Origin of the sequence: Nocardia jinanensis (assembly GCF_014645735.1) — a bacterium.
GTDB classification, from domain to species: domain Bacteria; phylum Actinomycetota; class Actinomycetes; order Mycobacteriales; family Mycobacteriaceae; genus Nocardia; species Nocardia jinanensis.
This window is the reverse complement of record NZ_BMMH01000029.1, coordinates 1-55,654: the sequence shown is the minus strand read 5'-3', so window position 1 is coordinate 55,654 and position 55,654 is coordinate 1. Positions and strand designations below refer to the sequence as shown.

Sequence of the window (55,654 nt, the reverse complement as noted above, 5' to 3'; positions counted from 1 at the left end):
GACTGGCCGGGACTGATCATCGAAGGCGACAAGGACGGGCGGCCGGTCGAGATCGTGCGCCGGGAATACCTTGCCCCCGACCTGCTGCTGTGTCTTTTCGCCGAAGTTCCCGACACGGTCACGCTCGCCGAGCCGCATCAAGATCTGTATATCGGCGCTCAGGTCGAACACGGCGATCTCTTTCTCGACTTGCGATACCTGGCAGACAACGGCCGGACGGGCGCACCGATCAGCGACGACGACAACGTCTCTGCCCATCTGCGTACCGGGACCGACACCATGGATATCCATCGGATCGCGCCCGAACTCACCAGGCGCCTGCACGAACTCGGTCAGCTGCCGGACGGTGAATTGACACCGGCCGGGTTCGCGGTGCAGTTGATCCAGTCCCCGACCCGGCAGACATTCAGGCAGCCGTAGCGGCGCACCGCCCTCGAGTACTGGGGAGCTTACGATGACCCACCCGTTGATCGTTCCCGTCCAGATAAAAACCTACCTCGTCAACACAGTGGCCAGTGAACGCGAAGAAGGCTACGGACATTGGACCCTCGACTTCACCGATCCCACGAATCTGGCGGTTCCTCCCGAGCCGTACCCCGACCCTCATCTGGATGACCGGCCCGAGGTGGGCGCACATGTGCACTGGTCGCTGCCGCACGCGCTACGTGCCCACCAGGCGGACGGGAACGAGTTTCCGCTGGTTCCCAACCGGTGGCTCGTCGTGCGCTCCAGCCGGCCCGCGAGCGCATCCCCCGCCTTCGCGGCCTGGGTAGTGGAAAGCGACAGTCTCGTCGATCCGGACAGCGTCGAGGACTCGAACAGTCCGGACCGCGACGCTTGGCAGAATTACCCGTGGCAGGGGAACCGTTCTCCCTATCCGTTCACGGTGCCGAGGACGGACGAGTACTACACCCGAGGGGATCTCGAGGAGGGAGCGATCGGGCGGGCGTTCGAGATCGACGCCTGGGAGGAGAAGAAGACAACCGATCTTTTTCTCACCGCGATCGGTCCGGGACTTCCGGCCTTCTGCGGTTTCCTGCCGTATCACCGCGGCGTCTTCTCGTTCTACGACAATCTCGACGGCGTCGATCGAGCGACACTGGATTATCTGGTGATGGGCTGGTATTCGGACCCGGCCCAGGACATCCTCGCCGCACGCCGTAAGCAGCGTTCGGCGCTCGGGGCACCGGATCTGACCTCGCTACTGGACGCGTTGGGCTGGGCACCCGGTCGCGTCGAGACGGACAAGGTCTCGGTATACGCCGGGACGGCGTTACGGCTGCCGTGGGACAGAACAAACCGTGACTACCCGCAGGGGAACATGCCCGACAGCGCGAGCCGGGCCCACCTCGCGGTGGGCCACAACACGGCCGAGGCCCAAACTGCCGACCTGCACAGTGACAGTGACGATGTCGCTGTCGGCCGACTCCTGCATGCCTTTCTCACCGACGGCCTCGAAACACTCGACACCGCGCCGCACAAGTTCGACGACCGTGTGCACAGCTCATGGTTCATCCCATACGACATCGGCCACGCCTGGACTATCACCGATGCGCCGGGATCTCGGAACTCCGTGACGGAGGACGAACTGAACAAGGAGCGGGAATGGCTGGCCGGACTCAATGAAAAGCAATACCGATACAACCTGCTCGCGCGCAACGAGATCGGATTGCAGAACAGGCTGTACGACCTGTGGCGGCTGGGCAAGATGCCACCCGACGACAGTGGTGCCGGACGACCGGCGGACTTCGACCCGGGTCCGGCGATCGATAAGCTCGCGTCCGCACTGCGGCGAGTTCAGGATGAGATGAAGGGCCTGCTCGCCGCGGCGGATGGGATCCCGCACGGGGCGACGGCGGAGGAATTCGAGGCGAGCGTCACCAGGTACGCCGGGGCTCAGGGTCTGGATCCGGCGTGCCAGAATCCTGATGGCATCCACCGCGCGCTGAACGCTGTCCCGCTCCCCCCTTTCTACACACCCTATGATCCGGTCATCGTGCTCGGCGGGGTGAATGCCGAGGAGGAGCAGTATCCAGAGGCGCTGCCGTGTCGTTCCGACGATCAATTGGTGGCCGCCATGCTCATCGACGGCGATATGCAGCCGCCCCCGGAACCGCCGCCGCTGCCCGACTGGGGCACCAAGCTCCCGGACCATGTGCGGGCCTGCTTTGCCGGCCTGTTCCGTGAGTTCACGCTGCTGTCCCGGGCTGCCGTTCGGGGCACCGCCGAAGACAACGACCTGGTCGAAGACACCAGAACCCTGGTACACGGCGTCTCGGAGGCCTTCCACGATGCTGCGGGGCGCGCGACGGGTCCCGGGCATTTCACCAGCGTGTGGGACCAGCCGTGGTCGCCGGTCTACCTGCTGTGGGAGATGGACTACTACCCCATCCCGGCCGACGCCACCGACGGTTACCACTGGGTCTTCGACGCCGGCAACGGCCGGTACCGGCTGACGAAAACCGGTACCCCGCAGCCGATACCCGCGTGGAAGTTCGTCGGACGTTCCGCTATGACCGACCTGCCGCGGCAGCTGGTGACCGGCGCTGTCGAACGGCACCTGCGCCGCTACGGCGATGCCCCCGTCGAGGCTGTCGAGGATCTCGCCGGTCAGCTCGGCGTGGGAGAGATATCGCAGATGCTGGAGGGTTTTCACCGCAATCTGGATCAGCGCATGCCGGGCATGGGGGTCGAACCGAACGAGAACGACCCGAGCGAGAGTCACCTGTGTGACCTGCTCGCCGGCTACGATCACCCCGACAGCGGCTTCCCCTCGCCCGAACCCGATGTGCTGGCTCCGACCGCGAAGATCCGGTTCTTCCCAGCCTGCGCAGGACAGTTCGTTGTCACCTTCGCCGGTGTCGTGGACTCCATGGGACGCAGCTTCACCTACATCGATGCCGGAATCGGCGGCGAACTCAGCCCCGCACAGCGCCTGCCGTGGATCGCCGGCACCCTCGCGCCCAGCACCGCGAACAATAACCCGATCACGGTGGGTGAGAGGTGGACGAACCCCGGCTGCTACGTGCAACTGGCGCCACGCATCACCGCACCGACTCGGCTGCGATTCGACTGGGTCCCTGCCAACACGTCCGCCACCGTCCCCGGGGCGGTCATCGACGACCCGCCGGTCGTGGCCACCCCGAGCGAACCGGCCCCGACTCCGGCGCTCGGGTGGCTACTCGTGAACCACCTCTCCCAGTCCCTGCTCGTTCATGACGAGGGCGGGCGCGGCATCATCGAAGCCCGCAAAGGTATCGGCACCGACGGGCACACCGAAGAGGCGGCCATCGATTGGGCCACCCTGCCCAACTATCCCCACCACGACGACCCGACCGACCCGGACGGCGACTTCGCTCGCACCTGCCCTGAGCTCTTCGGCTTCCTCACCGGCCTGCGTAACGGCGGCACCGAGGCTTTCGACGCACTCATGCGGCGCATCGACGACTCGGCCGCCACCTCCCCGCCTCCCGGCAACGACGGCACGATGGTCGCGCCGCTGATCGGGACGCCCGTCGCGCTGCTGCGGGCCCGGCTGACTCTCGAGAGCTTCACGCTGCCCATCACCGATCCCAGCTGGGGCAGCGACTCCGCGCCGTATCCGGTGCTGGACTTCCCCACGCCCGACTACCTGAAAAAGCAGTGGAGGTGGAACATCCGGCTGGGCGGCCAGCAGGAGACCGACGACGGCGTCATCGTGAGCACCGACGGCCTGATCGGCTACTTCACCCACAAGACCGACGGCCCCGACGGACCTGTCCTGCCGGGCGAGAACACCGATTACAGCGTCTTGCGCACCGCCGACGGCGGGGACAGCGGCTACGCCCGCAAGATCACCGCCGGGGACCTCGCGTTGCCGGTCAACCTCGCACCAATGCCGGAAAATCCGGCTGCCCACAGTGACGACCCGGCCACACCGGTCGTCGCCTACGTGACGATGCTGGCCCACCCGTGGGCAGAGATCGACGCAGTGACCGACATCTTGCCCGCGGTCAGCGTCCGCCTGCCCGACGAAGCTGTCCGCACACCTCTGTCACGATTGCAGATCGCCTGCCGGGTCGGCCCGATCCTGGCCGGCACCCGGCCCGCCCCGACCGACCGGCCCGATCCGGTCACCGGGGAGGCCACCCCGGTGACAGCCGTTGTCATGCCCCGCCCCGACGCGTGGACCGGCATCTGGGACTGGTCCGAACCGTGCTCGGACAGCACCGGTCGAACGGCGCTGAGCCAGGCGGCGCAGAGCGCCGGGCAGTGGGACCACTACCCCATCACCTCTCCCGACGTCGTCGCCCACCTCGACCAGCCCAATTCCGTCGCCCGCACCGGCTATCTGACCCTGGCCACCACCCTCGACCAGATCGCGTCCCCGACGCCAGATCTGCCGGAGACGACGAATACCGCGCCGGTCCCCATCGATGCGGCAACTCGTCCGCGCCAGGAGCAGCCCTAGTGACCAACAGCAACGAACCCCACCCCGCCGGCCAGGCTCCCATGGGGCCGCCGGTGCAGTTCTGGCCGACCGGCGACGACGGAACCTTCGAGAATTTCTACGCCGACGACACCCCGATAATCCGAGGCGAAACCACCACCCTGCATTGGACCTGCACGAACAACCCGGTTGTCCACTACTCCCTGTACTACAACACCGGTGGTGAAGACGCCCGGCAGGTCACGGTGAACGACGCGGACCTGTTCCGGCGACAAGACCCCGATGACCCCGACAGTCCACTCGAATACGCACAGCCGAACCCCGGCGACCCCGGCAAACTCCTCGATTTCGCCTACCCGACCGAGCCCCTGGACGGTATCGCCGTGGGCTACCACCTCCAGGCCGTCTGCAAACAGCAGGGAGTCGAAGAAACCCAGGACCTGACCACCGCGATATTCGTCCATCGCGGTGATCTCGAAGCCGGCAGCATCAACAGCCTCACCGGAACCACCCGCATCCTCACCGAGACCCAGGAAGGTTTCGCCAACAACACGCAATACCTCGCGCTCACCGACGGATTCCTGTGTGGTTCGGTCACCGACGACAGGCTCTGGATACAGGTCTCCCCTGCGAATCCCAGGGCCGGCGGGCGGGCCGGTATGCCCTCCACCTGGCATCTCCTCGTCGCCGACGACGACTCTCGGGGCGCATACAACTGCAACCTCACCATTCCGATCGGCAAACACAGCACCCTCGCGTTCGGGCTTCCCGACCCGCAGGCATACAGCCTGACCTGGCACCCTGTCGGCATCGGAAACCTCACCGACAACCTGGTGGACAGCGTCGAGGCGCCGCTGCGCGCCCCCACCACCCATGCCGACGAAACTGCCGGCGTCCAGTGGCCGCAAGACCGGCCCGTCGAAGACTTCTATCCCGCACACCTGACCGTCCACGCCGGTGACATCACCGACCTGCACTGGCACGGACCCGAAAACAGTGCGGGTTCGCCATTCGGCTATACCCTCACCTACAACGTTTCCAGCGGCCCCGACACCCGGACGGTTCGCCTGGACAACGACCAGATCCGCGCCTATCGCACCAGCGATCCCGGAAACGAGAAGCTCGCGTACTTCACCGTTCCCACCGAGCCTCTCAACGGCATCGGTGTCGGCTACCACCTTCGAGCCACCTATCAGCCCGATGGCGATATTTCTGTCTCCATGGACCTGACCACCGCCAGTGTGATCCTGGGGGGCGACCTCCGAGTCGGCCACCTCCGCGTCACCGGATCCAGCCGTATGCTCCATACCGGTCAGACGCCTCTCGAGCAGGGCACCGAGTACACCGCACCGACAGACGGATTCCTCTTCGGCTCCGTCGCCGGCGGCACACTCCGTGTCGAGATCACTCCCCCTGGCGCCTCGGGCCCCTTTCCGCCGGAAGGCTTCACGATCACTTCGGTCTCCGCCGAGGACCTCCACGGCCGGGACAATCAGAACTTCACACTTCCCGTTCGCAAAGCCAGCAAGGTCACCTTCACCACCACCGGAGACGCGGACCTGCGATACAAGCTCAGCTGGCACCCTCTCGGTCCCGAAGACCTCGCGCAATAGCACCCGGAGCAGCACACACGATGAGCAATGACGGTTCCCTCCCCATCGTTCTCGAAAGTTTCAGCACCGATCCGGAAACACCCAATGCCGGTAAGAACGTCACCCTCTACTTCTCGTTCAAGAACGAGACGAACAGCGATATCACCTGTCAGGAAATCGCCATCGACCTCAATCCCGGCGATTCTCCCGAGAATCTCTGTACCGACCAGGCCGTCCAGGACTCCATAATCACACCGTCACATCCCAGTAGCTGGGATTTCAAGCACGCATTCGACAAAAAAAGAAACGTTCACTACCTCTCCCTTACGCCACACAACAGCCGCCACCCCGTACTCGGCCCCGGTGATTCCCTGAACGTCGAGGTTACGGTCGAGGTCAGCGACAAGCTCCGATCCGACGACCTCACGACAACCATCATCACGGTCACGGAACACATCGGTGACACGCGACCGTCCCAGAACATCCCGCTCGCAAAATGCCCCGCGGGAACCGTATTCGACAGTTTCCGCGCCGACCCGCCGGACAAGGTCCTCGTCCGGCAGGGCGAGCACCTCCAGCTCAGCTGGTCGTGCGATCCGATCGGATTCGCCAAGGGCGCAACCCCGGACAAGCCGTACTACACCCTCACCATCGACTACGACCAACTCGCCGGCCCCATGGACATCACCGACCTCAACGACGACGGCGCGGGCGCGTACACGGGCCCCGGCGAAAGCCATTCCCTCACCCTCTCCCACACCACGCTCTTCCTACTCACCCTCACCTTGTGGGACAAAACCCACCAGGAAAAACGCACCCATACACTGACCACACTGGTCACCGTCCAACCAACCGATGTCGACCTCGACAACCTCTCCATCGATCACACCGCCAGCATTCTGACGGATCCCCATCTCATCACCACCACCGGAAACCACACCGCAACCACCGACGGGCTCCTGCTGTGCACCGTCCGGGGCGACCATTCCGGCATCGTGGTCAAGGTGACAGGCCCCGGTGAACAGGAAGTCGAATATGCGATCAACACCAGCACAGCGGACCCCTACAACGACCCCACCCAGTTCACCGGCCGCAGAATTGTTCTGCCCATCGCCCGGGACAGCACAGTCTCCATCGGCTCGCCGGAAAGCGACGGCACCTACCGAGCGGCATGGTATCCCCTCGGAATCGGCACCCTCGCGAAGCAGTGAGTGAAGGCGCACGATGCAACCCTCGTTGCACCTCCAGGACTGCGACATTCGCCGAAAGTGAGGTTCCCCCGCATTGTTGGAGGGGGTAATCAGGTTCCGGCCCGGCCGGGACCGGGTCATGACAGCTCGCTTCGAACTCGTCGGGCGATCGCCATCCGAGCTTCTTTTGGGCGCGCTGGCAGTTGTACCAGCCAGCGATATGGGCGAACAGGGCGTTCTCGGCCTCGTCCCGGGTCCGCCAGGCCCGCCGATAGACCAACTCGGCCTTCAACGAGAACGCATCCCGCACCGCCGCCGGCCAGAACGCGCCCTGCCCACACGGGATCCGGGTGGCGTCGGCCACCCACAATCGATTCGGCCGATCCGCGGTGATGGTCAAGCCTTACTACCGGGGCTGACCTGCTGTTTCTGCTCGCCGACGGGACTCGAACCAGTAACCTGCCGTTTCCGGTTCGGGGGCTGGCCGGTGTTCACACCCGATCACGCAGGGTCACGATGGACGATCTACCTGCGACGATGACGGCGGCGCGATACACGGTCACTCACGGAGGATCACGGCCGGTCACCGCGAATGTCTGGTGTAATTTTGGGAGGGATCAAATTCTTCGCTGCCGTCGCGGTCCGGCGTTTCGTGCGACGGCATGGGCCGCCTGGGTGCACGTTGGGCCGAGTGTCGCCCACGAAGGCGGCTGCTTCTTCATCTCGACGGCGCCCGAATTCGACACCCGGCCCGGGCGAGTTCGTGATGCCCTCGCCTCCGCTCGCCGGGACTGGCACACCCTCTACACCACCATCGTCACCGAGGCCCAGCAACTGGGCGAGATACGCCCCGAAATCGACCCGGCCGACCTGTCCTTCGAACTCGACGCTCTCGCCCGCATCGCTGCCGAGGACGCCGCCCTTCTCGACGACAACCCCCGATATGACCGGGCCCGTCGGATCATTGCGAACCGCCTGCACCAGGTGGCAACCGATACCACCACGCTCGACCACAACCCGCACTGAGCCACATCCCAGTGGCGATCATCGAAGTCGCCGGCTCCCCACAGGCCGTTCGAAGCTCGGGATCGTCGAGCGTTGGCGACGTCACCAGTGCGGCCAGCAACTCGGCGATGACTCCGACCAGGTGCGCGCGGTCCTCGCCGGGCTCGACGGCGTGCTGGCCGCGGGCTGTCGTCGCGACGGCTGGTAGCCGTCTCCGGGTCTACGGCCGGGTGCCGCGGCCCCATCGCGTCTCAGTGCTCTGCGTTCTCCACGATCCAGGCCGCGATCTGGGCACGGGAGGTGAAACCCAGTTTGGCCAGGATATTCTCCACATGCCCCTGAGCAGTGCGCGGGGAGACCACCAGCTTCGTCGCGATCTGCTTGTTGCTGAGCCCCCGCGCCACCAGTTCGGCGACCTGACGCTCACGTTTGGTCAACTTCACCACCGGACCGGACCGGGCGGCCCGATCGGTGGCCTTCTCTCCGAGCGCGTAGGCGACGGCGGTCTCCATATCCATCGCCTGCCCCCGCTCGTACGCCACATCGAAACGGCGATCTCCCGAACTCTCCCGCGCCCTACGCTCACATTCCTCGTGAAAGCGCGCCAAGTTGTGGAATACGGTCATCACCCGGCTACCCGTCGGCCACAGACCTTGCGCCGCGCCCATGAGCACCGCCGCGCGTTCGGCGCCGGCGGGAATATCGACGATCCAGGCCAGCGCCTCGAGACAGAACACGGTGAGCAGCTGATTGTTCAGCCCGCCGTTGACCCGTAACGCTTCGGCCAGGTAGTGCTCGGCACGGTCCCGCTCACCTTGCCGCCACGCGGTCACCCCCAGACCGCGCAGCGCAGCCCCACGATGGAGTAGCTCCCCACGCGGCTCGGTGACCGCGAGGATACCGCGCCAGTACTCGCTCGCGCGGGCGGCGTCACCGCGCACTTCGTGCGCCCAGGCCAGCAGGGTCAACGCATTGATTCTGAGGTGATTCGTCGGATCCGAGCCGGTGAGTTCCACGGCATATTCGAAACGCGACGACGCGCTTTCGGCATCCCCGCGGGAAAGAGCGAGCAGACCTTCGGAATAGGCGAACTGCGCCCGGACCATCGCCGCGGGCTGAGGTCCGGCCAGCGCTCGTGCCTCCTCCAGCAGAGCGGTCGCCTGCCGGAAATCACTGTGCACCGAGGCCAGCTTGCTTCCGGCGCAGAGTGCTTCGATACGAGCGCGGGGCGCATCGGCTCCAGAACAGGCGAGTACGCGGCTCAGCCAGGAGCGTCCTTCCCCGTACAGGCCCCGGAAGTGCCAGAACTCATAGAGTCCGGCGGCGATACGCAAGCCTGCTTCGGCCGCCTCCTCGGTGTCCTCGGACAGACAACCCTCCAGTGCGTCCCGGAGGTTGGGCTGTTCACGTTCGATGCGCGCAATCCAGCCGGGCTGTTGTTCACTGATCCACCCGGCCGCCGCGTCGGAGACCATCCGCCGATACCAGTCGCGGTGCCGCCGGCGTATTTCCCGATACCGACCGGATTTCTGCAACTCCTGGCGGCCGTACTTGCGCAGCATCTCCAGCATCCGGAAACGCACGACGGGACCGGATTCCTCCCGCACCAGGATGGACTTGTCCACCAGCGACGACAATACGTCGAGCAGGCTGCGGGGTGCCGGATCGATATCGCATACCCCCTCGACCGCATCCAGCTCACAGCTCCCGGCGAACACCGAAAGTTGCGTCCAGAGCTGCTGTTCGGCCGGGGTGCACAGATCGTAGCTCCAGTCGATGCAGAGCCGCAGCGTCTGCTGCCGCGCCGGGGCGGTACGACTGGCCCCCCGGGTGAGCACCGGAAAGCGATCGTCGAGTCGTTCCAGAATCTGCTGCGGCGACATGGCGCGCAGCCGCGCGGCCGCCAGCTCGATCGCCAGCGGCAGCCCCTCCAGCCTGGCGCAGATCTGGGCCACGGCGCCCTTGTTGTCCTCGTCGAGTTCGAAACCCGGTACGGCCGCCGCGGCACGCTCGGCGAACAGCGTCAACGCATCGAAGCGAGGCAACCCGAGCAACGTGGGCTCCCGGCTCGGGTCGGGAACCGTCAGCGGCGACAGCCGCACCACCGCTTCACCGGCGATGTTCAGCGGTTCGCGGCTGGTGACGAGGATGCGCAGGCCCGGGCACGCCTTCAGCAGCACCTCGTCCAGTTCCGCGACGGCGGCCACCAGCTGCTCGCAGTTGTCCAGCACCAGGAGCACATCGCGCGGACACAGGAACTCCACCAGCACCTCGAGCACCGGTCGAACCGATTCGTCGCGCACACCGACCGAGGCCGCCACGGCATCGACCAAGATCGAGCGCTCGGATACGTCGGTCAGGTCGATCCACCACACGCCGGCGAAATCCCGCTTGACCCGCGTGGCGACGCGCAGCGCCAGCCGCGTCTTCCCGACCCCGCCGGTCCCGGCCACGGTGACCAGCCGAGAGGTGGACAGTAGGTTCTTGACCTCCGCCACCTCACTGCGCCGATCGACGAGACCGGTCAACTCGAGCGGAAGGTTGCCGGACCGGCCGCCGATCGGCGACCGCGGCGGCAGCGCCCGGGGGCCCTCGCCGTGTCGCTCCGGAGTCGGCTGGTTTTGCAGCGCCATATCGGCCACCGCGTACCCGTGACGCCGCTGCACCTCCCTGATCGCCTCCCCGAGATCGGCCGCAGAGGGGCGCTCGCGGAAGTCGCGGTTCATGGCCGCCTCCACCACCTCGGATACATCCGCGGCGACACCGTGCTCACGCAGATCGGGTAGCGGCTGGCTGGTTATCCGCAGGAACTGGGTCACCATCTTCTCGCCGCTGCGGCGTTCGAACGCCGCATGCCCGGTGAGCGCACAGAACATCGTGGCACCGAGCCCGTACACATCGGCACCGGGAGTCGGTGCTTCACCTTCCAGCACCTCGGGCGCGGTGAACGCCGGAGACCCCGTCACCGTACCGGCCGCCGTCCGGAATCCGCCCGCGATATGCGCGATACCGAAATCGGTCAGCGCGGGCTCACCGTAGTCGGTGAGCAGGATGTTTCCCGGTTTCACATCCCGATGCACCATACCGGCCAGGTGCGCGCACTCGAGGGCGCCGGCAAGCTTCACCCCGAACCGCAGCACCTCTTCGGCGGGCAACGGGCCGTGCAGGCGGAGCCACCCTTCCAGGGAACCCAGCGGATAATACGGCGTCACGAGATAGGGACGCCCGGTGCGGGTGACCCCCTCCCCCAGCACAGTGACGATATTGGGGTGCCCGGTCAGTCGGCCCATCGCCCGCTGTTCCCGGATGAAACGCGCATGATTGTCCGCATCCGACTCGACGGCCAGCACCTTCACCGCAACCGTCCGGTCCAGGGACTCCTGGACACACCGGTAGACCACGCCGAACCCACCGCGGCCGATCTCCGTCGCGGCCTCGAAACCGACCGCGTCCAACTCCGCCACGACCGACTCCTGCGCCGTCGCCACCGACGATATCGGCTCGCGACGGGTTTGCAGAGGATCGTCGCCGGTCATCGGCCGAATGCGATCCACCGAGTAGTAGGTCCGCGGGCACCAGGCAACATCGACTCACCTTTCGCCACTGTCAACTGTATCCCCAAGAGAAACCCGGCGGTGAGATTCACGGGCGGCATATTGCGGCCTCACTTCGACACCCTCGGTATCCGTCGGCGATCGGCATCCCGACCCCCACGAAACGAACCTGCGCGATATCGCGGCCGAGACGGTGAGGTCTACTCGCTCGCCGCAGCGCGCGAGTATCTCGATCACCGCACCGCGTCGCGCACGGCCGGCCCCGTTCACCGGTGGTACCGCCGGCATCGGGTCCTGTGAACGCGGTGCGGGCCTCCTCTCCTGTGGGAGAGGAGGCCCGCACCGAACCAACAGTCGATCAGGCCCGAACCAGGTCTTGTTCCCCTTCCGGCCGGGCATCGGCTCCCGTACCGGTCCGCCCGTCGTTCTCCAGCGCAGCTCCCTCGATGTCGATGGTCGGGACGACGCGGTCCAGCCATTTCGGCAGCCGCCACGCCCGGTCCCCCAGCAACGACATGACCGCGGGAACGATCGTCATACGGACGAGGAAGGCATCCACGACAACACCCACGGCGAGCGAGAACCCGATCATCTTGACAGTCGGGTCCGGAGCGAGGACGAAGGCCGAGAATACTGCGATCATGATGACCGCGGCCGCGGTGACGACCCGGGCGCTGTGCGTGAAACCGGTGACCGTCGCAGTCCGCGCGTCGGCGCCGTGCAGGTAGTCCTCGCGCATTCGCGATACGAGGAACACCTCGTAGTCCATCGACAGCCCGAAGGTCACGCCGATCAGAATGATGGGCAGGAAGCTGACGATCGGGCCGGTGCTGTCGACTCCGAGCACGTCTGCCAGCCAACCCCACTGGAACACGGCGACTGTCGCACCGAAGGTAGCGGCCGTGGTGAGCAGGAACCCCAGCGCTGCTTTGAGCGGCACCAGTACCGATCGGAACACGACGGTGAGCAGGATCAACGACAGGCCGATGACGATTGCCAAGTAGATCGGCAGAGCGCTGGTGAGAGTATCGGACACGTCGATGGCGACGGCCGCGACGCCGGTGACGGCGATCGTGGCGTCGATACCGGGAGCTATATCGGAACGGATGGTGGCGATGAGCTTCTCGGTAGCGGGATCGGCGGGCCCGCCGGCCGGGACGACTGTGGTCAGCGAGGTACGTCCATCCGCGGCGAACTGCGCGGGTGCGACGGCCGTGACGCCGTCCAGTTCGCCGAGTGCCGCACCGAGTGCGGTGGTCGCCGCACTGCTGCGCTCAGGCGTATCGGGGCCGGCGACCACGACGATCTGGGAGTTGTACCCTTCGCCGAATCCTTCGGTGATCAGGTCGTAGGAAATACGCGCCGCCGTTGCCTCGGTGGCGGTGCCGTTGGTCGGCAGACCGAGCTGCATATCGCGTGCGGGCAGGGCTACGACGATCAAGCCGAGCACGGTGATCGCCACGACCCGGACCGGGCGCCTGGTGACGATTCCGACCCAGCGGGCACCGGCGGTGGGTTTTTCTGCTGGAACAGCGGATGCGCCGTCACCTGCGGGTGCCGCCGAGCGCGGTGCGCGCGGTTGTATCCGGTCACCGGCGAAGCCCAGCATCGCGGGCGTGAGGGTGAGCGCGACCAGCACCGCGACGAGAACCGCGGCAGCTGCCGCCAGACCCATGGTGCTCAGGAATGGGATGCCCACAGCGCTGAGCGCGGCGAGTGCGATGATCACGGTGCTGCCGGCGAACACCACGGCCGACCCGGCGGTGCCGATCGCGCGCCCGGCGGCGTCGACCGCACTGCGCCCCTTCGCCAGTTCCTGGCGATAGCGCGCGGTGATGAACAGTGCGTAGTCGATTCCGACGGCCAGGCCCAGCATCAAGGCGAGGATCGGGGTGACGCCGGTGAAGGTCACGAAGCCGCTGGCGGCATAGATGCCCGCTGTACCGACGCCGACGCCGACCAGGGCGGTGAGCATGGTCATGCCCGCCGCGATCAGCGAGCCGAACGTGAGGACGAGTACGACCGCGGCGACCGCGACACCGATGATCTCGGTCGCCCCGACTTCGGGGTCCGGGGTGGCGACTTCACCGCCGGGGGCGATTGTCGCACCGCTCCGTTCGGCGATCGCGGTGCCGAGCTGTTCGTAGGCTTGTTTGGTCTCCGGGGAGATATCGTTCGCCGACTGGGTGAATTGCACCTGGATGATGGCGTACCGGCCGTCCGGCGTCACCGCGCCGGACTGTTCCGGGGTGACCACCCCGGACACCCCGTCGAGGCCCCGCGCCGCATCGGCGACCTCGGCGAGGACGGCGCGACCGCCCGGCTCGGTGAAGGTAGTTCCCGGCGCGGCCCGCAGCGCGATACTGCCCGATGCTCCGGCGGCCTGGGGAAATTCGCGGGCCAGCGCATCCCGGGCGTCCTGGGATTCGGTGCCCGGAACGGTCAGCGCTGCTCCACTGCCGACATTGTGGAACGCCGCGGCGCCGGTGCCGATGAGGGCGAGCAACACGATCCACACCGCGAGAACAGTTCTACGCTGCGTGAACGCATACCTTCCCAGTCTGTTCAGGTAATTGGCCATGATCAATCAACTTTCGTCTGATACGAGGGGACGCGGCGCTGCGTAGGGTGGACCGGGCTCGATCACGCGTCGTCGTCGGCAGGCGATCGGTCGAGTGTGCGAAAGGCGATGGCGGACAGCACTTCTGCCGCCTCGCCGGGGTCGTCCAGCGGAATCCTCGACGCCGTGGCAGCGACACCGGCGATCACGACATAGGCGGCGCTGACGGCGTGTGGGGACTCATCTCCAGCGCACAACGCCCGGCGCAGCCGTCCCTCGGCGTCCGCCAGGTCGGCCATACCCGAGTTGGCGAGGAGAAATGGGATTTCGGCCTGGAGGAGATGCACCTTGTTCTTGTGATCGATGGCCAACCGGGCGAACCCGCGTACCGCCACGTCCTGGGCGGCACGTGGGGAGGTGGCGGCGCCGATCGCTTTGTCCAGCTCCGACAACGACTGCAGCAGATCGTGAGCCCATGCGACGATCAACTGCTCTTTGGTCGAGAAGTGGTACAGCACAGTGGCTTTGGAATATCCAGCCAGCTTGGCGACCTCGGCGATCGACGTCGCCCGGAAGCCGATCCCGGCGAACAGCTCCGATGCTGCGGCCAGGAGATCTGCCCTGGTGTCCTCGGATGTATGTCTGACCACAGCCGGAAACTTACACTGTCCGATCGGACAGACTCTAACCGATCGGACAGAATGTGACCGACCGGACAGCAACTATCCGATCGGACAGAATGTGACCGACCGGACAGTATCGTGAATCAAGGCATGAACTGGTGGTTGTGTCGAGGTGAGTGGGCGGACGAGTCGCAATTCCCGGCCGCGACCCACCTGGGCGAAGGGCCGCTGGGTGTTGTCATCCGAGTTGGCCCCAGTTGGGTTGATTGCCGCACGAATCCGGCCCGGCTGAGGTGTCGGTGCAACGGCGAAGCGCATGCCCTGCGCGGACGCTGTGGTTGTCAACGACACCCACGTCGCCCGCGCGATCGTTTCCGCCCAGCTTCCGTGGCCGGAGGTTGCGTCCTTTCCGTACGAATGCTTGCTTGACGTCGGAGTTCATTATTGAGCCCGGACCGGGAGTCAATTGGGGTGCGAATGTTGTCGAGGTGAGTGGTGCGTCTCCGGCAGCGGGGTGGCACCGAAACCGTCGAGGAGCGATGCCATGTATTCCATCTCCCGGGTTTCGTCGACCACCATGGTCGATGCCAATGCCCGGACCTCGTCGGTACCTGCAATCCGTGCGGCCGCCGTTGCCATGTCGATGCCGCCGTGGTGGTGGCGGAGCATCAATTGCAGGAACAACACGTTTGCGTCCCGGCCCACCGCGCTACCGAGTGTGTCCAGCTCGCTCTGGTCTGCCATGCCGTGCATGTGTCCTGGATCGGCGACCTCTTCGCCCATCCAGGACATGCTGGACTCGGTGGGTTGAACCGGATCGCCCCATAGTTGCAGCCAGCCTTGCATCTGACCGACCTGGATCAGCTGGTTCGTCTGGATGCTCATGGCCAGTGAGCCAACCAGCGGCTCCAGCTGCGGTGATGCCAGCTGCGTCATCAGTACCGCCTGATGGTGGTGGGTGGTCATCGCCTGGAGGAAGCCGACGTCCGCGCTGTTGCGCGTGTGGCCGGCGTCGGAGCGAGGGACGACGGCCAGCCCCCATCCGCCGATGACGCCGACGGAGGCGGCAACGAGAACCACCATCGTCAAACGAAGCATCTTGGGGGGACAAAACTTCGGTGGCTTGTCACCGTGGGTCCTGTCCGTCACTGTGTCGGTGTCCATCACTGTATCGGTGTCCGTCAAAGCCATATCCGTCACTGGTCAGCCTCCGTGGTAGGCGCCGTTGTCGAATTGCAGGGCGAGGAATCCGTTGTCCTGGCAGGTCACCCACAGTTGGTTTCCGACGAACCGCGGCGGTGAGGAGCAGTAGTCCGCGGACAGGTCGGCCGGTCCGAACTGTAGCGGCGGGTTACCGACGTTGAGGTTCTCGGCATCGGAGACTACGGGCATGTACGGCGCCACGAGCCCGTTCGCGTGTTCGGAGTTTTTCAGCAGCTCACGCTTGCCGACCTGTGCGGGCGGGTTGAAGTACGCGATTTCCTTGACTTTCGATATGTCCGAGATGTCGAAGACGCGGACCCCCGACTGGAAGAACCCGCATGCCAGAGCGGTCGGGTCGACCACTCGATTCACGGAGCAGTAGTGGGTGTCGTACCCGAACATGCCGTTGCCCGCCGTGTCCTCTCGCCGGAGATCGATGTTCTGGGGCTGGTTGATCTCGAGCTTGATGCGGCTGGTCACAGTGGGATTTGTTTCGTCGGAGATGTCGAGTATGCGGATCCCGCCGGAGCTGAACTCGTCCCAGGTCACCAAATAGGGGCGGTCGTTGACGGTGAGCGGGATCGATGCCTGGCTGATCAGACCGTCGGACCAGGACATGGAGGAGACTTGGCGCAGCTGAGGGAAGGGGCGGCGGCTCTGAATGTCGCTGACGTCGAAGGTGTTCAGTCCTGCAGGCAGCGCGTTGGAGACGTAGATTCGGTTGCCATCCTCGCTGACCGACAGCCCATGGTTGAACAGTCCGGTGCTGCCGACGAACAGGGTGCGGGGGTGCGCGGGATCGGCGACGTCGATCGCTGTAATGACCCCGCCGGTCAGCCCGGTGGCCCAGTAGGTGTTCCCGTCGGGGGACCAGTTCCCCTCGTGCCCGAGGGTGTTGACCGGGATCGTGAGGTTGGTGCCGTTCACGCCGTTGAGCAGCCGGGGGTGGGCGCAGTCGGTGGCGATGTCGTAGACGTCGAACGATCCGACGCCGACCGCGATGCCGCCGGCCACCGCACCCAGCAGGCCGCGCGCCTCATTTACTTTCAGCGATTCCCAGGTGCCGCCGATCATCGCGGGACTGGACAGGACGGCTGTCAGTACCGGGTGGGCGGGATCGGAGACGTCCAGCACGCTGACCCCGGAACTCTTCGCGCCGAGGGTTCCAGGAAATGAGGACGCCAGGTAGGCGCAGTGCTTATAGGTGGGATTGACCCACGACGCACCTTCGCCTTGGTACTGGCCGACCAGCGACAGGTTGCAGCTGTAGCCGAGCTGGCTGCGGCCGCTATCGCGGTCGGCCTTCGGTACCTGACCCTGCACTCCGGTCTCCGGCGACGATCCGTCACCGCACTCGGCGCGCGGAATCGCCGCGGTAGGCTCTACAGCGGCGGCCGGCGCGGTGATGACTTGCTGCTGTCCGAAAATTAACAGCGACAACGCAAATGCCGTCACGAGCGGTCTTGCTCGCATGTGGTGTCCTCTCCTTCTCACCCCAGGGGCACTCGGTCCCGGCAGGGCGGGTGATTCCTACGCCGCTCTTTCGCTGGGCGTTGGAGTTCGGTTCAGCCGTCCTGCAATCGGCCCATCGTCGTGTGCTGTGGTCACGCAGAGAAGCGCGATGACCTCGCCGAGTGCAGTGGAGTCAGCCTGCCACTCTCCTGGGTGGCCGTCATCACACCTTTGGCTGAATGCGATTCGCCTAAAGGGGGTGATTTGCTCCTGCTGAGATTCCCGAACTATATGTGCCAGAACTATTTTCACAATGCACGAAATCCCGGCCGCTGTATTGTCTGCGGCCGGGCGACGGGATCGAATGTGTTTGAGTGCGCAGCGCGCCCGCCGGTCAGGATTCCGGTAGCCCCGGCGGGCTGGATCGATCGGTACTACACCGTGGTGATTGCCCGGATTTTTTCGTCGAGTGACCGTCGGCCGATGGGAAAGGGCATCCCGATCAGATCGTGCGCGTGGGGCGCGCCCGGGAGAAGGTGCAGTTCGCAGGAGACACCGGCTGAGAGGAGGCGTCGCGCGTAGTCGAGAGCTTCGTCGCGGAAGATGTCGAGTTCCCCGACTTCGATGTAGGCCGGCGCGAGGCCGGTGAAGTCATCGAGGCGAGCTGGTGCGGCGACCGGTGAGACCGAGGGTGAACCGATGTCGTCGCCGAGAAGGGCGTGCCAGCCGGTGTAGTTGTTGTCGTAGGTCCAGGTCGCGGTGGGCGCGAGTGCGGGGTCCGGGGTGGTGTTGCGGTCGTCGAGCATGGGATAGATCAGGATCTGGCGGGCAAGATCGATGCCATTGTCGCGCGCGAGGATTGCCGCTCCGGCGCCGACGCCGCCGCCGCCGCTGTCACCCATGAGTGCGATGCGCGCCGCATCGACACCCAACTTGTCGGCGTTGTCGAACAACCACGAGATTGCGGCGAACGCGTCCTCGGCCGGGGCGGTGCCGGGGAATTCCGGGGCGAGGCGGTAATCCACGGCGAGGAAGGGAACGCCGGTCAGGTGAACGTAGTGCCGGATCAGAGGCTCGTACACGTCGACCGATCCGCAGATCATGCCGCCGCCGTGCACGAAAACGATCGCGGCGCCGGGCTTGTCGGTGCCGCGGGTGTACCAGCGCATCGGAACGGTGGTGCCGTCTGCGCTGATCGCCTCGAAGGCGGCCGCATCGACTTCAGGTGCGGACGGCAGGTTGGCGAGCAGGGTTGTCAGTGTCTGGTTGGTGATTTCGCGTAGTGCGAGAGGATCGTCGCGTTCGGGCAGTGCCACATCGGCGGCGGCCTCGGCGCCGGCGGCCAGTGCAGCGGCGATGTCATGGTCGAGTTGCAGCGGCATTCGAAGGTCTTTCCTCTGGGGCGGTCTCGGGGCAGGGCACGGGTAGTCCAGTCGAGGGGTGACTCTGGTTAGCGAAGGTCGACGTGTACCGACGGGATCTGCTCTGCTCCGTCGGCCACCCAGGATGGCAGCAGGTCGGCGATCTGGCCGGCCAGCTGATACGGGTCGAGCGGCAGTGGGTCGTGGAGCCATTCGGAGAGCACTCCGAGAATTCCGCCCACGAGGAAGGCGGCGGCATGACGGGAGTCGAGGCCGGTGGGTCTGTTCGGGCTGGCGGCGATCGCCTCCACCGTTTGCCGGACCAGGGCCTCGCGCAGCTCCTCACGGGCCGAACCGTCGTTCGAGGTGGCGACCAGCGCGGTGAAGAGGGGGCGGTGGTCGGCGATGTGGGCGAAGAACGCGCCATAACCGAGCTGCGAACGCGCCACCTTTGTCCCACCACGCGGCGGCGGCACCGCGTCAGGATTCTCGCCGAACTCCTCGAGAACTGAACGCACGGCTGCGACCGCCAGCTCTTCGATGGAACTGAAGTGGGTGTAAAAGGCGCCCCGGCTGACCCCGGCGGCCTGCACCAACGAGGCCACCGACGGCAGACGCCCGGATCGCGCGATCTCCCGTTCCGCCTCGGCAAGAAGCAACGCTCGCGTCCGCCGCGAGCGGGGATCCTCAGGATTGCCCGACCGCATGAACGCGGCGGGCGGTATGCCGGTCAGTGCCATGGTCAGACCATAACGACTAATTGACATGTGTGCAATAGCTCACGATTGCGGGAAAAGGGGCGGCGACCACCCACCCCCGGGGCGCGGACCAGCGCCGTCTCGTTCGTCACCGCGCTCCGGCGCAGGGTATCAATCTCCTTGCCGCGGAATATTTTTGATTACTGCGGTCTCAGCGTTCCGCTTGCGCGACCGTGTGGGCACGGCGGGTATCGCACAGAACGCATCGATGGTCGGCGTCGTCGACCCCGCCTTGCGGACAACCGACAGCCCGTGCGCGATACGCGGCGTGATCGTCCGGTAGGTGATATCCGGTCGCGTGCGGGCGAGTGAGTCCGGGAGCAGGGTGGCGCCGACGCCGGCGGCCACCAGACTGAGCAGCATATGGATATCCGTGCATTCGGCAGCGACATCGGGGGTGAGCCGGGCTTGGGAGAAGACCTCGTCGAACCCGGCCCGCATACTCGAGTACGCGCCCGGTACGACCAGCGGGTGCTCCGCAAGAGTTTCCAGGCCGATCGTGGCCCGCGCCGGGGCCTGGTCCTCGGCGAACACTGCACCCCAGCGCTCGGTGCCCGCGTCCACAGCCAGCAGATCACGCGGGACGTGGTCCGATCGCATGATTCCCACGTCGTGCCGTCCGGAACGCAGGCCACTGACGATCTCGGTATCGCCGGCCGGCTCGTGGACTACGCATACCGCTCCGGGATGGCGGTCGCGGAAATCCCGGATCATGCGGGTGGCTACCGCTGTGGCTGTGCGGATATGCACCAGGTCGACGCGACCGCTCACCGGATGCTCGGCCGCACTGACCGCCGCCCGTGCACAGTCGGCTTGCTCCAGGGCCGCCCGCGCATGGACGAGAAAGGTCTGGCCTGCCGCGGTCGGGACCACTTGCCGGGGCAAACGCACGAAAAGGCTGGCGCGTAGCTCGGTTTCCAACCGGGAGATCGCATAGGACAGCGACGGCTGGGATACGTGCAAGACCGCCGCGGCCCGGGTGAAGCTGCCGTGATCCGCCACGGCGACCGCACCGCGAAGCTGATGCAGATCCATGATCAGACCATACTTACCGTATAAAGGCTGTCTATAGATAGGTCGTAATCTCGGTATTGGACGCCACCGGCCTCGGGTCGTAGAACGGTTCCCAGGGAGGCGATGTCATCGCCCCGGAAGGAGTCGGGCAATGTGCGAACCGTTCGGTGCGGTCGATTGGATGTCACGGCGGGGACTGTTCAAGGGCGCGGCTGTCGCGGCGGGCGCGACAGCCGGTGCGGCCGTCACCGGCGCGGCACCCGCCGCGGCGGTGGCCCGTCCCGTCATCCGCGGCGGGAACGACGCGGAAGGCTATCGAACCCGTCTGGTGCTGCTCGGCACGGCCGGCGGCCCCACCTGGTGGACCGGCTCCGACCGCCATCGGGCGGGCATATCCTCCGCTGTCGTCGTCGGCGACGCGGTCTACCTGGTCGACTGCGGTGAGGGGATGGGCCGGCGCTACGAGCAGGCGGGCCTGTTCTCGCAATCGCCGGCCTCCGACTTCACCGAACTGCGTGCCGTCTTCCTCACCCACCTGCACTCCGACCATATCGCCGGCTATCCGCCGCTGATGCTCTACGGGCTTCCCGGGGGCGGACTCGGCACCCCCGATCGGCCGGTGCAGGTATTCGGACCGGGACGCCGCGGCGCCCTGCCGGGAGTCTTTCCCCCGGGACGCCCCGTGCCGCCGGTGAGCCCCGGCAACCCATGGCCCGGCACCGTGGATATGACCGATCTGATCTTGCAGGCGTTCGCCACCGACCTCAACGACCGGATCCGGGATACCGCCGCACCCGATATCTACGCTCGCCTCGTTGCCCACGATATTGCGCTGCCACCCGGCGCGGGCGCGGATCCGAACACTATCAGCGCACCACGGCTCGACCGTCCCATCGAGGTGTACGAGGACGACCTGGTCAAGGTCACCGCGACGCTGGTCGACCACCGGCCGGTGTTTCCGGCCTTCGCGTTCCGGTTCGATACCGACGACGGCTCGATCACCTTCTCCGGCGATACGACGGTCTGCGACAACCTGCCCGCCCTGGCCGAGGGCTCGGATATCCTCGTGCACGAGGTCGTCGATCCCCAGTGGGTCGACGCCAGCCTGGATCGGATGCCGCTGACGCCGGACGAGCGCGCCGCCTACCGGCAACATCTGATCGGCGCGCATACGACGATCGAACAGGTCGGGCCCGTCGCCGAAAGCGCGGGGGCCAAGATGCTGTTGCTGTCCCACTACGGACCGGGCGACCACCCACCGGAACGCTGGCACGGCGCCCAGCAAGGCTATTCCGGAAATTTCCGGCTCGGCGAGGACCTGATGCAGATCGGTGTCGGCACACGCCCACGGTGAGACCCGCTGCCACAGAGAGCCTCTGCCTATCCGATATCAGCAGGCATCGGGCCTCTCTGTGGACGCGTACACCCGGGAGAGCAATGCGCGCAATTGTTCTCGTTCACTGGAACCGAGGGCGATGAAGAGGCGATCTTCGGCGTCCAGCTGAGCCCGTTCGGACTCGGCAAGGCGCACTACGCCGAGTTCTGTCAGGGTGATGACATGCCGGCGCCTGTCCCGGGGATCCCGTGTTCGTGCGATCAGCCCGTCTGCTTCCAGGGGATTCAAGTGGGTGACCAGGACACTTGCGGCCACGTTCATAGCGGTGGCCAGCTCGCTCTGGTTCAGCACCCCCGCCTGGTTCAACAAGACCATGAGCTGGAACTGGCGAGGCGTCAGCCGGTGCACCGTATGTGCTTCACGCAGCCGATGCATCGCGAATTGACCGAGCAGAGCGAGGAGGAGCCCTGGCCGGGCATGCTCGTCGATTCCCTCATGACCGGCGGTGTGCCGGGAGTCCTCGGTGTCCACGAGTCCAATCGTACATGTTGATAGATTATGTAGAGTGCTACATTATCTATCGAGATGAATGACTGTCGGGCGGATGATCCCGGCGTCCGGACCATGGCCACCCTGCTCGGCAGGGGCGGCCCGACATCACGCGTTGATCTGAGGGAGAAACGATGCGGATCACCATCTTCGGCGGCACTGGCCCTACCGGCCTGCTGCTGATCGACTACGCACTGGCAGAGGGACACGACGTCGTCGCCTTCGCCCGGACACCGTCGAAGCTGCCCACCCGCGAACGCCTGACCGCGGTCACCGGGCAACTCGACGACGCCGCGGCCATCAGCGAAGCCGTACGCGGCAGCGACGCGGTACTCAGCCTGCTGGGCCCGAGCACCAAAGCCGACGATATCCCGCCACTGATCACCGGCTACCGCAATATCGTCGCGGCAATGCGCGAACAGCAGGTCGAGCGGCTCGTCGCGCTGGGTACGCCTAGCATGACCGATCCTGCCGACCGTAAGGATTTCAAGGTCGGCTTGATGGTCAAGGGCATCCGGACCTTTCAGACCGCCGCGTACGACGCCATCGTGACGATCGGGCAGACAGTCCGGGATTCGGGACTGAAGTGGACGCTGGTGCGTGTTCCGCTGCTGACGAACGGTCCGAAAACCGCCACCATCAACGTGCGCTCGATCGGCGACAAGGGAGGCGTGCGCCTCTCCCGCGCGAACGCCGCCGCATTCATTCTCCAGCAGGCCACCGATTCCGACCAGATCGGTCGCGCACCCTTCATCAGCGATAAATAGACGCCGAACCGATTCGGCGACAACCGAATCCACGGCTGATCCGGAGGTCCGTTCCGCGGGCCGGTGCTCGCCGAGCACCACACCGGAGCGGATCGACAGTCGCGCATCAGCTGCGTTGGCGATCCCGTCGGGTCACCGGAGCGCCGGCGACGTCGACGAGCACCTTTCTCGCTCCGAGGTGCCGCCCCAGCTGGAGACCGAGTTGCCCCAGCGTGCCGGTTCCGCCCAGAACGAGCAGGCGGTCCCCCGGCCCGAGCCGCGCTGCCTCCAGGGGCACGAGGATGCCGGTGCCCGCTATCCCCATGGCGATAGCGGTGACATCGTCGGGTACGTCCCAGACCTCCTCGCGCGGTACCAGGGTGCGCTCGGCGAGCGCACCGTACGGGGCCACGGAACGTTCACCGAAGTAGACCCGGCGACCGTCTTCGGCACGGCCCACCCCCTCACCCCGGACGACACAGGGGTATTCGACTCCCAGCCGGTAGGCGCCGGCGACGTCCCAGCCACCGAGCCCTGCGGTCTCGACGGCGATCAGTACCGCCCCGACCCGGGACGGCGGCTCCGGCAGGTCCCGCAGGACGGGGCCGTGCCCCGCTCCTCGATCACGATCGCACGCACCGGCTCACTCCTCCGATCCGAACCGGGGCACCGCCGCCTCCCCGGCGTGATAACCCTCGAGCGGAATGCCGAGCGCGTCGACGACACGGGCGACATGGGCATACCAGCTGATGGTGAGGACCAGCTCGACCATCATCTGCTCGTCGAGGTACGCCGCGGCGGTATCCCACGTCGTATCGGCGACCCCACCGTCGACGAGCTCAGCGGTGAGGGCGAGCACCGCCCGTTCGACCGGCTCGAAGACCGCGTCCCCCGCCTCGGCGGCGGCGACCGCTGCCACCTTGGCTTCGGTCACACCGGCCTCGGCCGCGAGGCGGATATGGCTGCGCCACACATAGTCGCTGCCGCACAGTTGGGCGCACCGCAGGATGGCCAGCTCGCGCAGCGCGCGCGAGCTGAGCGCATCGGCGCGCAGTGTCCAGGCGAAGTCGATCCACCCCCGCAGCAGGTGCGGTGCCGCACCGAGCGCCTGATAGAGACGGGGCACCCCGCCCGCCGCGCGAACGACCTGCTCGTAGATGGCGGTGAGGGTTTCGTCGCCGGCCGGGTCCGCACGCAGGGTCACCCGGCGCCGCTCGTCAGGTGATGACATTGCGGTTCTTCAGTTCGACGATCTGTTCCCAGTCGTATCCCATTTCGAGCAACAGCTCCTCGGTGTGCTGGCCGTGCTCGGGGGCGGCTATCGGGGTCGCGGCCTCCTCGTCGAACTGCACCGGGTTGGCGGCGACGGCCAGCCTGCCGCCGCTCGCGGTCTCCAGGACCGGCAGGTAGCCGTTGGCGGCCACCTGCGGGTCCTGATGAACCTCCAACGGAGTCTGCAGCGGCGACCAGACGCCTTCGATATCCGCGAGTGCCACCCGCCACTCGTCGATCGTGCGGCCGAGGAAAACGGCCTTGAGTTCCTGGGTGCACTCCCGCGCGTTCTTCTCGCGCATCTCGTGGCTGTCGAAGCGCGGGTCCTCGATCAGGTCGGGCCGGCCCATCGCGGTCACCAGTTCGGCCCAGTAGCGGTCCGATTGGAGCATGGTGAGGTTGAGGTGGCGTCCGTCCTTGGTGGGATACATGCCGACGGTCGGATTGATCATGGCCTCGGGGTTGTAGCGGTAGACGTCCTGGTCCGGGAACAACCCGGCCGAGGCCATATCGACCGAGATGTTCCACATCGCGAGGTTCAGCAGTGAGACGTCGACGACCGACGGCTCACCGGTGCGCTCGCGCCGGAACAGCGCGGCCGCGAGGCCACCGGCGATCGTGAGCCCGCCCATCACATCGCCGAAGGCCGAGCGCATCCGCACCGGATACTCCCCGGGCGGACTGATCGTGTACCCGATGCCGCCGCGGGCCCAGTAGCTCGACGAATCGAAGCCACCCTTGTGGGCGTCCGGGCCGCGCACCCCCGCACCATGGCCCCGGCCGTAGATGATGTCCGGATTGGCGGCGCGGATATCCGCCAGTTCGATGCCCAGCTTCTTCCGGGCGTCGGGCAGGAAGTTGGTGAGAAAGACATCGGCGGTCTTGCACAGCTCGTAGAGCAGCTGCCGGCCCTCTTCGCCGTTGAGGTCGAGGCCGAAGCTCCGCTTGCCCCGGTTCGGCACTTCCATCATGTAGTTGACGCCGCCGGCCTGCTGCGGGAGGAACTTCGAGTTCACCAGGCCCCGCTGCGCGTCGCCGGTGACCGGGTGCTCGATCTTGACGACATCGGCCCCCCATTCGGCGAGAACCGCACCGGCCGAGGGGACGAAGGTCCACATCGCCACCTCGATGATGCGCACACCGTCCAACACGTTCGTCATCGCATCCTCCGTCCTCCGGACACCGGAACGGCCATCCCGACCCATGTGTCATATGTGACATTAACCGTCTTTCTTGTATCATACGATCGAGGCGCGGACCCGCGTCAACAGCTCACCCGAAGGCATCGGCATGACGACGGCTCCCCCGGCCACCCCGCCCCTACCGCGCCTCACTCCCGAGACCGAGTTCTTCTGGACCTCCGGCGCGGATGGACTGCTCCGGATCCAGCGCTGCCCGGAAACGGGCACCTGGTACCACCCGCCCCGGCCCGACTGCGGCCCGCACGGCGCGTACGTCCCGGTTCCGACACCGGTCAGCGGGCTCGGCACGGTCTTCTCCTTCACGGTGAACCGTCAGCCCTTTCTGCCGAGCATCGTGCCGCCGTACGTCGTGGCGATCGTGGAGTTGGACGAACAGGAGGGCCTCCAGCTGATGACCCGCCTGGTCAACTGCGACCCCGAGGACGTGCGCATCGGGCAGCGCGTCCGCGTGGTCTTCGAGCAGCACGGCGAGATCTATCTGCCCTTCTTCGAACCACTGACGGACGGTGCCGGCCGATGACGACCAAGTTCGAGCACGCCGCCGCGATCACCGGCCTCGGCCGCTCCGATATCGGCCGCCGCCTCGGCCGCTCCGGTCTCGACCTGACCGTGCAGGCCGCCCGTACCGCGGTCGCGGATGCGGGGCTGACCATGACCGATATCGACGGCCTGGTCGCCTGGCCCGGCGAGTACCCCGCGGCCCCGGGGTTCAACGGACCGAGCCCGTGGCGGGTCAAGGGCGCGCTGGATCTGGATCTGAAGTGGCACCTGGCATGCCAAGAGGGGCCGGCCCAGTTCACGCCCGTCATGGCGGCCGCCATGGCGGTTGCCACGGGGCTCGCGCGGCACGTGCTCGTCTACCGCACCACCGAAGAGGCGACCGCCCAGGGCACCGGCCGCCGGCTACGGACCGACGGAGCCGACGCCGGAGGCGTGACCGGTTACCTGCAATGGCACCGCCCGTTCGGGGCACTCTCGGCCGCCAACTGGCTGGCGCTCAACTACCAGCGCTACCTGCACGAGACCGGCGCCCGCCGGGAGCAGGTCGGCTGGCTGTCGGTGAGCCAGCGGCGGTATGCCGCCGATAACCCCGTCGCCATCCTCAGGGATCCGCTGACCATCGAGGACTATCTGGCGGCCCGGATGATCAGCGAACCGTTCTGCCTCCTGGACTGTGATCTGCCGGCCGACGGGTCGGTGGCGCTGGTGGTCTCGGCGGCCGAGACCGCCGCGGACGCCCCGAAAGCAGTGCGGATCGAGGCCATCGGCTCGGCGATGTCCAACCACCCCGCGTGGGACCAGTGGCGGCACCCGCACCAGATGGCCGCCCAGGACGCGGCCCGGCACCTGTGGAGCCGGACCGACCTGAGGCCCGCCGACGTCGACACCGCCCAGCTCTACGACGGTTTCACGTTCCTCACCCTGATGTGGCTGGAGTCCCTCGGTTTCTGCGAATACGGCGAGGCGCCGTCCTTCGTCGAAGGTGGCGAGAACATCGCACTGGACGGCGAGCTCCCGCTCAATACGAGCGGAGGCCAGCTCTCCGCCGGACGCCTGCACGGCTGGGGGCACCTCTACGAGGCCTGCGCACAACTGCGTGGCGAGGCAGGCGCCCGTCAGGTGGCCGGAGCAGAGGTCGCACTCGCCGCGGCCGGCGGCGGTCCGCACGGCGGCTGCCTACTGCTCACCACCTGACGAGAAGGAGCCGATCCATGGCACTGACCGGACTCGAGCTGCACCACGTGGCGCTGCGCATCCGCCCCGGCACCGAGCACGCGACCGAGGTCTTCTTCGGCGAAGTGCTCGGGCTGCATCCGGATCCGGGGGCCCGCGAGATCCCCGGAATCCCGCTCTTCTGGATGGACGTCGGCAATACCCAGCTCCACCTGTTCTCCGTCGAGGGAACCTCGCAGTACGCGCGCACGCCCGACCGGGACCCGTTCACCCAGCACATCGCGTTCGGTGTCCCCGATATCGCCGCGGCACGCGCCGAGCTGGATCGGCTCGGCACGACGTACTGGAAGGCCGGCCGGGGTGCGGACCTGCAGGTCTTCACCTACGACCCGAGCGGCGCGATGATCGAACTCCACCAGATCGGCACCTGCCGGTGCCAGGCGGTCGCCCGGGCCGGCAGCACTGCCGCCGGCGAAGGCGCTTCCCCGCTGTACACGGCCTGAAATACCGTCAGGAAGAACCCAGTACTGCGGGATCCACGTCGATGACCACTTTGCCGACAACGTCGCGTGCCGCCAGCCGCCGCAGCCCCTCCCCGACGTCCTCGAGCGGATGCACCGAGCCGATCCGCGGCCGGACCTCGCCCCGGAGGTAGCGGTCGAGGATCTCGCGCCGGTGCACGGGAGCCACCTCGGGCAGATGCTCCATGATCGTGCGGTTCTCGAAGCCGACCATCTGCACCCCCTTGAGCAGCACCAGGTTCAGCGGGATCCGCGGGATCTCGCCGGAGGCGAACCCCACGACGACATACCGCCCGCCCCACCGCATCGCCCGCAGTGACTGCTCCGCGCTCGCCCCACCGACCGGGTCGACGACGATATCGGCCCCGCTGCCGGTGATCTCCTTCAGGCGCGTCTTGACGTCCTCGGCCGAGTAGTCGATCGTCGCCACCGCACCCGCGTCCGCGCACGCCGCAAGGCGGTCGCCGCCGCGGGCGATCGCGATCGGACGGGCGCCGAGAGCGCGGGCGATATCGACGGCGGCGAGACCGACCCCGCCGGCCGCACCGAGCACTGCCACCCACTCCCCCTCCGCCACGGCGCCGAAGGTGCGCAGGGCGTGGTAGGCGGTCGTGTAGGTGACGCTGTACGCCGCGAGCGAGCGCGGCTGGACACCGTCCGGCGGCACGGCGGTCACCCGCCGGGCCTCGATCACGATCTGACCGGCGAGCGCGCCGTGGGTGGCGAGCCCGAACACGACGTCACCGGCCCCGAGGCCCGTGACATCGGCGGCGACCTCCAGCACCCGCCCCGAGAATTCGCATCCCGGCACGTACGGCAGATCGACCGTCGCCTGGTAGGTGCCCGCCATGATCAGCAGGTCGGGGAAGTTGAGCGCCGCGCAGGCGACCGCCACCCGGACCGTGCCCGGCCGCAGTTCGGGATCCGGGATCTCCTCGATCGAGACGACCTCGGGGCCGCCACGCTCACGAACGACAGCGGCGCGCATCATCCGCGAGCTCCGCGCCGGCCCACGACATTGCGGAGCGCCCCGATACCACCGACCTCGGTCTCCACCACATCACCCGGCCCGAGGAACCGTCCGTCCTCGAGGCCGACGCCGCATGTGGTACCGGTGAGGATGACGTCGCCGGGCACCAGGGAGATGCGCGGCTTGAAGAATTCCAGGATTTCCGGGACCCCCCACAGCATCCGGCCGGTGGTGTCCTCCTGCCGGACTTCGCCGTTGACCCGGCAGACGATTTTCAGGTCGAGGTCGGCCGCCGGGGCGAGTTCGTCGGCGGTGACGATCCAGGGGCCGATCGGCGTCGTCGCGTCGTTGGCCTTCATGCTGACCAGGTCCGGGCCCTTGTCGCCGGCCCGGAAGTTCCGCGCGCTGATGTCGTTGGCGACGGTGTAGCCCAGCAGGGCCGGCACCGGGTCGTCCGTCAGCGGCGACACCGGCCGGCCGATGACGGCGGTCAGTTCGACCTCGTAGTCCAGTTCGTCGGTGATCGCGGGGTTGCGGATCTCGTCGTCCGGCCCGATCACGGCCGTGATCGGTTTGAGGAACGACGCCAGGTGGGTGGGCCGCTCGGTCCGCCCGAGCCGCTCCAGGTGCCTCCAGTAGTTCGCCCCGACGCCGAGGACCTTCGCGGTCTGCTCGACCGGCGCGAGGAGCCGCACATCGGCGCGGGGCACGGTGGTCCCGGCGATGGGTAGCTCCCGGAAACCGGAGGCGACCAGGGCCGGGGCCCACTCCGCGATCGCCCCATGGATCGGACGGACGTGGTCGTCCTCGAGGAGACCCCAGTGCTGCGTCGCACCGTCGTAGTAGCGGGCGATTCTCATCGTTGCCCTCCTGTCGTGCGGTCGTGGGTGGGGTTGGCGGCGGCCATCTTGCAGTCGCCGTCGCGCGCTGTGCGGCGCAATGCGATGTGCCGATCGAGGAAATCGGGCCGCGGATCCACAGCCCGGCGTGCGCCGCCGCTGCCGGAACCGACGACCATGGTCGCCTCGGCCACTGCGAGCACTTCCCCGGTCGACTCGAGGTACATCTCGGCAGACACGAGGCGTGGCGAAGTTGACCACGCCGGAGTTGCGGTAGGTGAGCACCAGCATCAGGAAGGTGAGATGTTATGTCACAGTAATTCCTCGACAGGTGATACATAAAGTGCCGTTAGTGGCTAGTTTGTATCAGTATTCTGCGGCAGGCAACAGAGCTTCGGGCCGATTGCCCGACCGCAGTCCACCTGCGAACCCGCGAAGGAACCCCATGACCCAGCAGTTCACCGCCCTCGTCACCGGAGCGGGCTCCGGCATCGGCCGCGCCACGGCCGTCCACCTCGCCGCACTGGGCCATGCCGTCGTGGTCGCCGACGTAGACGAGGAGGGCGGAAGGGCGACTGTCGCGCAGATCGAGAGCAGCGCGGGAGCAGCGAGCTTCGTAGTCGCCGATATCGCCGAGGAGCCCGCGGTTCAGGCGATGGTCGAATACGCCGTGACGACCTACGGCCGGCTCGACCTCGCCGTGAACAACGCCGGCGTCGCCCACGCGCCGACCGACCTGCACGAGCTGCCCGCCGAAGATTTCGACCGGGTGATCGCCGTCGACCTGCGCGGCACATTCCTGTGCCTCAAACACGAGATCGCGGCGATGCTCGCGACCGGGGGCGGGCGGATCGTGAACGTCGCGTCCAACGCCGGCGTCAAGAACGCCCCGGCCATGGCCGGATACACCGCGGCGAAGCACGGCGTCGTCGGCCTGACCAAGAACGTCGCGCTGCAGTACGCCCGCCGCGGGATCCGGCTCAACGCGATATGCCCCGGCACGGTCCTCACCGAGGGTCTGGCGGGTTATCCCGAGGAGCACCAGGCCCATTGGCGCGAGATGGTCCCGACCGGCCGCCTGGGGCGGCCCGAGGACATCGCGGCGATCATCGCCTTCCTGCTCTCCGACGATGCCGAGATGATGCAGGCGGCGCTGGTCCTCGCCGACGGCGGCCTCATGTACGCGTAAGAACTGCCGGTGCCGCGTCGAGGGGTGGTCGCGCGGCACGGAGGCGGTGCGCTCCTCGCCGGTCCACCGCATCGAGCTCCCGCCCGGCGCGGTGAACCGCGCGCCGGACTCACGTGACTTTTCCTGCCCGATAGCCGGTGATCAGGCCGGCACAGGAGGAAACTTCACGCGGAGCTCGCCCAGATCGAGCAGCGGCGTGGGCCACTTCATCTGCGGCTCCGCGCCGTCGATTTCGAACTCGGGCACCAGCCGCAGCCATTCCTCCAGTACCAGCCGCATCTCCGCGCGGGCCAGGTGCGAACCGAGGCAGCGGTGCACGCCGCCGCCGAAGGCCCAGTGCCGCTCGGTGCGGCCGAGCACGATGCCGTCGGGGTTCTCGTGCAGGTTCGGGTCGCGGTTGGCCGCGCCGAGGCAGAGCGAGACACGGTCACCGGCGGCAATCGGGATCCCCTCGATCTCGGTGTCCTGGAGGACATAGCGTGGGGGAAACGGCGCGACCGGGTTGAGACGCAGGCTCTCCTCGACGAATTCGGGGATCAGCTCCGGGTCGGCCACCAGCTGGGCCCGCATATCCGGGTTGAGCGCCAGGGTTTCGAACGCGAACATCAGGCTCTGGGTCACGGTGTCGAGGCCGGCCTGGATCATCAGGATCGACAGACCGAGCAGCTCCTCGTCGGTGAACGCCTCGGACGAAGGGTCGTTGACGATATTGGTGAGCAGGTCGTCCCCGTCGGTCACCCCTTTGCGCTCCATGACCTTGGTCTGCAGGTAGGTCATCAGCGCGATTCCCGCCTCCGCGTCACCACCCTCGAGGCCCTGCGGGTCGGCCGATTTGATGATCCGGTCCTTCCACTCGATGAGCTGGTCGCGGTCCCCCAGCGGGAGCCCGAACAGGACCAGGAACACCTGGGTCGGGAACGGCACGGCGAGCTCACTGAAGATATCGGCCTCGCCCTTGGCGGCCATCGGCGCGATCAGCTCACGAACCTGCTCGCGCAGACTGTCGTACATTTTCTTGATGACGCCCGGACTGAAGAAGGGCGCGAGGATGCGGCGGTGACGGAGCTGTTCCGGCGGGTCGTACATCAGCGGCGGCTGGGGTACCGGACTCTGCAGAACGTCGTAGGCGCGCACCGAGGAGAAGATCTCGGGGTGCTGTAGCACCTGCTCGACCGCGGTGTCGGTGGTGGCCATGAAGGAGCCGTGGACATCCGCGATCGGGCCGGCTTCGTTCAGTGCGCGCCAGCCGACGGCCCGGCCCTCCGCCGTCTGCATCGGCAGTTCCATCAGGTTCACGGATTTCATCGGACATGTGGCTTCGGTCATCGCCGGGCTCCTAAGTGGTCACACTTGTTAGACACAGTGAGCATCTGATACACATTAAACACATTTAGTCGATGTGTATCAGATTTTGGTCGATCTGCGGCACGACCCTTGACGACCTGGAGGCGCCCATGCGGATAGAGCTCAATCACGCCCTCTGCCAGGGCCACGCCCGGTGCGCGGCACTCGCTCCGGAACTCTTCGAGCTCGACGACAACGGGTACGTCATCACGGAGAGCCACGAGATCTCCGCCGCCGCCGAGCCGGCGGCCCTTCTCGCCGCCAAGGTGTGCCCCGAGAAGGTGATCAGTGTCCGGGGGTGAGGCCGGCGGCGCGGTGCTCGTCGAACACGAGGACGGTGTTCTCGTCAGCACGATCAACCCGCCGCATCGCCGCAATGCCATCGACCTGCCGACGGCCGAAGCGCTCGCGCACGCGCTGGACGAACTGGACGAGACTCCCGGGCTGCGGGCCGTGGTCCTCACCGGCGCCGGAGGTTTCTTCAGCGCGGGAATGGACCTCGAGGCGTTCGCCGAGACGGGCGAGCGCCCGATCACCGCGTCCCGTGGTGGTCTCGGCATCATCCGGCGACCGCCGGTCGAGCCGATCGTCGCCGGCCGGCTGGGACGAGACGTTCAGCCGCCGCCTCGGCCGACGCGGCTGGCTCGATATGACGCTGCCGGTGGAATACGGGGGCGGCGGGCGCAGTCCGATCGAGCGGTTCGCCGTCACGGAAGAGCTGCTGGCAGCGAGCGCGCCCGTCGCGGCGCAAAAGGAACGCCCGCCGCTGGCAGCGGAGACGGCGGCCGCCGGCGACCAGGCCGTCCGCGCCACGCTGCGCTACGGGTTCGCCGACTCGCACACCGAGTTGGTCATCGCCGCCGCGAAGGTGCGGACCGCACAGGCGGCCGGCCTCGGCGCGGCGATCGACCACCAGGTGCACGCCGCGCTCGGGATGACCGAGGAGCACCCGCTCCACCACAGCACCACCCGGCTGTGGTCGTGGCGGTCGGAATGGGGCAGCGAGGCCGCCTGGTCCGAGCTGCTCGCCGACCGCGTGACCGCCGTCGGCTCGACGGGGTTGTGGCCCTTGGTGACAGGAGTCCGATGAGCGATCTGCTCTACGACGTGGTGGACCGCGTCGCCACGATCACCCTCAACCGCCCCGAGCGGAAGAACGCCTTCACACTCGACATGGTCGATGCCTGGACCGACGCGCTGCGCGCCGCGGCACGCGACCCGGCGGTCCGGGCCGTCGTGGTGACCGGGGCCGGCGATGCCTTCTGCTCCGGTGTCGACCTGTCCGCACTGGCCGCGGTCGAGGACACCCCCATCGGGCGCAAGCACATGCTGATGGACCGCATCCACCAGGTCGCGATCGCCATGGCCGATCTCGACAAACCGGTGATCGCGGCAATGCGCGGGGTGGCCGTGGGCGCCGGACTCGATATGGCCCTGCTGTGCGATATGCGTGTCGCGGGACGTTCGATCCGGCTCAGCGAGGGCTACATCAAGGTCGGCCTGGTCCCCGGCGACGGCGGCGGCTGGCTGCTCCCCCGGCTCGTCGGACCCGCGAAGGCGATGGAGCTGCTGCTGACCGGCGATGTCGTCGGCGCCGACGAGGCGCTCCGGCTCGACCTGGTCAACCAGGTCTACGAGGACGACAGCGTGCTCGACCGGGCACTGGACCTCGCACGCCGGATCGCCGACGCGCCGCCGGTCCAGGTCGCCATGATCAAGCGGCTGGTGCGCTCCGCGGAGTCGGTCGACCTGCGCACCCACTACGACATGGTGTCCTCGCACTTCGGCGTGGTTTCGGCGCTCGCGGACTACGCGGAGGCACAGCGGGCCTTCCGCGATAAGCGGCCCGGCGACTACCAGGGTCGTTGAGTTCTCGGCAGCACCGAGGGCGTGGAGGCCCCGCCCTCGGTACCTGCCCGTTCCGTACCGACAACCGCTTCGAACCCTCCCGATGCCCACACACGAACAAACCTGCGACGACGGATATGCACCCCGGCCCACTCCGACGCGCTTGCGCCACCGCACTGAACAGCGCTGAGCCGGCACATATTTCGACAGCCGCTCCGACCCCGCTCGCGCGCTCCGCTCAACGCTCGTCGAGCAGAGTGGCGAGATCCTCGGTCAGCGGCACGCCGAGCCGCTCGCGCTCGGCGCGGTAGCGCGCCACATTGCGCAGTTCGACGTCCGCGTAGCCCCGCACCAGTTCGGCGGCGACCTGTTCGTCCGGGTCGCCGCACCGGGCAACCCCGAGCTCCAGGAACTCCTGCACGATCTCCGCGCGATCCCGGGTGTCGTGCGGACCGATACCGAGATAGCGCTCACGACCCCGAGCCCCTATCGGGTGGACCCACTGCTGCAAAGCTTGACCGCCGCGGCGGGCCGGGGCCGGGCCGGGCGGTCGGCGGACACTCAGGACTCCGGGTAGGAGTAGATGCCACGGCCGGTCTTGCGGCCCAGCCGGCCCGCCGCCACCAGGTTGCGCAGAGTGACGGTCGGCTTGAACCGGTCGCCGAGGGTCTGCTCGAGCGATTCCAGGATGTGCAGGTACGTGTCCAGCCCGTTGAAGTCGCCGAGTTCCAACGGCCCCATGGGCCAGTTGAAGCCGACCTTCAGCGCCTTGTCGATATCTTCCGCGCTCGCCACGCCCTCCTCCAGCATCCGGAGGCATTCGAGCCGGACCAACGCCGAGATCCGGGAGGTGAGGAAACCCGGGCTGTCCTTGCGGCAGAGCACGGTTTCCTTGCCGAGCGACGCCCCGAAGCCGAGCGCTTGCTCGATGGCTTCCTCGCTCGACTCCAGCCCCGCCACGACCTCGACGAGCCGCATCAGCACGGGCGGGTTGAAGAAGTGCAGGCCGACCAGGCGCGCGGCGGCCTCCGGGATCGCCGAACCGATGGCGGTGATCGAGAGCTGGCTGGTGTTGGTGCCCAGCAGCGCGTCCGCCGGAGCGTGCTGAACCACCTCGGCGAAAACGGCCTGCTTCACCTCCAGCACCTCGACAACCGATTCGATGACGACACCGGCACCCGGCACCGCATCGGCGACCGAGGTGCCGGTCACCAGGCGATCGAGGACAGCCGCGGCGTCGGCTTCGGACAGGGCGCCCTTCTTCACGAAGCGCCGCAGGCTCGCCTCGATCGAGGCCCGGCCGCGCTGTAATTGCTCCGCACTCACGTCGACCAGCGACGTGTCGTGCCCGGCCGTGGCCACCAGCTGGGCGATCCCGCTGCCCATCGTCCCTGCACCGATTACGGTGATCCGCATCGACTCCGCCTCATCTCGTCGTTCTTCTCTCACCGTTCACAACGGGAGACAAATATGACACTATCTGATCTAGTCGTTTCAGAGCGGGAGTCGGCGGTCAGCCGTCGCCAACCGAACGGGAGGCAGGGCTGTGAGCGAAACTTTCGTGGTCATCGGAGGCGGAGTCGGCGGGGGGACGGCGGCATTGGCGTTGCGGTCCGAGGGCTTCACCGGCCGGATCGTGGTGCTCTGCGCCGAGCCGCGGCCGCCCTACTCCAAACCTCCGCTGAGCAAGGGCGTCCTGCGCGGCGAGGAGGACGCCGATCGGACGGCGCTGCGCCCACCGGCCTGGTACGCGAAGAAGGACATCGAGATCCGCACCGCGGTGAGCGCGACCGACCTGGACACCGAGCGAAAGATCGTCCGGCTCTCCACCGGCGAGGACCTCGCCTACGACAAGGTCCTGATCGCGACCGGCGGCCGCCCCCGCACCCTGCCCGGTGCCGACGGTGTCCCCGGCGTGTTCACCCTGCGCACTGTCGAGGACTCGGTCGCGATCGCCCGGCAACTCGGTCCCGGGATCCGGCTCGTCGTCGTCGGCGGCGGCTTCATCGGCGGCGAAGTCGCCGCCGGTGCGCGCACCCTCGGCTGCGAGGTCACCGTCCTCGAGGGGCAGAGCAGCCCGCTCGAGCGGCTGCTGCCGCCGACCCTCGCGGGTCTCTACATGCGACTGCACACCGAGCACGGCGTCACCTTCCACACCGGCGTCGCGGTATCCGATATCGACGACGGGCCCCGCGGCCTGGTCGCCCATGCCGCCGACGGTGCCACCTACCCGGCCGACCTGATCGTGGTCGGTATCGGCATGGTGCCCTGCGACGAGCTCGCACTGCGCGCGGGCCTGCGAGTGGACAACGGCGTCGTCGTCGATGAGCAGTGCCGGACATCGGCTCCCGATGTCTTCGCGATCGGCGACGTCGCCAACGCCCCGCAGCCCTACCTCGGCCGCCGGATGCGCATCGAGCACTGGCAGAACGCTCAGCACCAGGCCAAAGTCGCGGCGCGGAATATGGCAGGCGGCAGCGCGGAGTTCGCCGAGGTCCCGTGGGTCTGGTCCGACCAGTACGACACCACCATCCAGATCACCGGCAAACCCGAACCGACCGACGAGGTGCACCTGCGGGGTGATGTCGACGGGTGGAACTTCTCGGCAGTCCTCACCCGCGCCGGCGAACTGGCCGGCTGCGTGGCCTTCAACCGTGCCGACGACGTCCGGGCGGCCCGGCGCATCATGACCGACCGGTTGCCGGTCTCGCTCGAGCACCTCACCGACCCCCACCACGATCTCGGCGAACTGGCCGAGGCCGCTGCGGCCGCGGCACCCAAGGAGTACGCATGAAGCTGGGACGACTGACCGACGGGCGGACCGAATTCTGGGCGCTGGTCGACGCCGACGAGACCCGGGTCCGCCGGATCCGCGGCAGTATCCGGGAGTGGGCAGGCCCGCTGGCGACGGCCTGGGACACCGGGGTTCTCGACCTCGGGGACTCGCTCCCCCTCGACGGCCTCACGATCCTGGCGCCCGCGGAGGAGACCGCGAAGGTCGTCTGCCTCGGCGCCACCTATGCACGGCATGTCACCGGTCTGGGCATCGCGCCCACCCCGCATCCGGCCGGCTTCTGGAAACCGAACGACGCACTCGTGGGCGCCTACGACGCTATCGAATACCCCGCGATCAGTACGGCCCTCGACTTCGAGGTCGAGTTCGTCTTCGTCACGGCCGGGCCGGTGGACCGCTCCGCCCCCGGGGCAGCGCTGCTGGGCTTCACCATCGGCAACGACACCTCGCTGCGCGACCTGCAGTTCGGCGGATCCGTGACCGGGATGGATATGTTCTCGGCGAAGAGCCAGGTCCGTTCGACCCCGCTGGGGCCGTGGATCGTCACCGCCGACGAATTCGGCCCCGGCCTGCCCGACCTCGCTCTGACATTGACCGTCAACGGCGAGAAGCGCCAGTCGGCACGAACATCGGATATGTCGTTCTCCCTGGACACCCTCATCACCTGGGCCGACGAGCGTACGCCGCTGCGGGCCGGAGACGTGATCTTCACCGGCACCCCGGAGGGGGTCGGCCACGAAGACGGCCGCTACCTCGCGCCCGGCGATCTCGTCGAGATCACCATCGAGCGACTCGGCGCGCAGCGCAACCGGGTCGGCGCCCGCACCGCGGCGGTGACCCGATGACCCCTCCTTTCACAATGCTGCTCAGCGGCGACCTGATGGTGAAGGACGCCGACCGGATGGCGGAACTGCTGACCGCCAAGGTCGGCGTGCACGGCCACCCGAACTGGCGGCAGGCCTTTCCCGGCCACCCCTACGTCGCGCATTTCCTGCGCACCCACAAGTCGCTGGCCGTCGCACCGACCCGTATCGAGCCGCAGGGCCATCTCGACGCCCCCAACCAGGGCGACCCGATGTTCCCGGTCTATCTGCACAGCCTGGCGGAGTTCCAGGGCCCGGCGCGGCCGATCAAAACGCACGCGACCGTACTCATCACCGACGACCTCGAGGGTATGGTCCAGCGGTTGCACGAGCGGAAACTGCCGTTCCGCGTCGCGCGGCTCACCCCGGAGATGCCGTTCGATCGGATCTGGCTCGGCTGCCGGCCCGAGGACCCGCGCTACCACCCCGATATCGACGGCGGGCTGTGTATCGAGATCATGGCCGCCGGGCCGCTGCGGCTCCCCGCGGCGGCGTACGAGGTCCCGCCGCCACCGCCGCGTGACCCGCGACCCGCCGATCTGGTGCGGGTCGTCGCCCGCGGCTTCCTGGTGCGCGACCTCGCCGATGTGCTCGCCCGGTTGCGCGAGAACCTGGACTGGGAGCCGGCGGTGATCGAGGAGTTCCCGGACGAGGGGCTGCGCCGGGCGCGGATGGGCTTCGCCCTCGGCCACAGCGGCACGCTCGATCTGATCGAGCCGACGAAATGGGCGACCGACGAAGGACGTTACCTCTACAACTGGGGGCCCGGCCCCTACTACATCCGGCTCTCGGCGGTCGACTTGGACGCCAAGGAGAAGGATCTCGCCGATCGCGGCACCCGGTTCAGCCGGATCACCCTCGGATCGGCCGGCGGGGAGCTGATCCGGATCGATCCGGACGAGCTGGACGGCGCGCTGATCGAGATCGTGCAGCACCGAGGGTGAGCACTTGCCCTACCGGCCGAGGCTCTCGGCCGGTAGGGCAAGGCCTACAAGCCGAGATCCTTGGCGATGATCGTCTTCATGATCTCGCTCGACCCGGCGTAGATCCGGGTGACCCGGGCGTCGGCGTACGCCTTGGCGATCGGGTATTCCAGGATGTAGCCGTAGCCCCCGTACAGCTGGAGACAGCGGTCGACGACCCGGCCCTGGAGTTCGGTGCAGAACAGCTTGACCTTCGCCGCGTCGGCGGGGCCGAGGTCGCCGGCCTCGTGGGCGAGCAGCGCCCGATCGAGCAACGACTGTCCGGCTTCGACGTCCGCGGCGCAGGCGGCGAGTTCGAACTTGGTGTTCTGGAACGAGCCGACCGTGGTACCGAATGCCTGCCGGGTCGACACGTACTCGACCGTCGTCTCGACGGCGTGCGATGCCGCCGCCTGGCTGTTGACCGCGATGGACAGTCGTTCCTGGGCGAGATTGCGGGTGAGGTAGGTGAACCCCTGCCCCTCCTCACCCAGCAGGTTCGCCACGGGCACACGCATATCGGTGAAACTCAGCTCGGCGAGGTCCTGCGACTTCAGGCCGAGCTTGTCCAGCTTGCGCCCGCGGACGAAACCCTCGGTCGCCGCGTCGACGACGAGCAGCGAGATCCCGCGGCGGCCCGCGGCGGGGTCGGTTTTGACCGCGAGAACGATCAGGTCGGCGGTCCGGCCGTTCGTGATGAAGGTCTTGGCGCCGTTGACGATGTAATGATCGCCGTCGCGCACCGCGTGGGTCGCCATCGCCTTCACGTCCGAGCCCGCACCGGGCTCGCTCATCGCGAGCGCGGCGATCGCCTCACCGGTCGCCAGTCGGGGCAGCCAGCGCGCCTGCTGCGCCCGGGTGGCGAGATCGAGGAAATAGGGCATGCAGATATCGGTGTGCACGCGCAGTCCGCCGAGGGCCAGCCCGGCACGCTGCGCCTCCTCGGTGAGGACGACGTTGTACAGGAACGACGTCTCGCCGCCCCCACCGAACTCCTCCGGGATCTGGGTGCCGAGCAGACCGAGCTCGCCGGCCTCCAGCCAGAACTCCCGGTCCGGGTGCCCGGCCGTTTCCCACTCCGCGTAGCGGGGCACCGCCCGCGTGTGCAGGAAGCGGCGCACGGTCTCCCGGAACACCTCGTGGTCCTCGTCGAACAGGGTGCGTCGCATCATCGTTGGTCACTCCGTCTGGTGGTGGTCCGGGGCGCGGGCCGCGGGCCCGTCAGAGCCGCTCGACGACCAGTGCGTTGGCCATGCCGCCGTTTTCGCATATCGTCTGCAGTCCGTAGCGGCCGCCCGAGGCCTCGAGGGCACCGAGCATCGTGGTCAGCAGCCGGGCACCGGACGCGCCGAGTGGATGCCCGAGCGCGATGGCGCCCCCGGACGGGTTGAGCCGATCGCCGTCGGCGTCGAAATGCCGCTGCCAGGCGAGCGGGACACTCGCGAACGCCTCGTTGACTTCGATATGGTCGATCTCGCCGAGTTCGAGGCCGGCTCGGTCGAGCACCTTTTCGGTGGCGGGGATCGGCCCGGTGAGCATCGTGACCGGATCGGAGCCGACCACGGCGGTCGACAGGATCCGGGCCCGGGCACGCACCCCGAGCCGATCGGCCTTCTCCTCGCTCATGAGCAGCAGAGCAGCCGCGCCGTCGGTGATCTGGGAGGAGTTACCGGCCGTCACCGACCACTCGATATCGGGAAACCGCGGCGCGGCGGGATCATCGGCGAAGGCCGGCCGCAGGCCCGCGAGCGCGTCCACGGTGGTGTCCGGCCGGATCGTCTCGTCGGCGCTCACCTCGCGCCCCGGCCCGGCGCCGCCGGGCACGGTGACCGGCACGATCTCGCCGGCCATCACCTCCCGCGCCGCCGCGGCACGGGCGTGGGACCGGGCGGCGTACTCGTCCATATCGCGCCGGGTGATGCCGTAGCGGGCGGCGACCAGTTCCGCCGCAACACCCTGACCGACCAGACCGGGTGCGTACCTGGCCGCGACTCCGGCACCGAACACGTCCGCGCCGACGCGGGCCGAGCCCATGGGTACCCGGCTCATCGACTCCACGCCACCGGCGACGGCGATATCGTAGGCGCCGGCCATGATCCCGTGGGCCGCGAACTCCACGGCCTGCTGGCCCGATCCGCAGCGGCGGTCGATCGTCACCCCCGGCACGTGGTCCGGCATCCCGGCCGCCAGCCAGGCGAGCCGGCCGGGCGTGAACGCCTGCTCGGAAGCCTGACTGACACAGCCGATCAGGACATCGTCGACCAGTGCCGGATCCACCCCGCTGCGGCCGATCAGGCCCCGCAGCACCTGAGCGAGCAGGTCGACCGGGTGCACTGCCGAGAGGGCACCACCCGGCTTGTCGCCGCGGGCCGGCCGGCCCCGGCCGAGCGGCGACCGGACGGCCTCGACGACGACGACCGAGGCGCCCTTCACGACGCCGGCGTCCCGATGAGCGCCTGCTCGCGCAGCCGGGCGCAGATCGCGGGGTTTCCGAGGATCTCCTCGTATCGGTCACGTGTGGTGGCGAGGTCCCAGAATGTGTCGGCGATCTGCCGGGAGGTGATGTGTGCGGCCAGGTCCTCGTGGAACGCGCGGTACTCGTCCCAGGCACGGTCGCCGGGGCGACGGGCCGTGGCGTCGAGACTCTTCGCGCGCTCGGAGTCGCCCTCGATGATGAGTCCGGCGATCGGCACGGCGCCGGCGTAGACACCCTGCGAGGCGATGTCGACGTACAGACTCTGCACGTAATTGCGGATCGCCGCGCAGGCCATCGCGTAATTGGCGCTGAACAGCACCGGCTCGATCGCGGACATCGGCATACAGAAGAGCAGGGCACCGTCACGCCGCTCGAGCATCCCGGGCAGGACGTGCTCGACCGCGGCCACCGCGCCGTTGAGGAGTCCGAGCATCGGCGCGAGCTTGTCGACCGTGATATCGCGCGGCGCGCACATGGTGCCGGAGGTCGCCGGCGGCCCGTAGTAGAGCGCGTGGATCGCGCCGTGCTGCTGCTCGATCTCGGTGAGGGTCGCCCGGAGCGCGGCGAGGTCGGTGACGTCGGTGGCGTGCGCCGACGAGGTGATGCCCTCGGCGGCGAGCTGCTCGACGAATCCGGCCAGACGCTCGGCCCGGCGGGCGACCAGCGCCACGCGGTATCCGCTGCGACCCCATCGACGGCCGACGGCGAGCCCGATACCCGGGCCCGCCCCGATCACGACGATCGTCTTCGACTCCTCGTTCGACATCTGATGTACTCCTGTTCAGGCGGATTCGAGGGTGATGACGAGCTCGGGGCACGCGTCGGCGGCCTCGACGGCGGTTCGGGCGTGCTCGTCGCCGACCACGTCGCCGTCGAGGTACACGAAGCCCTGCTCGTCGAGCTTGAACACGGAGGGGCAGATCTCCGCGCAGATGCCGTAGCCGCAGCACTTCTCGGAATCGATCGACACCTTCATCGTCATGACGTTGCCTCCAACGAGTAGGAACCGACGGCCGGGGGCCGCGGAGTGCACGGGGGTAGCGCACCGAGGACCGGTACCAGGGCGCGCCGCAGGATCTTTCCGGTGCCGGTGCGCGGCAGCTCGTCGCCCCCGACCACCATGTCGAGCGACAGCTTCAGGGCCAACCGCCTCAGTCGGACGCCGGCAGGGGCTGGGCCCCGCGCACCGGCAGGGTGCGGCCGTCGACAGCGAGCGGCCCGGCGCCCCCCTTGGAGCAGAGCACCTCGAGACCGGTCGTCTCGTCGAAGTAGCGCTTGCCGAGCTGAACCGGCTCCGATTCGCGCGGCGCGGCGCCGCCGGATTCCGGCGGCGCCGGGTCGCCGATGCCGATCATCGGTACGGAACCGCAGGTCAGGGTTACGTCGGCGGCGGTCGGCCGCACCACGACGATTTCGACGTCGGACACCACGCTCCGCAGCCGGGTACCCGGCTTGCCGACTACACCCACCATCAGGGACCCGCTTCCGCTCGTCCGAACATCGTTGAGCAGACGATACAAGTATTGCCTATTATGTGCAACCGATCACTCGGGTGGTACGACCCCTTTCAAGGCGGCGAACGCCCGCGCCTGAGCGACGCTCACCCCGGCAGACCGCTGCTCGAGCGCTTCCGCCGGGGAGAGTCCGGCCGCAAGCCAGTCCGCGACCTCGTCGAGCGGAACACCCGCCGCCCACCACTCGCGGATCGCGACCTCGGGGTCGACACCCTCACGAGTGAGCCTGCGTGCGGTCTCCGGCTCGATCCCGAGGATGAGCCACATCCGCGAAGCGACGAGGCCGATCCCCGCCCGGACCCATTCGGGATCAGCGGGCCCACCGAGCAGTCCGAGAATCTGGTCAGGTCCGGTCGACCACATCCGCCGCCACCTCCGCCTCGACGCCTTCGCGCCGCTCCTCGTCGATTTCGTCCAATGGGATCTGCACGGTCCGTACCCACTCCGGCGGGAGCACCTCACCACCCAGCAGGCCGACCACGACGGTCGTCCGCGGCGGCGGGCGCTCGGGCCATTCGGTCCAGCCGTCGGTGAGCACGACCACGATATCGGGGCGTGGGCGCAGCGCCGCGGCGGCGGCGATGCCGGCCCGCAGATCCGTCCCGCCGCCGCCTACCAGGCGCACCGATCGGAAGTCGAGCACCTGCGCCGCTTCGTGGGCGGTGACGTCGCAGCACAGCACGCTCACTCCCCGGGTCGTCACACCGGACGAGCGGATGATCCGCCCCAGCTCGGCGCCCGCCCGCTCGAGGTGCGCGGCCGACATGCTCCGGGAGGTGTCGAGCACGACCGCGACGGTGGGACGCGGCTGCCGGAGCCCCGGGAGGATCACGCCGGCGACGACACCCGCCCGCCGGGATCGTCGCTGATATGTGTGATCGACCCGCCCCCGCGAGGACCCGACCGCGTGCCGAATCGTCGCCGCCAGCTCCCGGCGCCAGTCGACCACCGGCTCGAGCACATCGCGGGCCCACCGCTCCCAGCCCAGCGGCACATCGTCGTGCGACGAGGCCCGGGCGGCGACCCGGCGCGCCGTCTCCTCCCGCAGCAGCCGCGCCTCCTCGGCGCCGACCGTGACGCGGCTGCTGTCGTCGGCGACCGGTGCGGTCCGCAGACCGCAGACGAAGGTCTGCGCGAGATCCCGGCCCGCGAGCGCTCGCCAGTATTCCTCGGCGGCCCGGCCCGCGGGCAGCCGGAACCGGGCCGGGACGAGCGCCGCGGCGGGCCGCGGGTTTGTGGGGAGGTCGTCGCCGACCTCGAGGTCGGCGGCGGCGTTCCACTGTCTCCCGGCGCCGCGGCGCTCCCCGCGCGGACCGTGGTCGCGCAGCAGGTGGGTGACCTGGTGGAGCAGCCAGTACCCCAGCTCGGGTGCGGGCGTGCCCGCCAGGCGGACCGGATCGACGTGCACCCGCCAGCTCTGGTCCACGGGGTAGGCGTAGTACCGGCTCCCCTGGTCGCCGAGGGAACCCGGGACCTCCACCGTTCGCACGTCGAGGGCGAGCAGCGCCGTCGCGAGGTACGGCGCCGCCTGCACCGCGGCGAGCCGGCCGGCCGCCCAGCGGCGGGCGAGCCGGGGGTCCGGCCAGACAGTCATGCGCTAACTCCGTGCCGCCGCGTCGTCGAGCAGCGCGGCGAGGGCCGGCGCCTCGGTCGGCAGCGTGGCGCCCGCGGGCCGGCGCCCCACCAGCACTCGCGCGCCGAGCACGGCGATATCGGGCGCCGTGCGGGCGACAACTCCCACTACCTGCCAGGCGCGGGCCCACAGCTCGGCGTCGTCGGCCGCGACGGCGAAGGCGGCCACCGCGCCGAGTGCGGCGTGTGCCCGGTCGCCCCGTTCGGGCACTACGAACGAGCCGGGATCGGCCAGGACACCGGCGGGGTCGGGCAGGTCGAGGTGACGTAGCCACGCCACCAGTTCGGACCCGGGCCCCTCGCCGACCGCGCCGCGCAGCAGCATGCCGCCGACCTCGGGTGCCGCCGAGGCTGCCCGTGCCGCGGCCAGCAACCGGGTCGCCATCTCCCAGCTGCGGGGGCTGGGCCAGGCCCGCCCGACCGCCTCGGCGCTGCGCGGCAGGTCCAGGACGAGCGCGGGCCGGACGCGCAGGAATGCCGACACCATCGCCCGAGCCCACCGCAGATCGTGCTCGTCCGCGGTCGGCCGGGTGAGCAGTTCGGCCGGTGAGGGGAAGCCCTCGGTGAGACCGCGCGCGACCTCTTCGGCCGTCACCGCCCAGTCGAGGTGGACGAAACGGTTGGCCATCGGCGCCGAGAGATCCCACCCGTCGGCGGCCTCCCCCGGCGGGTTCGCGGCCGCGATGATGCGCGTATCCGCGGGCAGCAGGAGATCGCCGACCCGGCGCTCCAGCACAATACGCAACATCGCGGCCTGGACGGCCGGCGGAGCCGTGGTCAGTTCATCGAGGAAGAGCAGCCCGCCGCGCGCCTCGACCAGGCGCCGCGCCCACGCCGGCGGGGCGAAACGCACCTCGCCCCCGTCGACGACCGGGAGACCGGCGAAATCCGTCGGCTCCCGGATCGAGCCGACGACCACCTCTACCCGGCTCGCCATCGCCTCGCCCAGTGAGACGACCGCGGAGGTCTTCCCCGTCCCCGGGCTTCCCCAGATCAGCAGCGGAACATCGGCGCGGACCGCGAGGACGAGAGCGTCGAGCGCCATAGAGGTCACCGGTCACCGACCGACGGACTCCGTCGCCGGATACACCGTCGCGGGTGTGGGGGCGTCGGGGTTGAACTTGTGCCCCCACACCGACAAGCTCTCGGGCTTGCCCTCCACGAAGGGATGCGCCGCACTGTCTTCGATGCCCGCGTTGATGTATTCGATCGGGAAGCCCGACGGCGAGAAGTGGTAGAAGGAGATCACCGGGTCCTGCGTATGCCGGCCCAGCGTCGCCATCAGCGGATAGCCGCGCTCCAGCACCCGGTCGTAGGCGATCCCCACATCGTCGAGGTCGTTGACCTCGAGGCCCACATGGTTGAGCCCCAGCATGCCCGGGACGATGGAGTAGCCGATGGAGTGCGTGCGGTGGTTGCGCCGGGGACGGTAGAAGCGGCGCTTGCCGATATCGGCGCCCGAGCCGAACCATTTGAAGCTCAGCACCTGCTCGACGAAGTGGTCGAGTTCCTCGGTCCACTCCGGGACCGTGACGACGATATGGCCGAAACCGCCGTCGCCGGTGAGGAAGCCGTTGTGCGGTCGCCCCGGCAAAAAGGTGTGGGTATTGAACGCCGCCCCGTAGCAGAATTCGTGCCGGACCTGATCCGGACCGGTGACCCACGCCATCGCGTGCACGGCCCGCTCGGCACAGAGCGCCTCGTCGGCGATCTCGGCGGTGTAGCCGGCGGCCTGCAGAATCCGCAGGCACTCGTCCCACGCGACCCGGTTGAGCAGCTCCCACCCGATATACGCCAGCCGCTCCTGCGCGCCGGGATGCAGCGCGATCCGGTGATGCCGGTCGTCCATCCGGAGGAAGAGCGTCTCGCCTTCGGTCGGCCGGACCTGGAGGCCCAGTACCTCGGGAGCGTAGGTCCGCCAGTCGTCGACATGGGCGCTCGTCAGGCCCATGTAGCCGAGGCCAACGATATCCATCTGGGTCTCCTTCGAGCTCGGCCGGTCAGCCGGCGGCGGGTGCGGCAGTCTTCTTCAGCCCGCGGATCTCCGCGGGCGACAGCTTCGATTCCGGCATCTTGAGCAGCGGCAGCGCGTTCTCGAAGCGCACCTTGTCGCGGTCGGCCTCGGCGAGATCCAGATCGTCGGTCAGATCGCCCTCGTGGTTGTCGGCACCGGAGAAATTGTCGCCGTAGACGACCTGCTCGATACCGACCTCGCCGACCAGGGCTTTACGCATATGCGGGCTGGCGATGTCGAGATCGTAGAAGAAGTTCGGGTTGTACTCGAGGAGTTCCTTTTTGTTCTTCGAGTCCGGAGCCATCGTCTTGTTGGTCGCGTTGAAACGCTCGAGCTGGAAGGGTACGAACCCGCCGCCGTGCGTGATCAAGAACTTCAGGTCCGGGAACTCGTCGAGCACACCGCCGTTGGTGATCCACCAGTAGAAGAGCGCCTCGTCGACGTTCATCCCGACGATCGAGGTGGTGTCGAACGGATCGTCACACGCCTTCGCACCCCAGGTGACCGACTGGTTGTAACCGTGTACGAACACCATGCAGTCGAGCTCGGAGATCTTCTCCCACAGCGGCCGGAACGCCGGGTCGTAGACCTCACGCCCGCCGAAGTTGCGAGCGCCCATCATCAGGCCCTGCGCACCGAGCTCGGTAACGGCCCGCTCGAGCTCGGCGGCCGCCGCGACCGGATCCTGCAGCGGCGCGTGCGCCCAGAAGTAGAACCGGTCCGGGTGGTGCGCGCAGAACTCGGCCATCGAGTCGTTGGAGGTCTGGGCGTATCGGATCGCGAACTCACGCTCGTAGTGGTAGCCGACCATATGCAGTGGCATGGAGAGGACCATCTTGTCGATGCCGGCGGCGTCGAGCGCGGCCAGCCGCGGCCCGGGTTGCCACCGCTCCAGCATCTCGTCCAGGTGTTTCGGGGCCTGCCGCTTGGAGCCAAGCTTCCAGTCACCGATCCGGAGGCCGCCCTCCCAGAAGGGCCCCCACTTCTCATGCTGGTTGAACTGTCCCTTGACCAGCTGATGGGCGTGCAGATCAATGAGCATGGGGGCTGTCCTCCTGGCAGTCGGGCCGTCCACCAAATTTATGCATACGAGACAGTTATTGTCAAGATTGTCTAATGTTCGTTAGGGTGGCCGACAACCGCCGATTCGGCCCGAAAGGACGCGGCACCGCATGCGCTACGTGACATTCGCCCTCGACACCTCACTCGGACCATTCACCCGGGCCGGGTGCCTCACGGCCGCGGGCGACGTGATCGACCTCAATTCGGCCTACCGGAGCACCCTCTCCGACAAGCTCGACCCCGAACGGGCGAGCGCCGTGGCCGACGCCATCGTCCCGCCCGACCTGATCGGCCTGCTCGGCAACGGCAGCCTCGGTCGCGATGCCGTCACCGAAGCAATCGACTCACTGCCCACCGATACGCCGGGCACCCGGGACACCAGCGGCACGACCCTCGTCCACGCCCGCGACGCGGTACGTCTGCTGTCCCCACTGCCGCGCCCGACCAGCCTCCGCGATTGCTCGGCGTACGAGAAGCACATAGCCAACTCGACGCGGGGCCGGATCCCGAAGCGCTGGTACGACGCGCCGACCTACTACAAGGGCAACCCGGCCTCCGTCATCGGCGACGGCGACGACGTCATCGTGCCGCCGGGCGTTGACAAATGCGACTACGAACTCGAATACGCCGTTGTCGTCGGCAAGGCGGGACGCGATCTCGGCGCCACCGAGGCACTCGACCACATTGCCGGCTACCTGGTCTTCAACGACGTATCGATCCGCGATGTCCAGTTCCGGGAGATGTCGGTCGGACTGGGACCGGCGAAGTCCAAGGATCTCGACGGCACGAACGTCCTCGGGCCGGCCCTCGTGACTCCGGACGAGTGGGATCCCCACGAGGAGCAGAGGATGCGCGCCCTGGTCAACGGCGAGGAGTGGAGCGTCGGAGTCACGACCACGATCCACTTCTCCGTCGGCGAGATCCTGAGTCATATCAGCCGCGGTGAGACCCTGCGGGTCGGCGACGTCGTGGGGACCGGCACGGTCGGCGGCGGGTGCGGCCTGGAGCTCGGCCGCTACCCCGTGGCCGGGGATACGGTCACCCTCGATATCGACGGCCTCGGCCGGCTCACCAACACGTGGCGCGCGCATGAGCAGCACGAAGGTACAAGTTGAACAGGAATGACTGTTATTGTTGCTTTCGTGAGCAAGAACGCGACACAGACATGGGAACGTATCCTGGATGGAGCCCTTGTTGCGCTCGCCCGCCGCGGGCAACACAAGTTCTCCATGACCGACGTATGCGCCGAGTCGGGCGTGTCCCGGGGGACTTTGTACCGCTACTTCGCGAGCAAGGAAGACGTGATCGCGGCGGTCGAGGAGCGTCTCGAGACGAGCTTGCGGGAGCACCTCACGACCGCGATCGCCGAGCGCCCGGAACCGGCGGACCGTCTCGCGGTCATCGCCGAGGCGATGGTGCGGCACCGCGCGGAGTTCCCCGCGATGGAACTGCTGACCCGCACCGAACCGGGTATGGTCCTGGACCGGCTCGCGTCCCGCTTCGACGCCCTCGTCGCACTGATGCAGGAGTGCCTGCACCCCGCGCTCGCGCAGTCTGCCCAGGTCCAGCAGGGGGCGGTGACCAAGGAGCAGGTCGCCCGGATCGTCGTGCTCTGCGGCATCTCGTTCTCGACCTTGCCGCCGTCGGCGTCGACCTCCATCGAGGAACTCACCTCGACCCTGGAGGGATTGCTGGGCATCGGCTCCACGGCCACGAAGTCCGGCAGGCGGCTCGCCGGTTGAGCCCGGTGCGCTGTCCGATCCCGCTGCGCGCCTGCGACGTAGACTCCGCAGCATGAGCGGAATCCCCGCGCGCGACACCGTCGACGCCATCCTCGACGGCGCCATGCGCGCCCTTGCGCGACATGGCAGCTCCCGGCTGTCGATGACCGATATCTGCCGGGAATCCGGCGTCTCCCGTGGCACGCTCTACCGCTATTTCGCCAGTCGCGAGGAGGTGCTCAACGCGGTCAACCTGCGCATCGCCTCGGTCTCGAAGGAGACCTTCGACCGCGCGGTGGCCGACGACCCCGATCCGGAGCACCGGGTGCGCGTCATCCTGCATGCCATGCTCGATTTCCCGAACATGTTCCCGCATATGCGGACGATGGTCGAGTACGAGCCGAAGATGTCCCTGGACTTCTTGACCGACCAGATGCCCGATGTGATCGAGTCACTGATCCCCTACCTCGAGCCGGCTTTGACGGACCTACCGGCCGCCCGTGCGGGATTGCTGACCGCGCACGATCTCGCCGAGTTCCTGTACCGCATCGTCACCTCGTCGTTCTTCATACCGACCAGCGACGCCGCGGTGATCGAGCAGAAGATCTCGGTGCTATGGGATTTCGCCCTCGGCAAGGACGTGGCGGCGGCCCGCGGCACTCTCGGACGAACGGCCACCGCCACCTGAGCGACAGCCCATGGCGACGGGCCCGAGTGGAGACCCGGGCCCGACGCGCATCCGCCTGTTGTGCCGACTCTCTCAGACCGGGATACCTATCGCCTTGGTCTCCAAGAAGTCTTCGAGACCCTCGACGCCGTATTCACGACCGATCCCACTCTGCTTGTACCCTCCGTACGGTGTGTCCGGTGCGGTGAAACCGCCGCCGTTGACACCGATCGAGCCGGTCCGGATCCGGCGGGCGACCCGGGTGGCCCGCTCGATATCGGCGCTGAAGACCGAACCGGACAGGCCGTACACCGAATCGTTCGCGATCCGGATCGCGTCCTCTTCGTCGCCGTAACCGATGAGGGACAGAACCGGGCCGAAGATCTCCTCCCGCGCGATCCGGGCGTCGTTCGACACGTTGGCGAACGCGGTCGGCTGGACCCAGAACCCCTTCTCGAACTGCTCGGCCCGGCCGCCACCGGCGATGAGATCGGCCTCCTGTTTGCCGGCTTCGATGTAGTCGAGCACACGGTCACGCTGCCGGGCATTGATGAGCGGACCCATCATGTTCTCGGGTTGCTGCGGGTCTCCGTACGGGAACTGGTCGTAGACCGCCCGCACGATCTCCGCGGCGAGCCCCATCTGCGCCTTCGGCACCAGGACCCGAGTCATCAGGGCACAGCCCTGGCCGGCGTGCATACACACGATCCCGGCCGCGAAGGGGAGGATCTGGGCCAGGTCCACATCGTCGAGGATGATCGCCGCACTCTTGCCGCCCAGCTCCAGGGATACCTTCTTGATGGTCTCCGCGCCGTTGCGCATGATCAGCTTGCCGGTCCGGCTCGACCCGGTGAAGGTCACCTGATCGACCGCCGGATGCGTGGTCAGGATCTCGGCGACCGAATTGTCCTGGGTCGTCACGATATTCACGACGCCGGCCGGGATATCGGTCCGCGATACCGCCGCGGCCAGGAGGGTGGCGGAGTACGGCGTATCCGGCGCTCCCTTGAGAACGACCGTGCAGCCCGCCGCGAGCGGCGCACCCAGCTTCGCCAGGTTGAGCTGAAACGGGTAGTTCCACGGCGTGATCGCACCGACGACACCGCCGGGCTCCCGGCGGACGATCCGCTTCGACTTCGCCCCCATGAACTCGGTCACCGGTCGCTCGGTCTCCCAGGCATAGGTGCTCATCAGCTCCGGCCAGTAGCGGAGCCACTCGACGGGCGCGTCGACGCCGACCGTCTGCGCCAGACCGACGGGCATGCCCACCTCGGCCGTGTGCGCGGCACGGATCGTGTCGAGATCCGCCCGGAGCTCGTCCTGAAGCTGGGTGAGGCAGTGTCGCCGGAACTCGATATCGCCGGCCCAGCGGCCCTCGTCGAACGCCCGGCGCGCCGCCGCCAGCGCGCGCTCGACATCCGCGGCGGTGGCGTCCGGGGCCGGTCCGATGACCTCTTCGTTCGCCGGGTTGACGTTGCCGTACTCGCGGCCACCGGTGGCCCCGACGAGCTCCCCGTCGATGAGCATCCGCTGCTGGTCGAGCTCCATATCTCTCCTCTTTCTCCGCGCCCTCCCTGCGGTGGCCGCGCCCGGTTCCGAGAATAGTGTCGATGTGACTGATTGCACAAGAGTCGTACTTTATGTACATTCGCGTTGGCTCGCAGGTGCGGGCCGAGCTCAGGTAGAGAAGGTGACCCATGGGCAGGATGGACGGGCGCGTCGCATTCATCACCGGCGCGGCACGCGGCCAGGGCCGGTCGCACGCGGTGCGACTGGCGGAGGAGGGCGCCGATATCGTCGGCCTCGATATCTGCGAGAACATCGAGGTGGTCCCCTACAACCTCGGCACCGAAAGCGATCTCGCCGAAACCAAGCGGCTGGTCGAGAAGACCGGCCGGCGGATGCTCACCTTCAAAGGCGACGTCCGTGATTTCCACGGCATGAAGAAAGCGTTCGAGGCCGGTGTCGCGGAGTTCGGGCATATCGACACCGTGATCGCCAACGCCGGCATCGTCATGTTCAACACCCAGGAGCGAGACAATGTCGAGGCCTGGGAGGTCGGCATCGGTGTAATGCTCAGCGGTGTCCGCAATGCGATCCAGGTGGCCTATCCGCATATGGTCGAACGCGGCCGGGGCGGCTGCTTCATCCTGACCAGCTCCTCGGCGGCGCTCCTCGGCAAGACCACCGCCAACGGCGGCGACGACGCCTACGGTATCGCCAAACTCGGTGTCATCGGCCTGGCCCAGATGTACGCCAACTACCTCGGCCGCTACAACATCCGGGTCACCGCGATCGCGCCCACCGGTGTCACCACGCCCATGATGACGGAGAACCCCGAGGCGTTTCCCTTCATGGCTCAGAACGCGGAGGTGCTCGGCGATATGAGCAACCTGCTGCCGGTCGAGATGATCAGCGCCGAGGACGTCAGCGAGACGGTCCTCTTCCTCGCCGACGACGCGACCGGCAAGTACTTCACCGGCAGTGTTCTCAAGATCGACGCGGGCCTGACCGCCAAATAGGTCGGCCACCGCGCACGGCCGCGGCGTCCGGCCGGGTCCGGACGCCGCTGCCGCGTCACCCGGAAGGACTCCCATGGCCCTGCTCGAGCACAAGATCGCCTTGATCACCGGGGGCGGCGCCGGCTTCGGCCGCGCCATGGTGACCCGGTTCGCCCGGGAAGGTGCCCGGGTTCTCGTCGCCGAATACGACGCCGCGCACTGCGAAGCACTGCGCGCCGACTACGACGGCAACGACCGCGTCCAGGTGGTACCGACCGATGTCCGCGAGAAAGACCAGGTCCTGGCCGCCGTCGGCGCCGCCGTCGAGATATTCGGCGGGCTCGACATCCTGGTGAACAACGCGATCACCCTCTCGCCGCGCCTGCCACTCGAGCAGAAGACCGACGAGATCCTCGACGGCAGTCTCCACGCCGGTTTATGGGCCGCGTGGTGGGCGATGCAGGCCGCTCGGCCACATCTCGCGGCGCGGGGCGGGGGCTCGATCATCAATTTCAGCTCGATCGATGTCGACACCGGCGCCTGGCTCAACGCCGACTACATCGTGACCAAATCCGCGATCATGGGGCTCACCCGCAACGCCGCCCACGAATGGGGCCGGTTCGGGATCCGGGTCAACGCGATCGCGCCGACCGGTATGGGCACCCAGTTCATGAAGTACGTCGACGAGGTCCCCGGCTTCGCCGAGCGTTCGGCAGCGTTGAAGCCGCTGGGCCGCAACGGTGACCCCGAGCAGGATATCGCCCCGGTCGCGGTCTTCCTCGCCTCCGAGATGTCGCGCTACATCACGGGCGAACTCATCCACGTCGACGGCGGACTGCATCTCCCGGGCTACCAGTCACGGCCACCCGACCTCACCGCCTACACCTCCTGACCCCGACCGAATCACCGGAGCAACACATGCCGTCGGCACCGCACTCACCGAGATCGTCACCGACCCGGTAGGCCTGGACCTGAGCGTTCAGCAGTCGCTGATCGCCTGAGCCACCTCGCCGGATCGGCCGGCCACTGCGCACACGGGCCGTGTGTCGCCGTGGCGCCCGGCGGCCGAACCGATTGCGCACGGCCCGCCGGGCATGCCGCAGCGGCCACGACTACAGGATGACGGTCAGGTTGGGAAATCCCACCGTGGTCTGGTCCATCAGGAACATGCGGCGCGCCAGCAGGAAACCGGCGCCGTCCCGCCGCAGCACGTCATGACGCTCGCCCGACATAACCAGCGGCGCCGACTCGGAGTGACGGTTGCGAGTGATCAGTAGTGAGCTCACCACCGTGAACTCATCCCTCGCCGCGCGCTCGAAAACGCGGATGTTCGTGATCAGGCGCCGCGAGCGCGATACCGGGTTCTCGCACCACGGACTGGCCGTCGTCGCCAACCGGAGGATCTTCATCGTGAGCGTCATATGGTTCTCGTCGTAGTGGAACATATTGTCCGCGAACTGACACCGCGGGTCGTCCCGTAGGCGGGTCTGACGTACGGGCACCCGGTAGATGATGTCCTCGGCGATGAGCTCGGTCCAGGCGATCGTATGCCCGTCGTCCAGCAGCGCCGCCTCGTCGTGGAGCCAGTCCACGATCTGGTGGTAGCGCCGGTCCCCGGAGCTCACCCGGGCCCCGAAGTCGGGTAGCGGTGCCTGCTGGACCGGCGTTGCGGTCTCGGTCATTGCTGTGCCTCTCTCCGTCGCTGTTCTCAGTGGTGGGCGTCGGGACCCCACGGGTCGTCGAGCATGAAATCGCGCCACCGCAGCCACCAGTTCCATTGGGCGTCGTCTTTGGTGAAGCCCGGGTAGAGGTGCCCGCCGCCGGGGAAGTCACCCTTGTCCCAGTAGCCGGTCAGCGGCTGGTCCTCGCCGGTCAGCGCGCCGTACTTGATGGTGCCCTGGCTCCCCATATAGCCCTTCGAGGAGGCGGTCATCAGCGGCCAGGTGTCGGCATCGTCGGTCTCGACGAATCCGGTGCTGCCCAGGCCGAGCGTGGCAGCCCGGCGCATCAGGTCCTTGAACTCGGCCGGCGCGTCCTTTTCGACGAGATACCAGTTGATGAACTCGAATGTGTCCGGCCCCTTCGGCACGAAGGCGTGCCAGCTGATGATCGCCGCCATACCCATGGGGGTCGGGAACTCGAAGCAGAAGGTGCCCATGTTCGGGAACAGTCCACCGACACTCGGCGGGTAGTCCGCCAGCACCGTCATCTGGTCCTCGGTGAGGGTGTCCGCGAGCTGCTCGGCCATTTCCGGGGTCATGCCCGGAGGGAGCATGATCGTGCGCAGTTTCTCGAACGGCGGCAGGCTCTGCGCGGCGAGCACGGCCTCACGATTGTTCTTCCACTTGCCCTTGCGCCGGTCGATGAGGCGCAGACCGTGGCCGTTGGCGCTGACATCGATGCCGTACATGGACGAATCGTCGGACTCCGAGGCGGCCAGCTCGTTGATGGAGCGATGCAGGGTCATCGCGTGGTAGCCGTCGCCGGCGTGCTGCTCGCCCGGGCACTTCCAGTTCGACGGGATGATGAAGCGCTGCGGTGGACCGAGCACCTCCAGGCCCGCCTCACTGCGCGCGAACATCAGGTCCTGATAGAACTTGATCTCCCCGAGATACTCCTCGAGCGAGGGCGCGTCCGGATCCCAGGTGGCGAAGACGAAGCCCGCATACCGCTCCACCCGAGCCTTCTTCAGCCCGAGCTCCTCCTTGCTGTGGAACGCGCCGTGCATATTCTCCCGGGCGACGGGCGAACCCATGAACCGGCCCTGCTCGTTGAAGCTCCACCCGTGGTACGGACACTTGAATTGCTTCTCGTTCCCGGCCTCCGCGCGGCACACCTGCATACCGCGGTGGGTACAGACATTGAGTACGACGTTGATCTCGCCACTGCGCGAGCGGGTCACGATCACCGGGTCGAGACCGATATCGCGCGATACGTAGTCGAACGGCTCGGGGATCTCCGTCTCGTGGGCGAGCACCGTCCACGCGCGAGCGAAGAGCCGCTGGAGTTCGAGACGGAACACCTCGGGGTCGCTGAGCAGGCGCATCGACACCTCATGCTTCTCGAGGTCGATCAGATCCGCGAGCGGTGTGCCGTCGGACAGGATCGGTCCGGTGATCTCGGTACGTCCCATTTCGATCGTCATGGGTTGGCCCTACCTTTCTTCCTGGGTCGGTTGGGCCGGTAATGTCCCGGCGGCCCAGGGGAACCGGGTGTG

54 protein-coding genes and 2 pseudogenes (1 of these 56 cut by a window edge) are annotated in these 55,654 nt (G+C 67.7%); 24 read left to right on the top strand and 32 right to left on the bottom strand.

Annotated elements, in window-relative coordinates:
• The 4 genes in view from IEY68_RS32360 to IEY68_RS32345 are tightly spaced (at most 34 nt apart) and all read left to right on the top strand, a layout consistent with a single transcriptional unit that may run on beyond the window.
• A protein-coding gene (locus IEY68_RS32360) for a hypothetical protein (protein ID WP_063000772.1) crosses the window boundary here: on the top strand, positions 1–420 show its 3' end. Its footprint begins 1,932 nt before the window's first position; 420 of the gene's 2,352 nt are visible here — the last part of the coding sequence; its start codon lies off the left edge, out of view; the stop codon is at positions 418–420.
• A gap of 34 nt (positions 421–454) precedes the next feature.
• Positions 455–4,450 (top strand): hypothetical protein, encoded by a 3,996-nt coding sequence (locus IEY68_RS32355; RefSeq protein ID WP_063000770.1) that lies wholly within the window; start codon positions 455–457, stop codon positions 4,448–4,450.
• Positions 4,450–6,042 carry a hypothetical protein gene (locus IEY68_RS32350; RefSeq protein WP_063000768.1) on the top strand — a complete coding sequence of 531 codons (1,593 nt, stop codon included), beginning with the start codon at positions 4,450–4,452 and terminating at the stop codon, positions 6,040–6,042. The genes IEY68_RS32355 and IEY68_RS32350 overlap by 1 nt, the downstream gene beginning before the upstream one ends.
• Positions 6,043–6,062: 20 nt before the next feature.
• Complete coding sequence (locus IEY68_RS32345) at positions 6,063–7,232, top strand: hypothetical protein (RefSeq protein WP_063000766.1); 1,170 nt, start codon at positions 6,063–6,065, stop codon at positions 7,230–7,232.
• Positions 7,233–7,374: 142 nt separating this feature from the next.
• Here the strand turns inward: IEY68_RS32345 and IEY68_RS37250 are convergent.
• Positions 7,375–7,521 (bottom strand): annotated as a pseudogene (locus IEY68_RS37250) (IS3 family transposase); the annotation flags it as partial.
• Between the two features lie 365 nt (positions 7,522–7,886).
• Between IEY68_RS37250 and IEY68_RS32340 the strand changes: the two are divergent.
• Positions 7,887–8,237, top strand: a complete 351-nt coding sequence (locus IEY68_RS32340; RefSeq protein ID WP_063000764.1) for a TetR family transcriptional regulator C-terminal domain-containing protein — start codon at positions 7,887–7,889, stop codon at positions 8,235–8,237.
• A gap of 230 nt (positions 8,238–8,467) precedes the next feature.
• Here IEY68_RS32340 and IEY68_RS32335 read toward each other — a convergent pair whose 3' ends face one another.
• From IEY68_RS32335 to IEY68_RS32300, 8 genes are all read right to left on the bottom strand, one after another.
• A complete protein-coding gene (locus IEY68_RS32335) occupies positions 8,468–11,752 on the bottom strand; it encodes a protein kinase domain-containing protein (protein WP_063000762.1) in 3,285 nt (1,094 codons plus the stop codon).
• Between the two features lie 376 nt (positions 11,753–12,128).
• Positions 12,129–14,351, bottom strand: coding sequence for an MMPL family transporter (locus tag IEY68_RS32330; protein ID WP_063916466.1), 2,223 nt, complete (start codon positions 14,349–14,351; stop codon positions 12,129–12,131).
• Positions 14,352–14,413: 62 nt separating this feature from the next.
• Positions 14,414–14,980, bottom strand: coding sequence for a TetR/AcrR family transcriptional regulator (locus IEY68_RS32325; RefSeq protein ID WP_063000760.1), 567 nt, complete (start codon positions 14,978–14,980; stop codon positions 14,414–14,416).
• 435 nt (positions 14,981–15,415) lie between these two features.
• Positions 15,416–16,144, bottom strand: a complete 729-nt coding sequence (locus IEY68_RS32320) for a DUF305 domain-containing protein (protein ID WP_229719171.1) — start codon at positions 16,142–16,144, stop codon at positions 15,416–15,418.
• A gap of 12 nt (positions 16,145–16,156) precedes the next feature.
• The gene (locus IEY68_RS32315; RefSeq protein WP_063000755.1) at positions 16,157–17,629 is read right to left on the bottom strand and encodes an LVIVD repeat-containing protein; all 1,473 of its coding nucleotides are present in this window, start codon (positions 17,627–17,629) and stop codon (positions 16,157–16,159) included.
• A gap of 413 nt (positions 17,630–18,042) precedes the next feature.
• Complete coding sequence (locus IEY68_RS32310; RefSeq protein WP_063000753.1) at positions 18,043–18,990, bottom strand: alpha/beta hydrolase; 948 nt, start codon at positions 18,988–18,990, stop codon at positions 18,043–18,045.
• Between the two features lie 68 nt (positions 18,991–19,058).
• The gene (locus IEY68_RS32305; protein WP_063000751.1) at positions 19,059–19,709 is read right to left on the bottom strand and encodes a TetR/AcrR family transcriptional regulator; all 651 of its coding nucleotides are present in this window, start codon (positions 19,707–19,709) and stop codon (positions 19,059–19,061) included.
• 129 nt (positions 19,710–19,838) lie between these two features.
• On the bottom strand, positions 19,839–20,762 hold the full coding sequence (locus IEY68_RS32300; RefSeq protein ID WP_063000749.1) for a LysR family transcriptional regulator: 924 nt from the start codon (positions 20,760–20,762) through the stop codon (positions 19,839–19,841).
• A 130-nt stretch (positions 20,763–20,892) separates the two neighbouring features.
• Here IEY68_RS32300 and IEY68_RS32295 point away from each other — a divergent pair, with 130 nt between their 5' ends.
• Positions 20,893–22,095: an MBL fold metallo-hydrolase gene (locus IEY68_RS32295; RefSeq protein WP_063000747.1), complete on the top strand. Its 1,203-nt coding sequence runs from the start codon at positions 20,893–20,895 to the stop codon at positions 22,093–22,095.
• A gap of 36 nt (positions 22,096–22,131) precedes the next feature.
• Here IEY68_RS32295 and IEY68_RS32290 read toward each other — a convergent pair whose 3' ends face one another.
• Positions 22,132–22,608, bottom strand: a complete 477-nt coding sequence (locus IEY68_RS32290) for a MarR family winged helix-turn-helix transcriptional regulator (RefSeq protein ID WP_063000745.1) — start codon at positions 22,606–22,608, stop codon at positions 22,132–22,134.
• 152 nt (positions 22,609–22,760) lie between these two features.
• On the opposite strand from IEY68_RS32290, the gene IEY68_RS32285 reads away from it, so the two are divergent.
• Entirely contained in the window at positions 22,761–23,393 is a 633-nt protein-coding gene (locus tag IEY68_RS32285) for an NAD(P)-dependent oxidoreductase (protein WP_063000743.1), read from the top strand.
• 106 nt (positions 23,394–23,499) lie between these two features.
• Here the strand turns inward: IEY68_RS32285 and IEY68_RS32280 are convergent, their stop codons facing one another.
• The 3 genes from IEY68_RS32280 to IEY68_RS32270 form a co-directional block, all read right to left on the bottom strand.
• Complete coding sequence (locus IEY68_RS32280; protein ID WP_229719170.1) at positions 23,500–23,832, bottom strand: hypothetical protein; 333 nt, start codon at positions 23,830–23,832, stop codon at positions 23,500–23,502.
• A 183-nt stretch (positions 23,833–24,015) separates the two neighbouring features.
• Positions 24,016–24,603 (bottom strand): carboxymuconolactone decarboxylase family protein, encoded by a 588-nt coding sequence (locus IEY68_RS32275; protein ID WP_189094617.1) that lies wholly within the window; start codon positions 24,601–24,603, stop codon positions 24,016–24,018.
• On the bottom strand, positions 24,590–25,804 hold the full coding sequence (locus IEY68_RS32270) for a CaiB/BaiF CoA transferase family protein (protein ID WP_063000739.1): 1,215 nt from the start codon (positions 25,802–25,804) through the stop codon (positions 24,590–24,592). The genes IEY68_RS32275 and IEY68_RS32270 overlap by 14 nt, the downstream gene beginning before the upstream one ends.
• 130 nt (positions 25,805–25,934) lie before the next feature.
• On the opposite strand from IEY68_RS32270, the gene IEY68_RS36580 reads away from it, so the two are divergent.
• Genes IEY68_RS36580 through IEY68_RS32260 form a run of 3 tightly spaced genes read left to right on the top strand, consistent with a single transcriptional unit; the run spans position 25,935 to position 28,023 of the window.
• A complete protein-coding gene (locus tag IEY68_RS36580; protein WP_063916467.1) occupies positions 25,935–26,366 on the top strand; it encodes a Zn-ribbon domain-containing OB-fold protein in 432 nt (143 codons plus the stop codon).
• Positions 26,363–27,541, top strand: coding sequence for a thiolase family protein (locus tag IEY68_RS32265; protein WP_063000735.1), 1,179 nt, complete (start codon positions 26,363–26,365; stop codon positions 27,539–27,541). The genes IEY68_RS36580 and IEY68_RS32265 overlap by 4 nt, the downstream gene beginning before the upstream one ends.
• A 17-nt stretch (positions 27,542–27,558) precedes the next feature.
• Complete coding sequence (locus IEY68_RS32260; RefSeq protein WP_063000733.1) at positions 27,559–28,023, top strand: VOC family protein; 465 nt, start codon at positions 27,559–27,561, stop codon at positions 28,021–28,023.
• Positions 28,024–28,030: 7 nt separating this feature from the next.
• On the opposite strand, the gene IEY68_RS32255 is transcribed toward IEY68_RS32260, so the two are convergent.
• The 3 genes from IEY68_RS32255 to IEY68_RS32245 are packed head-to-tail and all read right to left on the bottom strand — an operon-like array spanning position 28,031 to position 30,077.
• A complete protein-coding gene (locus tag IEY68_RS32255; RefSeq protein WP_229719169.1) occupies positions 28,031–29,032 on the bottom strand; it encodes an NADPH:quinone oxidoreductase family protein in 1,002 nt (333 codons plus the stop codon).
• The gene (locus IEY68_RS32250) at positions 29,029–29,871 is read right to left on the bottom strand and encodes a fumarylacetoacetate hydrolase family protein (protein ID WP_063000723.1); all 843 of its coding nucleotides are present in this window, start codon (positions 29,869–29,871) and stop codon (positions 29,029–29,031) included. The genes IEY68_RS32255 and IEY68_RS32250 overlap by 4 nt, the downstream gene beginning before the upstream one ends.
• Positions 29,868–30,077, bottom strand: coding sequence for a hypothetical protein (locus IEY68_RS32245; protein WP_063000721.1), 210 nt, complete (start codon positions 30,075–30,077; stop codon positions 29,868–29,870). The genes IEY68_RS32250 and IEY68_RS32245 overlap by 4 nt, the downstream gene beginning before the upstream one ends.
• Positions 30,078–30,295: 218 nt before the next feature.
• Here IEY68_RS32245 and IEY68_RS32240 point away from each other — a divergent pair, with 218 nt between their 5' ends.
• Positions 30,296–31,039: an SDR family NAD(P)-dependent oxidoreductase gene (locus IEY68_RS32240; RefSeq protein WP_063000719.1), complete on the top strand. Its 744-nt coding sequence runs from the start codon at positions 30,296–30,298 to the stop codon at positions 31,037–31,039.
• A 141-nt stretch (positions 31,040–31,180) separates the two neighbouring features.
• On the opposite strand, the gene IEY68_RS32235 is transcribed toward IEY68_RS32240, so the two are convergent.
• Complete coding sequence (locus tag IEY68_RS32235; RefSeq protein ID WP_063916465.1) at positions 31,181–32,365, bottom strand: cytochrome P450; 1,185 nt, start codon at positions 32,363–32,365, stop codon at positions 31,181–31,183.
• Between the two features lie 71 nt (positions 32,366–32,436).
• Between IEY68_RS32235 and IEY68_RS32230 the strand changes: the two genes are divergently transcribed.
• The 5 genes and pseudogenes from IEY68_RS32230 to IEY68_RS37235 all read left to right on the top strand — a co-directional run bounded on the left by IEY68_RS32230 (position 32,437) and on the right by IEY68_RS37235 (position 34,808).
• Positions 32,437–32,685 (top strand): ferredoxin, encoded by a 249-nt coding sequence (locus IEY68_RS32230; RefSeq protein WP_229719168.1) that lies wholly within the window; start codon positions 32,437–32,439, stop codon positions 32,683–32,685.
• Positions 32,672–32,851: pseudogene (locus IEY68_RS37245) on the top strand (crotonase/enoyl-CoA hydratase family protein); the annotation flags it as partial. The gene IEY68_RS32230 and the pseudogene IEY68_RS37245, both read left to right, overlap by 14 nt.
• A 181-nt stretch (positions 32,852–33,032) precedes the next feature.
• The gene (locus tag IEY68_RS37240) at positions 33,033–33,473 is read left to right on the top strand and encodes a hypothetical protein (RefSeq protein ID WP_505784701.1); all 441 of its coding nucleotides are present in this window, start codon (positions 33,033–33,035) and stop codon (positions 33,471–33,473) included.
• On the top strand, positions 33,470–34,252 hold the full coding sequence (locus IEY68_RS32215) for an enoyl-CoA hydratase/isomerase family protein (protein ID WP_063000715.1): 783 nt from the start codon (positions 33,470–33,472) through the stop codon (positions 34,250–34,252). The genes IEY68_RS37240 and IEY68_RS32215 overlap by 4 nt, the downstream gene beginning before the upstream one ends.
• 244 nt (positions 34,253–34,496) lie before the next feature.
• Entirely contained in the window at positions 34,497–34,808 is a 312-nt protein-coding gene (locus IEY68_RS37235; protein WP_189094618.1) for an Lrp/AsnC ligand binding domain-containing protein, read from the top strand.
• Here IEY68_RS37235 and IEY68_RS32205 read toward each other — a convergent pair.
• Complete coding sequence (locus IEY68_RS32205) at positions 34,793–35,647, bottom strand: 3-hydroxyacyl-CoA dehydrogenase family protein (protein WP_063000711.1); 855 nt, start codon at positions 35,645–35,647, stop codon at positions 34,793–34,795. The two genes, IEY68_RS37235 and IEY68_RS32205, sit on opposite strands and share 16 nt — an antisense overlap.
• A 130-nt stretch (positions 35,648–35,777) precedes the next feature.
• On the opposite strand from IEY68_RS32205, the gene IEY68_RS32200 reads away from it, so the two are divergent.
• The 3 genes from IEY68_RS32200 to IEY68_RS32190 are packed head-to-tail and all read left to right on the top strand — an operon-like array spanning position 35,778 to position 38,832.
• Positions 35,778–37,025: an NAD(P)/FAD-dependent oxidoreductase gene (locus IEY68_RS32200; protein ID WP_063000709.1), complete on the top strand. Its 1,248-nt coding sequence runs from the start codon at positions 35,778–35,780 to the stop codon at positions 37,023–37,025.
• Entirely contained in the window at positions 37,022–37,870 is an 849-nt protein-coding gene (locus tag IEY68_RS32195; RefSeq protein ID WP_063000707.1) for a fumarylacetoacetate hydrolase family protein, read from the top strand. The genes IEY68_RS32200 and IEY68_RS32195 overlap by 4 nt, the downstream gene beginning before the upstream one ends.
• Positions 37,867–38,832: a VOC family protein gene (locus IEY68_RS32190; protein WP_063000705.1), complete on the top strand. Its 966-nt coding sequence runs from the start codon at positions 37,867–37,869 to the stop codon at positions 38,830–38,832. The genes IEY68_RS32195 and IEY68_RS32190 overlap by 4 nt, the downstream gene beginning before the upstream one ends.
• Positions 38,833–38,876: 44 nt before the next feature.
• Here the strand turns inward: IEY68_RS32190 and IEY68_RS32185 are convergent, their stop codons facing one another.
• The 11 genes from IEY68_RS32185 to IEY68_RS32135 form a co-directional block, all read right to left on the bottom strand.
• A complete protein-coding gene (locus tag IEY68_RS32185; RefSeq protein WP_063000703.1) occupies positions 38,877–40,019 on the bottom strand; it encodes an acyl-CoA dehydrogenase family protein in 1,143 nt (380 codons plus the stop codon).
• 52 nt (positions 40,020–40,071) lie between these two features.
• On the bottom strand, positions 40,072–41,283 hold the full coding sequence (locus IEY68_RS32180; protein WP_063000700.1) for a thiolase family protein: 1,212 nt from the start codon (positions 41,281–41,283) through the stop codon (positions 40,072–40,074).
• Positions 41,280–42,092 (bottom strand): SDR family NAD(P)-dependent oxidoreductase, encoded by an 813-nt coding sequence (locus IEY68_RS32175; protein WP_063000698.1) that lies wholly within the window; start codon positions 42,090–42,092, stop codon positions 41,280–41,282. The genes IEY68_RS32180 and IEY68_RS32175 overlap by 4 nt, the downstream gene beginning before the upstream one ends.
• 15 nt (positions 42,093–42,107) lie before the next feature.
• Positions 42,108–42,308, bottom strand: a complete 201-nt coding sequence (locus tag IEY68_RS32170) for a ferredoxin (RefSeq protein ID WP_229719167.1) — start codon at positions 42,306–42,308, stop codon at positions 42,108–42,110.
• Entirely contained in the window at positions 42,305–42,472 is a 168-nt protein-coding gene (locus IEY68_RS32165) for a hypothetical protein (protein ID WP_189094616.1), read from the bottom strand. The genes IEY68_RS32170 and IEY68_RS32165 overlap by 4 nt, the downstream gene beginning before the upstream one ends.
• A 5-nt stretch (positions 42,473–42,477) precedes the next feature.
• The gene (locus IEY68_RS32160; protein ID WP_063000694.1) at positions 42,478–42,798 is read right to left on the bottom strand and encodes a hypothetical protein; all 321 of its coding nucleotides are present in this window, start codon (positions 42,796–42,798) and stop codon (positions 42,478–42,480) included.
• Positions 42,799–42,870: 72 nt separating this feature from the next.
• Complete coding sequence (locus tag IEY68_RS32155; RefSeq protein WP_063000692.1) at positions 42,871–43,203, bottom strand: hypothetical protein; 333 nt, start codon at positions 43,201–43,203, stop codon at positions 42,871–42,873.
• On the bottom strand, positions 43,184–44,434 hold the full coding sequence (locus tag IEY68_RS32150) for a vWA domain-containing protein (protein WP_063000689.1): 1,251 nt from the start codon (positions 44,432–44,434) through the stop codon (positions 43,184–43,186). The genes IEY68_RS32155 and IEY68_RS32150 overlap by 20 nt, the downstream gene beginning before the upstream one ends.
• A gap of 3 nt (positions 44,435–44,437) precedes the next feature.
• The gene (locus IEY68_RS32145; RefSeq protein WP_063000687.1) at positions 44,438–45,517 is read right to left on the bottom strand and encodes an AAA family ATPase; all 1,080 of its coding nucleotides are present in this window, start codon (positions 45,515–45,517) and stop codon (positions 44,438–44,440) included.
• A gap of 12 nt (positions 45,518–45,529) precedes the next feature.
• Entirely contained in the window at positions 45,530–46,447 is a 918-nt protein-coding gene (locus IEY68_RS32140; protein ID WP_058852981.1) for a VOC family protein, read from the bottom strand.
• Between the two features lie 25 nt (positions 46,448–46,472).
• Positions 46,473–47,528: an amidohydrolase family protein gene (locus IEY68_RS32135; RefSeq protein WP_058852980.1), complete on the bottom strand. Its 1,056-nt coding sequence runs from the start codon at positions 47,526–47,528 to the stop codon at positions 46,473–46,475.
• A 130-nt stretch (positions 47,529–47,658) separates the two neighbouring features.
• Between IEY68_RS32135 and IEY68_RS32130 the strand changes: the two genes are divergently transcribed.
• Genes IEY68_RS32130 through IEY68_RS32120 form a run of 3 tightly spaced genes read left to right on the top strand, consistent with a single transcriptional unit; the run spans position 47,659 to position 49,957 of the window.
• Complete coding sequence (locus IEY68_RS32130; protein WP_058852979.1) at positions 47,659–48,663, top strand: fumarylacetoacetate hydrolase family protein; 1,005 nt, start codon at positions 47,659–47,661, stop codon at positions 48,661–48,663.
• A 27-nt stretch (positions 48,664–48,690) separates the two neighbouring features.
• A complete protein-coding gene (locus IEY68_RS32125; protein WP_189094615.1) occupies positions 48,691–49,290 on the top strand; it encodes a TetR/AcrR family transcriptional regulator in 600 nt (199 codons plus the stop codon).
• A gap of 52 nt (positions 49,291–49,342) precedes the next feature.
• Positions 49,343–49,957, top strand: a complete 615-nt coding sequence (locus tag IEY68_RS32120) for a TetR/AcrR family transcriptional regulator (RefSeq protein ID WP_058852977.1) — start codon at positions 49,343–49,345, stop codon at positions 49,955–49,957.
• 72 nt (positions 49,958–50,029) lie between these two features.
• Here the strand turns inward: IEY68_RS32120 and IEY68_RS32115 are convergent, their stop codons facing one another.
• A complete protein-coding gene (locus IEY68_RS32115) occupies positions 50,030–51,484 on the bottom strand; it encodes an aldehyde dehydrogenase family protein (RefSeq protein ID WP_058852976.1) in 1,455 nt (484 codons plus the stop codon).
• Positions 51,485–51,633: 149 nt separating this feature from the next.
• On the opposite strand from IEY68_RS32115, the gene IEY68_RS32110 reads away from it, so the two are divergent.
• Positions 51,634–52,458, top strand: coding sequence for a mycofactocin-coupled SDR family oxidoreductase (locus tag IEY68_RS32110; RefSeq protein ID WP_058852975.1), 825 nt, complete (start codon positions 51,634–51,636; stop codon positions 52,456–52,458).
• A gap of 73 nt (positions 52,459–52,531) precedes the next feature.
• Positions 52,532–53,329, top strand: coding sequence for an SDR family NAD(P)-dependent oxidoreductase (locus tag IEY68_RS32105; RefSeq protein ID WP_058852974.1), 798 nt, complete (start codon positions 52,532–52,534; stop codon positions 53,327–53,329).
• A gap of 220 nt (positions 53,330–53,549) precedes the next feature.
• Here IEY68_RS32105 and IEY68_RS32100 read toward each other — a convergent pair whose 3' ends face one another.
• The gene (locus IEY68_RS32100) at positions 53,550–54,119 is read right to left on the bottom strand and encodes an aromatic-ring-hydroxylating dioxygenase subunit beta (RefSeq protein WP_058852973.1); all 570 of its coding nucleotides are present in this window, start codon (positions 54,117–54,119) and stop codon (positions 53,550–53,552) included.
• 26 nt (positions 54,120–54,145) lie between these two features.
• Entirely contained in the window at positions 54,146–55,582 is a 1,437-nt protein-coding gene (locus tag IEY68_RS32095) for an aromatic ring-hydroxylating oxygenase subunit alpha (RefSeq protein WP_199804852.1), read from the bottom strand.
• Positions 55,583–55,654: the final 72 nt, after the last annotated feature.

What these genes read in the sequence shown, in the direction of transcription:
- IEY68_RS32355 (WP_063000770.1), top strand. Translation starts at nt 455, where the DNA reads ATGACCCACCCGTTGATCGTTCCCGTCCAGATAAAAACCTACCTCGTC.
- IEY68_RS32345 (WP_063000766.1), top strand. Translation starts at nt 6,063, where the DNA reads ATGAGCAATGACGGTTCCCTCCCCATCGTTCTCGAAAGTTTCAGCACC.
- IEY68_RS32335 (WP_063000762.1), bottom strand. Translation starts at nt 11,752, where the DNA reads ATGACCGGCGACGATCCTCTGCAAACCCGTCGCGAGCCGATATCGTCG.
- IEY68_RS32330 (WP_063916466.1), bottom strand. Translation starts at nt 14,351, where the DNA reads ATGGCCAATTACCTGAACAGACTGGGAAGGTATGCGTTCACGCAGCGT.
- IEY68_RS32320 (WP_229719171.1), bottom strand. Translation starts at nt 16,144, where the DNA reads ATGGCTTTGACGGACACCGATACAGTGATGGACACCGACACAGTGACG.
- IEY68_RS32315 (WP_063000755.1), bottom strand. Translation starts at nt 17,629, where the DNA reads ATGCGAGCAAGACCGCTCGTGACGGCATTTGCGTTGTCGCTGTTAATT.
- IEY68_RS32310 (WP_063000753.1), bottom strand. Translation starts at nt 18,990, where the DNA reads ATGCCGCTGCAACTCGACCATGACATCGCCGCTGCACTGGCCGCCGGC.
- IEY68_RS32305 (WP_063000751.1), bottom strand. Translation starts at nt 19,709, where the DNA reads ATGGCACTGACCGGCATACCGCCCGCCGCGTTCATGCGGTCGGGCAAT.
- IEY68_RS32300 (WP_063000749.1), bottom strand. Translation starts at nt 20,762, where the DNA reads ATGGATCTGCATCAGCTTCGCGGTGCGGTCGCCGTGGCGGATCACGGC.
- IEY68_RS32295 (WP_063000747.1), top strand. Translation starts at nt 20,893, where the DNA reads ATGTGCGAACCGTTCGGTGCGGTCGATTGGATGTCACGGCGGGGACTG.
- IEY68_RS32285 (WP_063000743.1), top strand. Translation starts at nt 22,761, where the DNA reads ATGCGGATCACCATCTTCGGCGGCACTGGCCCTACCGGCCTGCTGCTG.
- IEY68_RS32275 (WP_189094617.1), bottom strand. Translation starts at nt 24,603, where the DNA reads ATGTCATCACCTGACGAGCGGCGCCGGGTGACCCTGCGTGCGGACCCG.
- IEY68_RS32270 (WP_063000739.1), bottom strand. Translation starts at nt 25,804, where the DNA reads ATGACGAACGTGTTGGACGGTGTGCGCATCATCGAGGTGGCGATGTGG.
- IEY68_RS36580 (WP_063916467.1), top strand. Translation starts at nt 25,935, where the DNA reads ATGACGACGGCTCCCCCGGCCACCCCGCCCCTACCGCGCCTCACTCCC.
- IEY68_RS32265 (WP_063000735.1), top strand. Translation starts at nt 26,363, where the DNA reads ATGACGACCAAGTTCGAGCACGCCGCCGCGATCACCGGCCTCGGCCGC.
- IEY68_RS32260 (WP_063000733.1), top strand. Translation starts at nt 27,559, where the DNA reads ATGGCACTGACCGGACTCGAGCTGCACCACGTGGCGCTGCGCATCCGC.
- IEY68_RS32255 (WP_229719169.1), bottom strand. Translation starts at nt 29,032, where the DNA reads ATGATGCGCGCCGCTGTCGTTCGTGAGCGTGGCGGCCCCGAGGTCGTC.
- IEY68_RS32250 (WP_063000723.1), bottom strand. Translation starts at nt 29,871, where the DNA reads ATGAGAATCGCCCGCTACTACGACGGTGCGACGCAGCACTGGGGTCTC.
- IEY68_RS32245 (WP_063000721.1), bottom strand. Translation starts at nt 30,077, where the DNA reads ATGTACCTCGAGTCGACCGGGGAAGTGCTCGCAGTGGCCGAGGCGACC.
- IEY68_RS32240 (WP_063000719.1), top strand. Translation starts at nt 30,296, where the DNA reads ATGACCCAGCAGTTCACCGCCCTCGTCACCGGAGCGGGCTCCGGCATC.
- IEY68_RS32235 (WP_063916465.1), bottom strand. Translation starts at nt 32,365, where the DNA reads ATGACCGAAGCCACATGTCCGATGAAATCCGTGAACCTGATGGAACTG.
- IEY68_RS32230 (WP_229719168.1), top strand. Translation starts at nt 32,437, where the DNA reads ATGTGTATCAGATTTTGGTCGATCTGCGGCACGACCCTTGACGACCTG.
- IEY68_RS37240 (WP_505784701.1), top strand. Translation starts at nt 33,033, where the DNA reads ATGACGCTGCCGGTGGAATACGGGGGCGGCGGGCGCAGTCCGATCGAG.
- IEY68_RS32215 (WP_063000715.1), top strand. Translation starts at nt 33,470, where the DNA reads ATGAGCGATCTGCTCTACGACGTGGTGGACCGCGTCGCCACGATCACC.
- IEY68_RS32205 (WP_063000711.1), bottom strand. Translation starts at nt 35,647, where the DNA reads ATGCGGATCACCGTAATCGGTGCAGGGACGATGGGCAGCGGGATCGCC.
- IEY68_RS32195 (WP_063000707.1), top strand. Translation starts at nt 37,022, where the DNA reads ATGAAGCTGGGACGACTGACCGACGGGCGGACCGAATTCTGGGCGCTG.
- IEY68_RS32190 (WP_063000705.1), top strand. Translation starts at nt 37,867, where the DNA reads ATGACCCCTCCTTTCACAATGCTGCTCAGCGGCGACCTGATGGTGAAG.
- IEY68_RS32185 (WP_063000703.1), bottom strand. Translation starts at nt 40,019, where the DNA reads ATGCGACGCACCCTGTTCGACGAGGACCACGAGGTGTTCCGGGAGACC.
- IEY68_RS32175 (WP_063000698.1), bottom strand. Translation starts at nt 42,092, where the DNA reads ATGTCGAACGAGGAGTCGAAGACGATCGTCGTGATCGGGGCGGGCCCG.
- IEY68_RS32170 (WP_229719167.1), bottom strand. Translation starts at nt 42,308, where the DNA reads ATGACGATGAAGGTGTCGATCGATTCCGAGAAGTGCTGCGGCTACGGC.
- IEY68_RS32160 (WP_063000694.1), bottom strand. Translation starts at nt 42,798, where the DNA reads ATGGTGGGTGTAGTCGGCAAGCCGGGTACCCGGCTGCGGAGCGTGGTG.
- IEY68_RS32155 (WP_063000692.1), bottom strand. Translation starts at nt 43,203, where the DNA reads ATGTGGTCGACCGGACCTGACCAGATTCTCGGACTGCTCGGTGGGCCC.
- IEY68_RS32150 (WP_063000689.1), bottom strand. Translation starts at nt 44,434, where the DNA reads ATGACTGTCTGGCCGGACCCCCGGCTCGCCCGCCGCTGGGCGGCCGGC.
- IEY68_RS32145 (WP_063000687.1), bottom strand. Translation starts at nt 45,517, where the DNA reads ATGGCGCTCGACGCTCTCGTCCTCGCGGTCCGCGCCGATGTTCCGCTG.
- IEY68_RS32140 (WP_058852981.1), bottom strand. Translation starts at nt 46,447, where the DNA reads ATGGATATCGTTGGCCTCGGCTACATGGGCCTGACGAGCGCCCATGTC.
- IEY68_RS32135 (WP_058852980.1), bottom strand. Translation starts at nt 47,528, where the DNA reads ATGCTCATTGATCTGCACGCCCATCAGCTGGTCAAGGGACAGTTCAAC.
- IEY68_RS32130 (WP_058852979.1), top strand. Translation starts at nt 47,659, where the DNA reads ATGCGCTACGTGACATTCGCCCTCGACACCTCACTCGGACCATTCACC.
- IEY68_RS32120 (WP_058852977.1), top strand. Translation starts at nt 49,343, where the DNA reads ATGAGCGGAATCCCCGCGCGCGACACCGTCGACGCCATCCTCGACGGC.
- IEY68_RS32115 (WP_058852976.1), bottom strand. Translation starts at nt 51,484, where the DNA reads ATGGAGCTCGACCAGCAGCGGATGCTCATCGACGGGGAGCTCGTCGGG.
- IEY68_RS32110 (WP_058852975.1), top strand. Translation starts at nt 51,634, where the DNA reads ATGGGCAGGATGGACGGGCGCGTCGCATTCATCACCGGCGCGGCACGC.
- IEY68_RS32105 (WP_058852974.1), top strand. Translation starts at nt 52,532, where the DNA reads ATGGCCCTGCTCGAGCACAAGATCGCCTTGATCACCGGGGGCGGCGCC.
- IEY68_RS32100 (WP_058852973.1), bottom strand. Translation starts at nt 54,119, where the DNA reads ATGACCGAGACCGCAACGCCGGTCCAGCAGGCACCGCTACCCGACTTC.
- IEY68_RS32095 (WP_199804852.1), bottom strand. Translation starts at nt 55,582, where the DNA reads ATGACGATCGAAATGGGACGTACCGAGATCACCGGACCGATCCTGTCC.